21 protein-coding genes are annotated in these 41,355 nt (G+C 72.4%); 14 read left to right on the forward strand and 7 right to left on the reverse strand.

Annotated features, from left to right (window positions below; genetic code table 11):
• Positions 1-114: 114 nt before the first annotated feature.
• From OOZ19_RS14775 to OOZ19_RS14810, 8 genes are all read left to right on the forward strand, one after another.
• Positions 115-17,817, forward strand: a complete 17,703-nt coding sequence (locus OOZ19_RS14775; RefSeq protein WP_266090674.1) for a hypothetical protein — start codon at positions 115-117, stop codon at positions 17,815-17,817.
• A 223-nt stretch (positions 17,818-18,040) separates the two neighbouring features.
• Positions 18,041-18,424 (forward strand): hypothetical protein, encoded by a 384-nt coding sequence (locus OOZ19_RS14780; protein ID WP_266090675.1) that lies wholly within the window; start codon positions 18,041-18,043, stop codon positions 18,422-18,424.
• A 199-nt stretch (positions 18,425-18,623) separates the two neighbouring features.
• Complete coding sequence (locus OOZ19_RS14785; RefSeq protein WP_266090676.1) at positions 18,624-19,214, forward strand: type VII secretion system-associated protein; 591 nt, start codon at positions 18,624-18,626, stop codon at positions 19,212-19,214.
• Positions 19,215-19,243: 29 nt separating this feature from the next.
• On the forward strand, positions 19,244-19,939 hold the full coding sequence (locus OOZ19_RS14790) for a type VII secretion system-associated protein (protein WP_266090677.1): 696 nt from the start codon (positions 19,244-19,246) through the stop codon (positions 19,937-19,939).
• 93 nt (positions 19,940-20,032) lie between these two features.
• Positions 20,033-20,995, forward strand: coding sequence for a hypothetical protein (locus OOZ19_RS14795; protein ID WP_266090678.1), 963 nt, complete (start codon positions 20,033-20,035; stop codon positions 20,993-20,995).
• Between the two features lie 20 nt (positions 20,996-21,015).
• Positions 21,016-21,657, forward strand: coding sequence for a type VII secretion system-associated protein (locus OOZ19_RS14800; protein WP_266090679.1), 642 nt, complete (start codon positions 21,016-21,018; stop codon positions 21,655-21,657).
• Complete coding sequence (locus OOZ19_RS14805; RefSeq protein WP_266090680.1) at positions 21,654-22,253, forward strand: type VII secretion system-associated protein; 600 nt, start codon at positions 21,654-21,656, stop codon at positions 22,251-22,253. Before OOZ19_RS14800 ends, OOZ19_RS14805 begins: the two co-directional genes overlap by 4 nt.
• Positions 22,254-22,546: 293 nt before the next feature.
• The gene (locus OOZ19_RS14810) at positions 22,547-24,955 is read left to right on the forward strand and encodes a right-handed parallel beta-helix repeat-containing protein (RefSeq protein ID WP_266090681.1); all 2,409 of its coding nucleotides are present in this window, start codon (positions 22,547-22,549) and stop codon (positions 24,953-24,955) included.
• Positions 24,956-25,124: 169 nt separating this feature from the next.
• Here OOZ19_RS14810 and OOZ19_RS14815 read toward each other — a convergent pair whose 3' ends face one another.
• The 6 genes from OOZ19_RS14815 to OOZ19_RS14840 form a co-directional block, all read right to left on the reverse strand.
• The gene (locus OOZ19_RS14815) at positions 25,125-27,419 is read right to left on the reverse strand and encodes a hypothetical protein (RefSeq protein WP_266090682.1); all 2,295 of its coding nucleotides are present in this window, start codon (positions 27,417-27,419) and stop codon (positions 25,125-25,127) included.
• Between the two features lie 577 nt (positions 27,420-27,996).
• The gene (locus OOZ19_RS14820; protein ID WP_266090683.1) at positions 27,997-30,876 is read right to left on the reverse strand and encodes a hypothetical protein; all 2,880 of its coding nucleotides are present in this window, start codon (positions 30,874-30,876) and stop codon (positions 27,997-27,999) included.
• Positions 30,877-31,066: 190 nt separating this feature from the next.
• A complete protein-coding gene (locus OOZ19_RS14825; protein ID WP_266090684.1) occupies positions 31,067-31,813 on the reverse strand; it encodes an ABC transporter ATP-binding protein in 747 nt (248 codons plus the stop codon).
• A gap of 473 nt (positions 31,814-32,286) precedes the next feature.
• Positions 32,287-32,643, reverse strand: a complete 357-nt coding sequence (locus OOZ19_RS14830; protein WP_266090685.1) for a hypothetical protein — start codon at positions 32,641-32,643, stop codon at positions 32,287-32,289.
• Positions 32,644-32,703: 60 nt separating this feature from the next.
• A complete protein-coding gene (locus OOZ19_RS14835) occupies positions 32,704-32,940 on the reverse strand; it encodes a DUF397 domain-containing protein (RefSeq protein WP_184482649.1) in 237 nt (78 codons plus the stop codon).
• Positions 32,941-33,200: 260 nt separating this feature from the next.
• Positions 33,201-34,079 carry a Sco1979 family transcriptional regulator gene (locus tag OOZ19_RS14840; RefSeq protein ID WP_266090686.1) on the reverse strand — a complete coding sequence of 293 codons (879 nt, stop codon included), beginning with the start codon at positions 34,077-34,079 and terminating at the stop codon, positions 33,201-33,203.
• Positions 34,080-34,337: 258 nt separating this feature from the next.
• Here OOZ19_RS14840 and OOZ19_RS14845 point away from each other — a divergent pair, with 258 nt between their 5' ends.
• From OOZ19_RS14845 to OOZ19_RS14855, 3 genes are all read left to right on the forward strand, one after another.
• Positions 34,338-35,135, forward strand: a complete 798-nt coding sequence (locus OOZ19_RS14845) for an exodeoxyribonuclease III (protein WP_266090687.1) — start codon at positions 34,338-34,340, stop codon at positions 35,133-35,135.
• Between the two features lie 271 nt (positions 35,136-35,406).
• Positions 35,407-35,925 carry a DinB family protein gene (locus OOZ19_RS14850; protein ID WP_416309435.1) on the forward strand — a complete coding sequence of 173 codons (519 nt, stop codon included), beginning with the start codon at positions 35,407-35,409 and terminating at the stop codon, positions 35,923-35,925.
• 70 nt (positions 35,926-35,995) lie between these two features.
• A complete protein-coding gene (locus tag OOZ19_RS14855; protein WP_266090689.1) occupies positions 35,996-36,652 on the forward strand; it encodes an HD domain-containing protein in 657 nt (218 codons plus the stop codon).
• Positions 36,653-36,701: 49 nt separating this feature from the next.
• Here OOZ19_RS14855 and OOZ19_RS14860 read toward each other — a convergent pair whose 3' ends face one another.
• A complete protein-coding gene (locus OOZ19_RS14860) occupies positions 36,702-38,192 on the reverse strand; it encodes a S8 family peptidase (RefSeq protein ID WP_266090690.1) in 1,491 nt (496 codons plus the stop codon).
• A gap of 588 nt (positions 38,193-38,780) precedes the next feature.
• On the opposite strand from OOZ19_RS14860, the gene OOZ19_RS14865 reads away from it, so the two are divergent.
• The 3 genes from OOZ19_RS14865 (at position 38,781) to yhjD (ending at position 41,259) form a co-directional block, all read left to right on the forward strand.
• On the forward strand, positions 38,781-39,011 hold the full coding sequence (locus tag OOZ19_RS14865; RefSeq protein ID WP_266090691.1) for a hypothetical protein: 231 nt from the start codon (positions 38,781-38,783) through the stop codon (positions 39,009-39,011).
• Between the two features lie 154 nt (positions 39,012-39,165).
• Entirely contained in the window at positions 39,166-40,149 is a 984-nt protein-coding gene (gene trpS, locus OOZ19_RS14870; protein ID WP_266090699.1) for a tryptophan--tRNA ligase, read from the forward strand.
• Between the two features lie 66 nt (positions 40,150-40,215).
• On the forward strand, positions 40,216-41,259 hold the full coding sequence (gene yhjD, locus OOZ19_RS14875) for an inner membrane protein YhjD (RefSeq protein WP_266090692.1): 1,044 nt from the start codon (positions 40,216-40,218) through the stop codon (positions 41,257-41,259).
• Positions 41,260-41,355 lie beyond the last annotated feature (96 nt).

Below are 41,355 nucleotides of genomic sequence, written 5' to 3' on the forward strand. Positions count from 1 at the left end.
GGGAACCTGGATGCGACTGGGCTCGGTGATCTGGGGAACCTGGATGCGACTGGGCTCGGTGATCTGGGGAACCTGGACGCGACCGGGTTCGGCGATCTGGGGAACCTGGGGAACTTGGACGGCACCGCGCTCGGGAACCTGCCGCAGGGCGACCCGATGCCGGGGCTCGACTTCACCGCCGCGTCGAACGGCACCTTCGCCGCGGGCGACCCGTTCGCCGGGCTCGGCGACCTGCCGCCCGCGGATCCCGAACTGCTGCGGATGCTCGACGGCGGTGCCGAGCGGAGCGCTGTCGAGCAGGGCGACGTCGAGATGCCCGACTCCCCGGCCGACACCCGGCCGGAGAGCGGTGCTGAGCAGCAGTCGCCTCCGCCGCCGCGGCAGCAGCTCGACCCGCGCCTGCTGGAGTCCGGCACCGGGCGCTCCGGCATCTCACCCGACCTGCGCGCCCGGTTGGACGCGGCGCCGGTGCAGCAGCGCGGCCGGATCCGGGAACTGCCCGACACCGACGTCGTGGAGCGGTCGGCGTTCGAGGTCCGCCGGGCGGTGTCCTCAGATGGCGTGCTGATCAGTGAGGCCACGCTGCGCATCAGGCAGAGCGGCGCGGTCACCCGCGCGACCGCCGACGCGGACTGGGCTCGACTGGTGCACGATGTGGATCAGCGGTTCAACCGGCCGAACGTGGTGCTGCCGAACGGTGATGTGCTCCGGGTCCGGGTGCTGCGCGCCGGTGCGGGTGAGGAACCGCACCACTCGGTGACGTTGTCCGCCGCGGGGCGTTCGGACCAGACGAGCTGGGTGCTCGGCGACCCGAACCGGCTGCGCGCGATCGGCTCGATGCTGGGGTTGCCCGCCGAGCCCGACGTCGAGGGCAGCTTGATGGGCGTTCCCGGCGCCGATGGTCAGGCGAACTTGCGGGTCCGCCACGTCGAGGTGCTGGGGCAGCACATCGGTGAGGTTCCCGCGCACTCGCCGGAGTTCCAGGAACCGCGCTTGGCCGAGAGCCAGGGCCCGGCCGCGCGGTTGCGCACCGCCGCCGACCTGATGCGCAGGCACCTGAACACCACCGCGCACCGGTTCCCCGGCGCCGAGCTGGAGCAGTTCGCGCGGACCGTGCGCGCCGCCGGGTCGAACTCCTTCAGCGGCGTCCCGCTGCACGGGCTGCGCGGGGCCGCCGACCAGGCCGAGCAGCAGCTCCAGCAGATCCGGGAGGCCGCCGCCGACGAGCTGCGTGGTGGCCATGAGCGGGCGCGGTTGGACTCCGAGAAGGGCCTGAACCCGATCACCTTCCACCCGGACGGCGTGCCGGGCGGGGCCAGCTCGCGGCCGGACGTGCGGTTCGGCTTCGAGCTGGAGATGCAGTACGCGGACACGGTGCGCGGCCTGCAGGAAGCGGGCAGCGAGGCCGCCTACCTCGCGCAGTGGTCCAGCAAGCGCGCCAGCAACGCCGACCCGGAGTTCCAGGCCCAGTTGTCCGCCCTGGCCCAGGAGCTGCGTCAGACCGGCTACCTGTCGCAGGACCAGGCCGAACGCGTGCTGCTCGACCCGGAGGACGAGCGGGTCGTGCGGGCGCGGGACGAGGGCAAGTGGGCGCTGGTCGAGGAGACCGCGCACGTGCAGGGCTTCGAGCTGGTCTCGCCGATCCTGCGCCCCGGTGCCGAACCGGACTCCTGGCGCGATGTCGCCGAGCTGATGGACCTGCTGCACCGGCACGAGAGTTCCGCCGCGAACACCGGCGGGCACGTGAACGTCAGCTTCACCGAGCAGCTCACCCCCGCCGAGCACGTGCGACTGGCCCGCATCCAGAAGGGCTTCGAATCGGTGCTCTACCGCCTGGGCAACCACCCGGGCAGCGCCAAGCAGCGCCTGATGACCATGGTCGGCCCGGGTCCGCTGCCCGCGGACCCGTCCCGGGTGCCCACCGCCACCGAGGTCGGCGGCCTCAACCGGGACAAGGCCGAGGGCCTCAGCTTCCGGCACATCGCCGGTGAGGACTCCGATCGGCACGAGTTCCGCTTCTGGGCGGGCACGCTGGACGCGGGGGAGACGCAGGCGCACGCCGAGCTCAGCGCGGCCATGTTGCTGGCCGCGAAGGACTCGAGCATCGACCGGGCGCTGGACGCGCTGATGGCCGAGCCGAAGCTGCTGGGCCGCGCCCCGGCCGGACTGCCCGAGCTGGCGGACCTGTTCGCGCTGCTGCCGCTGAGCCCGGACGCGCGGGAGCAGGCGGTGCAGCTGTTCGCCGCCACCCGCGAGTGGGAGAACACCGGCAGCAACGACCGCGACCACCGGCTGCAGACCGTCGGGATCCCGCAGGGCGGCCTGCTCTACCCGGCGCCCGGCACCTCGGTGCGCTCCGCGGTCGCGCAGGCCCGGAACGTCTCGCCCGAGTACGACACGGTGGACCTGCTCGTCGCCACGGTGCGCCAGGACCAGCGGATCGCGCTCTGGGACGGCGGGGTGCTGGAGCCGGACGCGTTCATCGAATCGGCCACCAACCGCAACTACGGGCAGGACGTGCCCGGCGTGCTGGCCGTCTCCGGCGGCGGCAGGCTCGACTGGCTGCCGGACCTGGTGGAGGCAACCGACTTCGGCATCATCACCACCGACGCCCAGGTCTTCCACACCCCGGACGGCAGGATCGTGACCGGGCACCCGGTCGTCGGCGCCGACGGGGTTCTGCGCGTCCAGCCAGACCCGGCCGGGTGGACCAAGCACGACCACGAGGGCGCGCACCCCAGCGGGCAGGCCGACCTGGGCCGGGCGCTCGCCGAATTCGGGCACGACTCCGAGACCTCGGCTCGCCCCGACCAGGGCCGGATCACCGAGGCGCTGCCGGAGACCGAGCCGGAGCGCGGCTCGCGCAGGCGCCCGGCCGCGAGCCCGGACGAGATGGACGTCGACTCGTCGCCCTACGAGACCGCGCCGACTCCGGGCTGGACCGGCGGCGAGACCCCGGCGGCGGCCACCCCGGGCTGGGGCGGCGACACCGTGCCGTGGCACGGCGGACTGAGCACCCCGCCGCACCACGCGCCCACCCCGGGCTACGGCGACGCCCCCACTCCGGCCGCCGCGATGGACCTCGACGCGGACCAGCCGATGGCTTCCATCGAGTCCGCGCCGCCCGAGGAGATGGTGGAGTGGATCGGCGAGATCCACGACGCCGACCCGAGCCGGGTCCCGGACGAGGCCGCGGTGCAGCTGCGCGACGAGGCCGCGCAGTCGCTGGCCGCGGAGCTGCTGGAGGTCGCCCGCGGCGAGCGCAAGCCCTTCGAGATCCGGGTGCACGGCTGGTTCACCGACGCGCACGGCCCGGATGCCAGCGCGCAGCGCACGCAGCAGGTCCTCGACGGGTTGCGCACCTCGCTGGACGCGCACCTCGCCGCGTTGCAGCCGCAACGGCCCGTCGCCGCGCTGACCACCGCGCTGGAAGCGCTCCGGGTCGCGCGCGGGTCGACGCTGCCCCTCGCGGACCTCGGAAACGCGGTGACGCCCGCCCTCGCCGCGCTCCCGCAGGGGGAGTCGCGCGCCGCGCTGGACGCGCTGGACGTCGTGCTGCGCGACGGCGAGTCGCAGGAACGACTGGGCGCCGCGCTGGAGCGGGCGGAGACCGCGCTCGCAGCCGAGGTGCGCGCCGCCCAGCGGCACACCCTCAGCAGCCTCGGCGTGCGGATCGGCGCCAAGAGCGCACCGAGCGACGAGAACACGGTCCTCATCACCAGCCTGGAGACCGAGGGCCACGGCAAGCACTGGGCCGACGGCGTCGAGCCCCCGATCACCGACGAGGCGTGGCGCCACACCGAGGTGGAGCACGCCTCCTGGTTCGACCCGCTGTGGAACAAGCTGGAGCCCGCGGGCTGGGAGCGCCTGCGGCGGCCGATCCCGGACGCGACGGTCCAGGCCGCGGCCCTCGACCTCCAGATGAGCAGCACCGTCTCCAAACCGGACCCGAAGTCCGTCACCCCGGCCCTCCCGGACTCCGCCGTCCGAACCCTGAAGTTAAACGGGCAGTGGATGACCGGGGACATCCGCTACGACGTGCAGCGCATCGAGGTCGAGCCCGGCCGGTTCGTGCAGGAGCGCACCTTCAAGGCGCACCTGGACGCCGAATCCCTGCTGGGCACGCACCGGGAACTCGCCGAGCGGCACGCGCGCATCGCTACGCGAGCCGAGGAGCGGGCGCTCGAACTGGACAACGCCGCCTCGCTGCTGGAGCTCAACGGGAAACCGAACTCCTCCCGGGTCCGGTCCGCGCGGGCGCAGGCCGACGCCGCCGAGTCCCACGCGACCAAGCGCCGCGCGAAGGCGGACGCGTCCGCGGCGCGGCTCGCCGAGGAGCAGAAGCGGATCAAGGACTTCGAGGACCGGGCGCTGCGCCGGATCGACGAGGTGCACAACACCGGTTTCCGGCTCCCGAACGGCGACCAGTTCCACGGCAGGCTGGTGTTCGTCGACGACCCGGCGCAGGCGCACGACACCGTGGTCCTGTCCGAGAAGGCGCAGATGGACCAGACCGCCTGGAACGTCGACGACGACGGTTCCGGCATCGCGCACGAGATCGGCCACTTCTGGGGCCTGCCCGACGAGTACCGGGCGCCTCGGACGTTCGACGTGAGCACCCGGGAGTTCCGCGGCAAGCAGCTGCCGGTCTACACCGTCAAGGTCCACCTGGACACCGACCCGCTGCTCGACTCGCACCAGGACAAGGCCGACAGCTTCCAGCGCGAGGCGGAGGAAGCGGAGGACATCGCCCAGTTCGACCAGGACCAGGCCGTACAGCTCGAAGCCAGCCTGATGGACGACGACTCGGGCACCCCGCCGCCGGAGGTGGTCGACGCCCAAGCCGACGCGAAGCTGTCCCGCGAGATGGCGGACCTGCGGTACCGGGAGGCCGCCGAGGCGAAGGAGAAGCTGAACGAGGTACTCGCCGAGCTGAACGAGTTCCGGGAGCAGGCCGTCCGCGGTGCGCAGGCCGCCTTCCACCCGAGCCGGATGCACCGCGACGCGCGGTACTTCGTCGAGGTGGAGTTCGTCGACCACCCGTCCGAGGCGCACCTGCGCAAGGACCTGCACCCGGACGGCGCCAGCAAGTCCGACCCCGACCTGTGGGAGGTCTCCGACGGCCCGAACCTGGTCAACGCCCGGATCGGGGCGCACCTGGGCCTGCCCCCGAAGTACCTGACGGCGCTGCTGCACGGCAAGACCGGGAACCTGCGCTCGCACCCGAAGGACGATCGGCGGATCTTCAACCGCGACGACCTGAAGCTGCCGATCGACCCGAAGACCGGCGAGCCGCACCTGCCGCACAACTCCTACGTCAACGACGACGGCCTGATGACCGGGCGGGAGCGGCTGTTCCTGCCCCGCAACGCGTGGCGGGTGGAGCAGATCGGCTTCGACCTCGGGGTGCGCGCGGACGTGCTCCAGCCCGGCCCGGAGCGGCTGGCGCGGCGGGTGGAGCACCTGCTGTCCCGGAGCGAGGCGGAGCACCAGGCTCCCCGTCCGCGGCCGAAGGGCCTCACCACGACGCCCCCGCCGCGCTACCAGCCGACCCGCGAGATGTCGCTGATGAGCGACCTGCGGGAACTCACCGGAAATCCGGCCGGGCTCGACGCGGTGCGCACCGAATTCACCCGCCTCACCGGCCAGGACCTGGACCAGGTGGTGCTGCGGGAGCTCGGTCAGGGAAGTCTCGACCAGTTGCACCACCTGGTCGCAGAGCACGACGCCGCGGCCTCCGCGACGCACTCGGACCAGGGGTCGGACACCGAGTCCAACTCCAGCCGTGGCTCCGGGAACGACTCGGACTCCGACGTCGGCGGCTCCCACGGCAACCGCCCGTCCGGAGCCACCGGGAGCGGTCCGTCGCTCGGCGACCTCGCGATCACCATCCCGGACGACGTCCGCACCGGCGAGGGCCCGAGCTACCTGGGAACCGACCCCACGGCCGCGCCGGAGACGACGCCGCTGCTGGAGCGGACCCACCAGGTCCAGGAGCTGTTGCCGCGCAACGTCGTGCGCGCCGAGCAGATCGACGGCACCGCGATCCGCTCCGACGCCCGCGAGGCGATGTTGCAGGCCGGGGTCCCGCCGGAGCGCGTCGAGCAAGTGCTGCACGGCCTGTCCGACACCGAGCTCAAGAACGGCTTCACCTCGCTCAACGGCGAGGGGATCACCGTGTCCTCGGGAGTCGGCGACGACGCCGTCGAAGTCGTCGTGCGCGCCAGGCTCGACGACGACAGCACCGGGGGAGAGCCCGCGCCGCCGACCACGGCTCCTGCCAAGAAGGGCAAGGAGAACAAGGTCGACAACGCCTCCGGCGGCTTCGGCAAGGTCAAGAACTCCTCGGACTCGCCGTCCGCCCGGGACGACGGCTACGCCTACCGGGGCAGCATCCCGCTGCCGTTCCTGCCCGGCACCTCGATGCAGACCGCGCTGAGCCTCAAGGGCCTCGCCCCGCAGCGGAGCTGGAGCAGCACCGACAGCTCCGAGGTCCAGCACGGCTCCACCGTGGAGCCGGGCGGCAAGCGGACCCGCACCCTGCACGACCTGGCGCACACCGCGACCGTGCTGCGCAACGGCCAGGACCCGGTGCGGATCAGCGGCACCGGATCCGGGGCGGTCACGGTCAGCACCCCGAACTCGCTGCACGGCCTGCGGCCCGCCGAGGGCACCGCTGAGTTCGACGCCCCGCGCCCCGGCGACTCCACCCGACTGCGCGGGGAGCGGGCCCTGTTCGACCAGGCCCGCGAGCTGGTGCACCGGCACCCGGCCTGGGAGGGCAAGGCCGACGAGATCGGTTCCGCGCTGCGCGGCACCCTGCGCGGCCTGTTCGGCAGCGCCTCGCTGAGCCGCCGCGACGTGGACCTGCTTTCCGGCGGCACCCTCGTCGAGCAGCTCGCGACCATCGACGCCGACGGCCGCGACCGCACCGCCACCGTGGAGCTCAAGGCCCGCCGCGGCGAGGCCCGCGAGCACCTGGTCGCGGACGGCGTCGAAGGCAAGATCGCCACCAAGTCCGGGCGCAAGGACGGCCACTCCGTGGAGAGCACGGTCGAGCAGCCCGTGGACCTCGGCGGCCGGGTCCGGCTCAGCCAGACCATCTGGGGCGACGACGCGGGCAACCGGATCGACGTGCGCGGCGCGGTGCAGGGCAAGCTGACCTCGCACGAGGAGCACGGCGTCACCCGCAGCGACGACCTGCGCACCGAGCTGGCCTGGGAGCGCAAGGGGCCGATGCGCATCGGCACCGGCGACCTCACCTACGACCTGCGGATCCGCTTCGACGACGGCGTCGTCGAGGACGGCTCGGTGGACGTGCCCGCGGCGGTGACCGCCTGGCGCGGGGAGCGCCCGGACGGCACCGCGCCGGAGTTCACCGGCGGCGACCCGTTCCCGCCGCAGCACGTCCTCGGCGCCGCGGAGACCCGCTTCCCGAACGTCGACGGAGTCGCGGCTGCGCTGCGCGAGATGCTGCCGGAGGGCGTGCTGCCGCCCGAGGAGGGCAACGCTGAGTCGCACGCGACCGAGAACGCGGCCGTGCTCGCCGACGCCGTGTCCGAGAGCGGGTTCAGCAGCCGCTCCGCCGCGCTGAACGGCCCCGGTACGTCCTTCGTGCTCACCCGCGCCCAGCACGCCAACACCGCCACCCCGGACGACCTGGTGGGCGTGCTGGTGGAGACCGTGCCGCGCACCACCCCCGGCTACGGCACCTTCGTCCCGGCGACGCCGCGGAGCTCCCCGAAGACCGTGCCCGGCGCGGAGCTGGGCAGCGAGCTCACCGGCAGCACCAAGGTCGAGCACAGCTCCGCGTCCAAGACCGGCCGCACCCTGGGCACCGGGGGCGGACTGCGCGGGCGGGCACCGTCGCTCGGCCGGCTCGGCGGGCTCGACCTCAACCTGCAGCGCAACGACAAGGTCGGCACCGAGGAAGCCACGCTCACCACCGCCGGCGGCCTGGGGCGCGGGCAGGGCTGGAAGTCCGGCGACGTCGTCTCGCACCCGGAGCTGATCGACTACCGGGTCACCGTCTTCGGCGCGGAGGGCGTCCTCGCCGAGCGGATCGTCGAGGGCGGCGGGTCCACGACCTACGCGGGCGGCCTCCTCGCCCCGGCTCCGCGCACCGGCCTGGCCGACCCCTCCGGGAGCTACCAGCAGGTCAGCCACGCCGCGCCGCGGCGGCCGGAGGGCTGGGAGCCCGCCGAGCTGCCCGAGCACTTCGTGGTGCACGGGCTCGACCTGCCCGAGGTGAACGGCCACCGGATCACCGGGGAGATGTTCGGCGGGTTCGGGGACAACAAGGTCATCGCCGGGCACCAGGTGCACTCCTTCGTCTCGCCGGAAGAGGTCGCGGTCAACTTCGACGCCGTGGCCACCGGCGCCTACGAGGGGTCGGTGCACCGCTACGAGAAGGGCGTGCTGCAGCCCAGCGAGCAGCGCCTCGGCAACGTCAAGTTGCACGCCGCGCTGAGCAACGCCCGGCTCAACGGCCCGCCGCAGCAGGTCGAGCTGACCTTCACGCGCAAGGTCACCGGCAGCACCGGGCACGGCACCGAGACCTTCACCGGCGGCGGCTGGACGGCCCGCGCCCGCGTCGGCTCCCCCGGCTCCGGCGACTCGGGGACCGCGATGCCGGTGCTCAGCGGCGGCGACGCGGAGTCCGGTTCGCAGAGCCGTTCCGAAGCGCAGGAGTTCGAGCGCACCACCACGACCACCTACAAGGGCCCCGCCTACCTGGTCACCTACGACACCAGCACGCTGCTCAGCGGCAGCGAGGTGGACCTCCCCGGCGTGCACCTCGAGGCGCACAAGAAGGGCTCGGTGCAGCTGTGGGTGCCAGCCTCCGAGATCGGCCGGATCGGCCTCGGACCGAAGCCGGAACCCGCCGAGGGCGCGGTGCACGCCCCGCCCGGCATCGACTCCGACGGCCACACCACCGCCGTGGTCCGCCCCGAGGTGACCGAGCGGCTGCTGGCCGGAATCAAAGACGTGCTCGCCGCGGTGCCGCGGCAGGACGTGCCGCGCAGCGCGTTGCGGCAGTTCGGCGACTACCTCACCTCGCTGGCGCTCGGCGACGCCGAGCGCACCGCCGGTGCGGACCTCTACCGGCAGAGCGCCCGCGACGTGGCTCCGAGCGGGCTGCGGGCGCTGCTGTCGGACCTGCGCGGGCCCGGCAAGAACTGGACCGCCTCGGTGCCCGGCCCGCTCGGCACCATCGACGTCTCGCTGACGCTGAAGGGCGAGCAGGGCCCCGGGAAGTTCGACGGCATCGAGTCCGGGTGGAGCGAGAAGCACGAGACCAAGACCACCTCCTCGGTGACCGAGACGGGCAAGACCGGGCACCAGCGCAAGGCGCAGCCGATGGCGATGGTGCGCCCCGGCGGCGACGGCCCCCAAAGCCGTGGTGCGCTGCTCGGCCAGGTCGCGGTCAGCTCCAAGTCCAGCGACAAGCTCACCGAGACCAGCAGCACCGACAACACCCGGACCTACTCGTCCAAGAGCGACTTCGCGACGTTCGGCCACGACCTCGACCTGCGGCTGGAGGTGCGCAAGACCGCGCACGCCAACCGCACCCCGAGCACCCTCACCGGCGGCCTCGCGGACCTCGGCGCCCCGGCGAGCACCGGCAACACCCTCACCCTGCCGACGCTGCGCGACGCGGTGCGCACCCGCGTCCCGGTCGGCGAGCTCGGCGTCGGCGAGCACCAGCCGCAGCGGATCGACGAGCTCTCCGAGGTGAGCCACGTCGTCGCGAACTCCGACGACGTGCACCGGGTGATGGGGGACCTGCTCGACGGCACCCCGGGCGCCGACGGGCCGCCGCCGGTGCCGGAGCGCGCGACCTGGACGCGGCACGGCGTGCTCACCGGCACCACGACCAGCGCGCTGTCCGCGCACTTGCCGAAGGCGATGGGCGGGGGCGGTTACCGGATCGGCGGGCTCGACCACGACAGCCACGCCGCCGAGGGCACCCCGCACCCGCTGGAAGCCCTGGTGCTCACCGCTGAGCTGGACGACGCGCACGTGATCTCGACCGGCGACGAGGCCGGGATGACCACGAAGGACTCGCGGACCATCGCGATCAAGGAGCAGCACAAGGAGGGCCCGGGCCTCGGGTTCACCGGCCGGGTCGCGCTGGACGCGCTGGCCGACCCGCGGCAGGCCATGGACGCGACCGGTGCGAACTACCGGCAGTCTCCGCAGGCCACGCTGCCCGGCCCGAGCTACTCCTGGCAGCGGACCACCGCGGCGGACAACAAGTTCAAGGACGGCCAGTCCGAGCAGCGCTCCGCCGGCGAGACCTTCCTGGTCAGCGCGATGGCGAACTGGACGATCACGCCGGAGTACCGGGCCGGGGCGCCCGAGGGCTGGAGCGAGCCGCGCCAGGCCCGCGACCGCGTGTACCTGCACACCGACCGCGCCGGCCTGATCGCGATGGGGCTGCGGCCTCCGGCGCCGGTCGCGGTGAAGGTCGACGAGACGAGCGGCACCAGCACTCCGGACGCGGCGACCTCCGCGCCGGAGTCGCCGAAACGCGACACCCCGGATCCCGCGCCCACGCCGGAGCCCGGGGAGTCCGCGCGGCAGGACGCGCCGCAGGAGGCGGAGCGGCAGCAGACCCAGCAGGAGGCGGAGCCCGAGCCGCCGCGCACCACGCTGGACGACTTCCTGTTCCCGCGCGACCCCGAGCCGGAACCCGCCACCACGCCCGAGTCCGATGTGGACGGCGAGGCGCTGCGGGAGGACACCGACTCCGACGCCGAGTCGGACACCACCGACCTGTGGTCCGAGGCCGACAGCGACGCCCGCACCGAGGCCACCGACCTCGACGACACCCGCAGCGAGCTCTCCGACGACGCCCCGGACCCGCGCGCGAAGGTGCGCGAGCAGGCGCAGGAGGCGGAGAACGCGCTCGGCAAGATGAGCGCGAAGGCCTTCGAGGACCTGTTCATCCAGGCCCGCCGGATCGTCCAGCCGCTGCACCAGGTCCCGTTGGTGCTGGACAACCCGAAGCCCGCCGATGTCGAGCTGCGCGCGCTGATGGACGAGGTCACCACGATCGTCGCCCGGGAGCTGCACCAGAAGGGCCCCGACGCCGCGACCGCGCTGGCCAAGGAGCTCGGCAACGAGCTCGGCACCCGCCGCACCCGCGGTCTGCTCGGCGGCTCGCCGCTCGGCGACGGCCTGCTGGACAACCCGGCGATCCCGCGGCACCCCTCCGATCCGGGGCCGTCGAGCACCTCGCGGGACCGCTCGGCCGAGCCGCCAGCGGAGAGCCGCAGCGAGGCCCCGGAACAGTCCCCCGAGGACACCGGGGAGCGCGCCGCCGACGGGGACGGGGCCGAGCGCGACGGGAACTCCGGGCAGGACCGCTCCGCCCGCCTGGACTCGGAAGGCGCGCGCCCCGAGGACGGCGAGCAGGTCCAGGAGCAGGACGGGGCCCGGGAGCAGGACGGCGAGGACGGCGACGGCGGAGCCCGGGACGACGCGGTCGAGGGCATCGCCCGCGACACCGCGCCGCAGCGGCGCCAGGGGCTGGGACTGCCGCGCAACCTGGCCCGCAGCCGCGGACTCGGCGCGGGCGTGCAGCTCAGCCGCACCGAGGGCGCCGACCAGGTCATCGCCGAGACCACCGGCTCACCGGGCGGCCTCCCGCGCATCGACGTCTCGCCTTCGCGCGATGCCGAGCCCAACGGCGAGGACGGGACTCCGCGCGCCCCCGCGGAGGACCCCGCGCTCCGGTCGGGCGACGAGCCGACCCTGGACCCCGCGCTGCTGGCCGACCCGCCGTCCCGGGAGCGCACGCGCTCCACGGTGTCGCGCAGCATCAGCCATGACTGGTCCCGCCCCTTGCACCCGACGCCCGGGCTCACCCCCGAGGTCATCGAGCAGAAGTACGGGATCATCACGGAGAACCAGCGCCTGTTCCAGGAGTTCGTCGATCAGCACGGGCTGGTCGTCGACGTCCGTCCGACGAACCCGGACTCGGTGCGGCTGCTCAAGGAGGGCGCCTACCCGAAGCCACCGGAGATCAAGGCGAAGACGATCAACCGCCTGGACGTCCGCCTCGGCGCGCCCGAGCACGGTCTCGGCGCCGTCGGGTTCTTCTCCCCGAAGCTGCCGGAGAACCTGACCGACGCGGACCCGGACGCCGCCGGGCTGCGGGACCGCGCGCGGCAGCGCCTCACCGAGTACCGCGAGCTGTTCTCCACCATGAAGGACCTAGCGAAGAAGTACTGGGTCGAGGACGGCGTGGTGCGCACCAACTCGGGCTTCGGCGAGGACGGTTCGCCCGCCCGCGACGTGCCGGTGGCGGGCGACCACGACGTGTTCAACATCCGCTCCGCCGACGACGGCCGGATGCTGCCGGAGGGCCGCTACCACGAGATGGTGCGGGGGCTGATCGCGCGGAACATGGGCGTCCAGCACGGGGCGCACCGCTACTGGAACCCGCACCGCGCCACCTTCGAGGCGACCGTCTTCGACACGATCAACCGGAGCCACGACCCGGGCCGCGAGCCGCTGGTCCGGTTCGCCCCGGGCGAGCCGCCGATGGAGGTGCACGCCGACCTGCCGGACGTCCCGCAGGCGAGCACCGACTTCGCTGCCGACATGAACGCCGTCACCGAGCGCCTCCTGGGATCGGAGCCCGAGTCGACGTCGGGCCAGGTCTTCAACACCGACCCCGACCCGGCGTCGCGTTGGATGCCGCCGAATGAGCCCGGGCCGGACCGGTTCGACGGGCAGGTGAAGGCCGCCCTGGATGCCGCCGCCGAGAACCTGTTCAGCCGCGGCCGGGCCCTCGAACGGGGCGCCCTGGAGTCCCGCGAGGTCTCGCCGGGCACCCTCCTCGACGGCGATCCCGCGCGCACCGAGCCCGCCGAGACCGAGGCCGGTCCCTCTCGCACCGCCGAGGAGGAGATCCGCGCCGAGTACGAGCAGGTGGTGCCCGCCGAGCTCGCTCTGCCCGAGGCGCAGCTGCGGGAGCGGGTGGCCGAGCTGACCTCGATGGGCGACCCCGGCGCGGTGGAGCGCCACCGGCTCAACCCCGCCACCGCCGAGCTGCTGAGCAGGCTGGGGCAGCGGATCGCCGCGCTGCCCGACGAGGCCCGGCGCCAGGAGCTGCGCTCCTTGGTCGCGGACGCCCTGCTGGCGGCCACCACCGTCCCGGTGCGCACCAGCGAGTCGAGCGTTGGCCGGACCGATCGGGCGGCGCTGCGCCCGATCACCCCGGACCGGCTGGACCAGCTCCTCCGCGACACCGAGCAGGTCATGCGCTTCGGCCTCGACCCGCTGCTCACCGCCGGTCAGGACCTCGCCGAGGTCGGCTACCGCTCGGGCGAGCCAGCGCCCGCGCGGCTGGCGCGGCTGGGCCTGCTCCCGCTGAACTCGCCCGCGCGGCAGGCGACCCTGGCCGATCCGCTGTTCAACGCCCTGCTGGCGAACCCGGAAGCGCTGCTGAACTCCTGGTTCGGCGCCACCGGGAACGAGCGGCAGCTGTTCCTGAACAGCTGCGTGAGCGCATCGGTCAACTCGGAGATCCGCGCTTCGGTCCCCACCCTGGGCGCGTTGCTCCAGGTCGGCCGGGGCGTCGCGGACGTGACGCTGAACGGCCTCGGCAAGGTGGGCCCGGGCCAGCGCTCGCGCTGGGAGAACCTGACCGGGCGCAGCTACGAGGACATGGTGCGAAGCCGCGTCGACGGCACCAAGGCGGTCTTCGACGAACTCCGCGCCGAGGGCCTGAAGATGGTGCGCGAGGGCGGGAGCCGGGCCGAGTGGGCCGCGCTGACCGAGAAGTGGGCGCGGACCATGCAGAAGCTCTCCGGCGCGTCGCTGCGCGAAACGCCGCCGGTGCTCACCAAGCAGACCTGGCCCGGGAAGTGGGCGCTGAGCGCGGCCCTCGCCCTGCCGCGCGCTTTGGACCGCCCGTTCCGCCGCGCGTACGGGGTCGACGGGATGGCCTACATCGGGGCGGTGAGAACCCAGTTCGGCCTCGAGCCGGACGCCGCACCGTTCGGCGGGTACGACGCGCACATCATCAGCGCGGACAAGCTGGTGGAGCTGAGCGACGCGCTCGCAACCGCTGAGGGCAGGAGCGAATTCTGGCAGCGGGTCGCCGGCCGGTTCGGGGTCGTGATCGTCACCCCGGCGCACGCGCTGTTCCTGCGCGCCGCCGAGCAGAACGGCGAACCGGTGTTCGTGCTGCACGACCCGAAGTACGACACCGCGGCGAAGTTGAGCCCCGAGGCGCTCGCCGAGCTGGCCGGGCGCCGCTCGATGTCGGTCTCGCCGCACCTGCTGCCGGAGGAGGACGACGGATCGTCGTCCGCGGGCACCGAGGACGGGCCACGCCCCGACGACGATGACGGTGGCTCCGGCCCGGACCGGGGCCGGGACCCCTCCGACTCCGAGGACGACGGCGGGAGCCGCCCGGCGGACGAGCGGGACGGGGAGCGCCGGGACGACGGCGGCGACCAGCAGGAAAGCTCGGACCGCCGGGAGGACCCGGCCGCCGCCCGCGACGAGGAGTTCCACGACGCGGTGTCCGATTTCGGCGACGACGTCTTCCACGACGCGCCGGAGGCCGGTGGCCGCGAGGACGGCGGTTCGACCACCGGCGGTGAGCGGTCCGCCGCGCGTCCCGACGACGACCTCGCGCTGCAGTTCGCCGACCGCGACTACCCGCAGGGCTACGGCGCGGGCAGCTACTACCAGGGCTACCCGCAGGGCTACGGTCCCGGCAGCAACTACGCCCCGTCGTCCAGCGGCTACGACCGACCGGCGAACCCGGGCGGGACCGTGCCGGTCTCCTCCGACTTCGCCAACCCGCGCGCCAAGATCTACGGCGAGGTGCTCGTCGGCGAAGGTCGGCGCCAGAAGGTCCAGAAGCTGAGCATCCCGCTCAGCCAGATCGACTACCAGATCATGCCGTCGACCGGCGAGTGGTCGCACGGCATCTCGTTCCGCCGCCGGAACGACTACGTGCTGACCGACAAGTCCGACACCTTCGTGCAGACCTTGCCCGGTGAGAGCCCCGCGGCTGCCGCGGCGCACACCACCCGCCCGGACAACTCCCAGCTCGACGGGAACGCGTTCTTCGTCGACGTCCCGCGCGACGGCGACGGCTTCACGCTGCGGCTCCGGGACGGCAGGGAGGTGTTCGTCAGCCAGGAAACGCTCGGCGCGGTCATCGGCCGCCTGAACGCCTTCCGCTCGTTGATGGCGGAGGACGAGAAGCTCAGCGTCGTCGTGCTGTCGTCGCCGCGCAGCCGGGTGAGCGGTGTGCTGGACCAGCTCCGCGAGGACGGGTTCACCGGTGACATGCTGCGCAACCGCGGCGCAGTCACCCAGCTCGCGGACGGCAGGTTCGGCGTCGCGGACAACGAGGGTTGGAGCAGCTACGGCAGCAGCCGCGACGCGCGGTTCGTCTACTCCAAGGGCAACGTCCGCAACATCCGGTTCTTCGAGCGCTACCTGCCGTACGCGGAATACATCCCGGACTACGACCAGCCCATCAAGGTCACCGACGACAACTGGAAGGAATACTCGATCTACCCGCGGGAGGTGCACCCGAAGTCCTTCACCTCGCGCCGCGGCGGGATGTGGCGCATCAACGGGATGTCCTTCGTCGGGAAGTCGAGCGAGGCGAAGACCGACGGGCAGATCGCGGCCAGCCTCGACAGCTTCAGCCGGGTCGTCCGCACCCGGCCGGGGGAGCAGATCACCTCGAAGATCACTCGCGAACTCCGCAATTACACGCCGGAGAACGACCCGCTGCGGCGGTTGTCCCCGCTGCCTTGGGTGCGGGCGGAGCACCGGATCACGGACCTGAACACCGGCAAGCACAAGCGGGTTCGGGTCGGACCGGCGCTGCTGAGCTCGCACGGCAACGCCGAAGAGATGACCATGCACGTCAAGCGCGGTGATCGGTCGATCCAGATGTGGCTGCCCGGCAGCGCCTTCCTCCACATGCTGGTGCAGTTGAAGGACTTCCAGGAGATGTACGCAGCGAACCCCGCGCTCGACTTCGCCGTTACCATCTGCGAGGCGGGCGCCGAGGGCGCGAAGGTGCTGCCCAGGATGATGGACACGGCGAAGCGGTTCCGGATGCCGAACCGCTTCTACACCGGCGCCGACACCATCTCCATGATCACGATCTTGGACGGCGGGACCATCGGCGTCTCCAACAACAAGGGCTGGGTCTCCAGCTACGTCGACGCGTCCGGCGAGATCGTCCGCGAGAGCTACGGCTACACCCGCTACACCGACGACGAGCTCGCGACCCTGCCGTTCCCGCCGCTCGAGAGCGGTCACGCGCACAACCAGCGCGGCACCGTCCCCATCAGCTCCGAGTACCTGAACCCCGACTTCCGGGTGCCGGCGGAGGACGAGTCGGGCAACCCGATCTCGCTGCCCATCGCCCAGATCGGCTACCGGCAGATGGGCGAGGGTTCCGCGCAAGGCGTCTCGTTCAACCTGGAACCGGAGTTCCGGCTGACCGGCGGCCACGACAAGATCGTGGCGACGATGCCCGGCGAGACCGTCGAGCAGGCCGCCGGTCACGAGCTGCGTCCCGGTCACGAGAGCGCGCTGCCGAAGGGCGAGAAGTTCTACACCGAGGCCACCAACACCGACCGCGGCTACCGGGTGCCGTTGATCGGCGGCAGGCACGCCTTCCTGCGGGGGGACGCGCTGGGCGCGGTGCTCGGCCAGATCCCCGCCGCGAACGGATTCCTGGCCAAGGGTGCGAACCTCGCCCTGCTCGCCGACGACGTCGACGCGGACCAAGTGCTCGACGGCCTGTCCGCCCAGGGGGTCGACGCCGGGATCATCTCCACCACCGGCAAGGTCGGGCAGCTCGCGGACGGGCGCCTCGGTGCCTCCGACAACGCCGGTTTCACCACGACGCGGGCCGGCGGGACGACGACGCACGGCAAGTACTCGACCGGCAACGTCGAGAACATCAGCTTCTTCGAGACGTACCTGCCGGGGTCGACGCACATCCCGGACGCCGACGCGCCGATCCGCGGCGTCGACATGGACGGCAACCCGTTCGAGTTCTACGCGCACGAGGTCCACCGGGCCGGGTACACCACCGACGCCGAGAGCGGGTCCCGCCCCACCGCGATCGACCTGACCGGCACGGACCGCAAGACGCAACCCTGGAACAACCCGTTCAAGATCTTCGCCGAGCAGGTCGACTCGGTCCACCAGGTCGTGCGCACCCGGCCGGGGGAGGCGTTCGCCAAGGGCCCGTACCGGGAGCGGGCCACCCTCGACGTCGCCGATCCGAAGAAGCGGCTCGCGGCCTCCCCGTGGACCACGATCGAAGTCGAGATCACCGACCCCTCCACCGGGCGGCGGAAGGTCGTCAACGCCGGTCCGAACATGCTCGGCGGGCACGGCGGCGCACATCAAATCGGCATGTACGTGCACCGGGACGGCCAGGAGTTCAAGGTCAAGGTCAGCGGCGCCGACTACATCCGCACCCTCGCGCAGTTCCCCGAGTTCCGGGAGATGCGCAAGGCCAACCCGGACAGCCCCTACCTGCTCACCGTGTGCGGTGCGGGCGCGGAGGGCGGCACGACGCTGTCCTCGGCGGTGGACCAGCTGCGGTCGATGTCCATCACCAACGAGGTCATCGCGGCCCGGGACGTCCTGGAGATCTCGAAGGCGAGCACCGTCCTGGCGGTGTCGGTGAACAACAACCAGGGCTGGGTGAGCAGCCGGCTGCGCGGCGGTGCGGAATCGCAGGTGCTGCACGAGAACACCCGCTACACCGACGACGAGCTGCGGGCGTTGCGCGGCGGGCTATGAGCGGCGCCAGGCCCGCGGCGGCTCCGCGGACGGGGGCACCCGCACCCTAGGGCGCCCGGCTCGACGGTGCGCGGGCGGTCAGCGACCGGATCTTCTTCGGCCACGGCTCAGAGGACGCGCAGCTGGACGCGGCCTCGATGCGGAGCGCGCTCGGGCCGCTCACCTTCGACGGCTTCACCGACCGGCTGCGCGGGACCGGGAGCAGGCGTTCTTCCTGCCCGGCGTGTCGCTGATCGACGACCTGCGCCGAGGGGAGGTCGACCGGTCGGAGGCCGCCGCATCCCAGGCGCGGCGGTACGGGGTCGACGAGGCCGACGCCGCCCATCTGATCGACACCGCGGCGGTCCTCGCCGCGCCCCGCGATCAGATCACCCCGATGGCGCTGACCGAGAACTACGGCAGGTCGCGGGAACGGGCGGAGGAGCGGGTCGCGGACGCCGCCGTCAACTGCTCGCGCGGCCACGGCGACCGGCGGCACGCGGTACACGGCCCCGGAGCTGCGCCGGATCCGGGACGTTCCGCCCGGAATCCGGCGAGGTGCTGGAGCGGGAGCACGTCTACTACGCCGAGAACGTGCCCGTCGGCTGCGACTGCTCGCTGCGGTTGATCTCGCCCGGGGACGGCCGCGAGGGCGGGGGATAAGGTGGGAACCGCGCAGGGGAGGGGCGACGGCACACGGCCCGAGCGGGCCCGCCGAGCCCCGCCGGGAGGTCCGGAACACCGCCCCCGCGCAGGACCGCGGCGGACGGGCCGGGCGCGGCTCCGGGCGGCAGAGCCCCATCGATCGGAACGACGGGAATTCCCCAATGCGAGACGACACCCCGCCCGAACCCGCGGACGGCGAAGACCGCCAGTGGGTGCTGCTGCTCGACCCGGCCTGGCGGCCCGAGTCCGAGGACGAGACCGCTCCGGTCGAGGCCGTCATCGGTGCCTGGCTGCTGGAACCCGACGGCGGCGTCGGGCCGTTCCAGCCGAACCCGGCGTACCAGCCGTCCCGCGAGGACTCGCCGACCGACCCGGTGGATGCGACCGTGCAACTGGTGGCGCGCGGCGACCAACCGGAGAGCGCCGTCGTCTCGACGATGCGCGACGCGATGTTCGGCATCGCGCTCGACGAGCGGGGCGCGGCGATCGTGACCCCCTCCCCGGACGGAGTCCCCGCCGTGCTGGTGGCGACCGCGCCGCTGCACGCGCGACGGCTGGAAGGCCCCACCTGGCAGGAGATCAGCGCCGCCGACCTGGCCGCCTCGCTGCCGGAGGAGGGCGTGGACGTGCTGCTGAACCCGGGCGCACCGGCGTCGATGCGGGTCGTCGCCGCGGCGCTCAGAGCGGCGGTCGCCGAAACCCCGCGGCAGGCGCCACCGCCCGCCCCGTTCGCGCGGCCGGACCAGTCGTGAGCACGCCGGACCAGGGAGAGGATCGCGTCGTGGGGGACACGGCAGGCACCGCGCAGAGCACCGGCGCGGACGGCGCTCCGGAGCGCACCTCGGACGGCGCCGCCGAGACCGAAGTCTTGGAAGGCGACCACTGGGCGCTGCTCATCGACCCGAACTACGAACCGGAGCAGCCGGGCGACCCCGTGCCGGAGGAGGCCATCGTCGGCGCCTGGTACGTCGACGAGGGCGGGGTTCCGCAGCGCTTCACGCCCAACCACGCCTACCGGCCGTCGAGCCCGGACGTGCCGACCGACCCGTTGGACGCCCAGCTGCGGCTGGCCGCGCGCGGGGAGGCCTCCGCGGAGGACTTCGTCGCGACCCTGCCCGGCGCGACCTTCTGCATCGCGCTGGACGAGGACGACTCCGCGATCGTGACCCGCGCCCCGGACGGGTGCCCGTCGGTGCTGGTGGTCACCGCGCTCGCGCACGCGCACCGGCTGCACGTCCCCTCCTGGCAGGAGATCACCGCCGAGCGGCTCGCCGCGCTGCTGCCCGCGGAAGGCGTCGACCTGCTGTTCAACCCGGGCGCCGAGGCGTCGGTCCGGCTCGGCGCGGACGAATTCCGCCACGCCCTCGCCCAGGAACGGAGCCCGGCCGCCGAGGACCCGGGCGGTTCCGGGATCACCGGGGCCGGGGATCGCCGGAACGAGCAGGTCGCGGGCGGCCGGGCGCCGAGCGGTTCGTGAGGGTTTGGCCGACGCCCGGAGCCCCGGCACCGGGTCGTACCTGAGCCGCGAACGCGTCGTGGGATCCTCTTCCACAGGAGAGGGAGGTGTGCGGTGTCCACTGCCGATCGAATGCACGAGCTGCTGCTGCACGTGGCGGGACGGGTGCCGGACGACTTCCTCGCCTCGGCGAGGGAGAAGCTGGCCAACGGCGCGGTCGGAGAGGTCGCCGGTTCGATCTGCGAACGGCTCGCGCAGGACAAGGTCTCGGTGACCATCGCGCAAGCCGGACTGCTCAGCGAGCTCGTCGACGACGGTGCCTCCGCCGTGTTCACCGGCATCCCCATCGCCGACGAGGCACCGCCCTCGGTGTGGCTGTTCGACGGGGACGACATGCCGGAGCGGACCGCCGAGACGACCGCCGCGCTGATCGCGGTGCTGTCCCGGAACCCCGCCGCCCTCGGCCTCTGGATCGCGTGGCGCAAACCCTTCCGCGGCGAGGGGCAGCGGCTCCCCGTCCACGTGGTGACCGTCGACGACTCCGGCGACCAGCCCCGCCTCAGCGGTGAGCTGCACCGCGCGCTGGCCGGCCACCCCGACGTGCCGCGGATCGAGGTCGTCGGCCCGGAGGACGTGCCCGCCTACCAGCGGGCCGCGCGCGGGCGCGGCACCTTGGCGTGGGCGGCGACCGAACCCGGCGAGCTGCAGGTGGCCCGGGTCTTCGACCGGGTCGACCCGGAGCGCGGCCCCGAATTCGACCGGAACCACCCGATCCTGGAGCAGGCGGAGCTCAACCACGTCCTGGAGTACCTGCGTTCCGGCGAGGTCCTGCTGAGCACCGGCGCGGTGCTGGACGACGTCGTCGAGCCCGAGCGCGGCGGGGTCGTGCCCACCAGCTACCGCGGCGACGGGACCTGGCTGTGGCCGGACGCCATCGCCTACTACCTGGAGCAGCACGGGCTCGCTCCCGATGAGCGACTCCTGGAGCACATCCGCGACGTGGGCAACCCGCCCGCTCGGATGGACGCGGTGAGCACCCACCGTGCACTGCGCCACCTGCTCGAACCGCCCAACTGACATCCCGGCAGGTGAGGAGGATGACCATGCCGCCCGAGACCGGTGAAGGCGACTCGAACTGGTATCTGCTGATGGATCCGGGCTGGGCCCCGGCAGCGGAGGAGACCGAACCCCCGCTCGCGTCCATCATGGGCCTGTGGGCGGTGGGCGAGGACGGTGAACTGGGCCGGTTCCGCGCCAACCCCGAGTACGCGCCCAGCGACCCGAACGCCCCGGCCGACCCGCTCGACGGCTTGTTCCGGCTGCTGACCGCGCGCCGCGCGGAGCCGGACCAGGTGCGGCTGCTGCTGCGCGACAGCGAGGTCGAAGTGGCGTTGGGTCCGGGCGGCGGGCCGCTGGTGGTCCGGTCCCCCGACGACGTCGCCTGCCTGCTGGTCGCCACCTCACCGGCGTACCGCCTCGCCTCCGACAAGGTCGGCTCGTGGTGGCGCACCGGCGTCGAAGGCCTCGTCGACCTGCTGCCCGACGGCACCGACGTGCTGTTCAACCCGGGCAGTCCCGGCTCGTTGCGGCTGGTGGCGAACTTCGTGCGGTCCGCGCGGAAGCCGTCGGCGGAGCAGCTCGCCTCGGCGCGCACCAGCCTGCCCACCGCGGCGGGCGAGGACCTGCGGCTGCTGGCGTGGCGGATCGAGGCGGAGCCGAACGGGGAGGAAACCCGATGAGCGAGGAACCCCTTGCGGAACCGGCGCCGGAACCGGACCGGGAATCGGCGCCGACCGATTGGATGATGCTCACCGACCCGGCGTGGACGCCGGAGGACGAGCAGAGCGAGCCCCCTGGCGAGGTGCTGCTCGGCGGCTGGCCGATGTGGCCGGACGGTTCCTGGGGCCGCTTCCAAGCCAACCCCGGTTACCGGCCGATGAACCCGGATTCTCCGAGCGACCCGGTGGACGCGGTGCTGCGCCTGATGGTGCGCGACGACTACGGCGCCGACGCGCTGCTGTCGGTTCTGGAGGACACCGCGCTGGAGATCGCGCTCGACGAGAACGGCGTCGCGGTCGTCGACCGCGCCCCGGACGGCGTGCCTTCGGTCCTGGTGGTCACCGCGCCGATCCACCGCGACCGCGTCGGGGCCGACGACTGGCGCGGCACCCACGCCGCCGAGATCGCCGAAGCGCTGCCGGAGACCGGGGTCGACGTGCTGCTGAACCCGAACTCGCCCGCTTCGATGCGGCTGTCCGCGGACGCCTTGCGCGAGCACTTGGCGTCCGCGCCGGACGACGCCGCCCAAGGACCGGTCCGCACGGAGATCGGATAGCGTTGTGACGTGGGGGCGCCGTCGAGGCGGCCCATGAAGGATGTCCCCAGGATCAGCGGTCCGCCGGGGTCGCTGCTTCGCGGGGACGGTGAGAACGGCTATGACTGAGAGCATTGCCGCAGCGAACCGCGGAACCGCCCGTCGACAGGGTGGACGCGGGCATTCGCGGGGGCGCCCCGTCGCGCACCACGATTCCGACCGCATCGGGTGCTACCACGCCGCGCGGGGTGCCGGGAGCCGGTCGTCGGGGACGTGGCGGTCGTACGCACGGTGAGTACGGAGGAACCGGGAACGTGAGCCAGAACGTCATCATGGTCACCCAGGGCACTGGCCAGGGGCACCGGAGCATCGGCGACGCCGTCGACAGCGCGTCCGAGGGTGCGGTGATCGTGGTGGGGCCGGGCCGCTACACCGAGAACCTGGTGCTGACCAAAGCCATCACCATCACCGCGGAGGACGGGCCGGGCACCGTCCGGATCGTCGCGCACAAGGGCGTAGCGGTCGCGCTGGCCGCTGATTCCGCCGCGCTGTCCGGAGTGACGGTCGACGCCATCGACGGGGAGAACCCGGCGGTGCTCGCGACCGCGGGTCAGCTCACCCTCACCGAGTGCGAGGTGCGCGCCAGCGGCTGGGCGGCGATCTACGCCCGGGACGCCGGCAGCGTCCTGATGCGCGAGTGCAAGGTCCGCAACCAGGTCGGCGCCGGCGTCGTGGTCACCGCCGCGCAGGGCGGCGTGCTGGACTCCTGCGAGCTGCTCGAACTGGGCACCTCCGCGGTGGTCGTCGCCGATGGCGGGGGCCTGACCGTCCGGGCCTGCGTGGTGCGGGAAGCCGCGGGCAACGGCATCTGCTTGAACGGCCGTGGCCGCATCACCGTCGAGGACACCACCGTCGCGGGCACCTCGAAGCCCGCCATCGCGGTCGAGCAGCACGCCCAGCTCACCGCCACCCGCCTGAACGTCGTCGACAGCCGCGGCATCGGGTTCTACCTGGCCAGCTCCGAGTCGGTGCAGCTGGAGGAGTGCCGGGTCGAGCGGGCCGGGGCGGAAGGCATCTACGTCGCCGAGAACTGCGCGCCGATCATGCGCGGCTGCCGCGTGCAGGGTTCGCGCGGCCGCGGCTTGCACTTCGCCGGTCGGGCCGCCGGTGAGATCAGCCGCTGCGAAGTGTCCGATGTGGACGGAATCGGCATCGGCGTGACCGAGCGCAGCGTTCCCGAGTTCGACCAGACCACGGTGTCGGCCTGCACCAGCGGTGTCCGGGTGGACGACGGTTCCGACCCGTTCTTCAGGCGGCTGCGCGTGGTCGGCAGCGATGGTGCGGCCATCGCCGTCGACACCGGCGCGCGAGGTCGGCTGGAGAACGTCGAGATCGACCAGACCGGCGACGCCGGCCTGGAGGTCACCGGGGAAGCCCGGCCGGCCGTCAGCGGCTTGAGCGTTCGCCGCGCCGGTGCCGCCGGGGTCTCGGTGAACGGCGCCGCGCTGTCGCTCGGCAACTGCGACATCACCGAGTCCGCGGGGGACGGCGTGCTCGCCGGAGCCGGTGCCGACGTGTCGCTGCAGAAGTGCCGCGTGCACGGCAGCCGCGGTACGGGCTGCCGGTTCGCCGAAGGCGCCTCCGGCTCCGTCATCGACTCGGAGTTCACCGGCAACGCCTCCGACGGCGTGCACCTGGAGACCGAGGACTCGGTGCAGCTGTCCGGCTGCACGGTCCGCGACAACCGGGGCAGCGGTGTCCGCCAGCTCAAGCCGAGCGCGAAGATCACCGTCGAGAATCTGATCAGCGGTGGCAACGGCGCGCAGGACGCCTACGGCAGCTCCGCGTCCGCCCCGGCCGACCCGCCCGCGGACCAGCCCTCCCAGGAGACCCGCGACCGGGCGCCCAGCGGTTCCGACCCGCTCGGCGAGCTGAACCGGCTCGTCGGCCTGGACGGCGTGAAGCGGGAGGTGAACTCGCTGGTCAACCTGAACAAGATGGCCAAGCGGCGGGTCGACGCGGGCCTGTCGGCGCCGCCGATGGCCCGGCACCTCGTCTTCGCCGGAGCGCCCGGCACCGGCAAGACCACGGTCGCCCGGATCTACGGCCAGATCCTCGCTGAACTGGGCGTGCTGCGCTCCGGCCACCTCATCGAGGTGGCGCGGGCCGACCTGGTCGCGCAGATCATCGGTGGTACCGCGATCAAGACCACCGAGGCGTTCAACACCGCGCTCGGCGGCGTCCTGTTCATCGACGAGGCGTACACGCTCAGCTCCGGTCGCGGCGGCAGCGGGCCGGACTTCGGCCGGGAAGCGATCGACACCTTGGTGAAGCTGATGGAGGACCACCGCGACGACGTCGTGGTGATCGCCGCCGGCTACTCGAAGGAGATGCAGGACTTCCTCAGCGCCAACCCCGGCATGGAATCCCGGTTCAGCCGGACCATCGAGTTCGCGAACTACTCGCCGGAGGAACTGGTCACGATCGTCGAGACGCAGTGCCGCAAGCACGATTACAAGCTCGACGAGGACGCCGTCGGGGTGCTGCTGGAGTACTTCGAGGGCATCCCCAAGGACGGCACCTTCGGCAACGGCCGTACGGCTCGCCGCGTGTTCGAGGCGATGACCGACCGGCAGGCGTCCCGGCTCGCCGCGGACGTGTCCACCCTGCCGGACGACCTGACGATCCTCAAGGCCGAAGACCTCGACATCTCCCTGGTCTGATCCTCGGCCCCGCCGGATCCTTTTCGGCCTGGGCTGCGGAACCTCAGCCGTCTCCCCGCCGTCCTCGCGAGCAGACGGCTGAGAACCCGCTGCGGTGCCGGGTGCTCGGTTGTCCCGTCAGCGACTTCGCCGCTGACGGGACAACGATCAAGAAATCGCCCGGGATCTCCTAGGCCGTGCCGTCGGCCTGCGCGGTCGCTTCGCCGGACTCGACGACGGCCATCGAGACCGTTGCCGTCGTTGAGGATTCCTGCTTCGCGACCTTGGTGGCGGGCCCGCTCCCAGTCGTCGCCACCGGTGCCACCGCCGCCGAAGCGACGGTCTTCTCGACCGCTCGAACAGGTGCTTGCGCTCCCGCCACCGCGGTCTTCGCCCCGGAGTCCTCCGCGCGGTCGGCCGCATCGGTCGCATCGGTCGCGGCGTCGGCTTCCGAGGAGTCCTCGCCTCCGGCGGTGCGCTCCGATCCCGACGAGTCCACGGTTGCGGCGGTGCCCGCAGCTCCCGACGTGTCCGCGCGCCCGGACGCCTCTCCCGTTGCCGGTGCGGTGTCGGTGTCCGCGACTTCCGCCGTGCCGACGGCCGGTGCGGTGGTGGCCTCGCGGTCACCGTGCTCGGCTGCGCCGCCGCTACCCGGCACCGCATCGGCCGTCACCGCCGCGCGGTCGGTCGTCGTGAGGTCCGCTGGTGCGGCCCCGGTTTCCGGCGCGGTGCCGCCGGTGTCCGCTCCGCCCGCATCGGTTTTCCCGGCCACGGCCTCGGCCGCTTCGGAACCGGCGTCCCCGGAGACGGTGGCTCCGGCTTCAGCGATCACGGGGTTGTCGGCCGTGGCGATCCCGGGAACGGGGGCTCCGGCTTCGGCGGCGCCGGAGGTGTCGGCCGCGGTGGCGCTGGACCCGGTTGCCCCGGTCTTCGCGACGCCGGTGGCTTCGGCGGTCGCCGCTGCGGCGGTGCCGGGAGCGGTGACCGCCGTGCCGAGGGCGACCCTGATGGTGGCGCCGTCGACCCGCACGGTCTGGGTGGACTCGGTCGCAACCGGCCCGCTCGACGTCGTGAGGGGCGGCGCGGCATGTCCGCCCGCAGCGTGCGGAGCGCGGACGCGCAAGGTGGCGGGTTCCTCCTGCGCCACCGTCGCGGAGAGCGCCCTGGGGAACGCGACCCGACCGCGCAGTTCACCGGCCGCCGCCAGCAACCTCCCGCGCGCGGCCCGGTCGGCGATGCCCAGCACCAGGATCCGCACCCGCGCCAGTTGTTCGCGGTCCAATCCGACGAGGAGGCGGTTCAGCGCGAGCGGCGCCCCGTCGGGAAGCGGCGTGCAGGGCGTGCCGACGGTTACCGTCAGCCGATCCGGCTCGAACGCGAGCCGATCCGCCGAAGAGGCGGACGCGGCCTTGCTCGCGGGCACCAGTGCCAACCCGGCGGGCACCACCTTGGCGATGATCTCGTGCGGAGTCGGCTGCGCCTCCGGCGAACCGCTCCAGCGGAACCCGAGCGGTCCGGCAGGCAACCAGCCGCGCGGCGCCGGATTCGCCTGGACGGCGACGGCGCTGCCGTCCGGCGAGCAGCGGAGGGCGGCGACGAACGGGCGCCACACCGGGTTGCCCAGCTCATCGGTGAGGTGGGCCGCTTCCGCGCCGCCGCCGTGCTGGAGGGGGCCGATCGCGGCGACCACGTCGTGCCCGATCATTCGCGCGAGTTCGGTCAGCCACCGGCCGGACGCGATCCCCTGGTCCAGCGGCACGATCTGCATCCGCACCCGCATCGCTTCCGGGAATCGACGCAGCAGCGCCGCGGCCTGGGGCGGCACCATCGCCCGGCCACCGAGCACCAACCTCGGGTGGGCGAAGGAAACCGGGGTCCACCGGGCGACGTCGAGCAGCGGGACGGCCCCGTCCGGGACCGCCGCCAGCCCCGCGGGCACCGGGCGGACGTGCAGGTTGCCGTCGTAGCCGGAGGTCCGGGGAAGCCGTTCCTCCCACTCCGGCCGGGGGTAGCGGGTGCCGTGGGGTTCGCCGGGACCGTTGCCTGTGAACCGCATCCAGCGGTGGTCGTCGTCCCCGGTGTAGACGCAGCCCCCGCCCACCAGGCTGAACGAGCCGCTCGGAGCGTAGATATCGGCGGGGAACTCGCGGGCGAGCTTCTGGGCCGCCGAGCGGCCGCGCGCCCGTTCCCCGAGCGCGGGGACTGCCAGCCACAGCCTGGGGCGTTCGAGGGAGTTGCGGCGCGTCCGCTGCGCCGCGGCCAGCGCCGACCGGCATGCCTGGCGCAGCGCGGTGCGGAATCCGCTGGCCTGGGCGACGGCCGGGGAGGCCAGCACGAGGCCGTCACCGGGGGCGATCGGAACGGCGCCGAACAGCCCGGCGCTCTCCTCGTCCGCAGTGGATCTGCGCACGATCAGCACGGTCGAGCCGTGCGACCGCACGATCAGGTCGCGAACCCGCGTGGTCCCGGATTCGGGGTCTGGCATCGATTCGCTCTCGTTCTCCACGCTCGGAGGTCCGCTGCCGGTCCGTTCGCGCGGCGAGTCCGCCGCGCCGATCCGTCGACGAGTCCGGCCGGTCGGGGACCCGTGCGCCGGTTCGGCGCCGCCCGCGTTCCGGGGCGGGCCGACGAACGGCCAGATCGCTGGGCCATCGCCGACGTTGGCCTCGATGGGGGCTCGCGTTCGCCCGGATCAGCGCCGACCGCGGCTCCGCTGGGTGTGCACTGAGAAGAACAGTAGCACCGGACCGGTGACGCGAGCCGTGCTGCGCCGACTCGCAGTGATCATCGGATGCGCGCCGGTACGACCCGCGACCGGACGGCTCACGGCATCCGGAACGCTCGCGGAAGCGGCGGCGCGGGACGTCGTCCTCGCAGCTCAGGGGTGGTGTCGTGAGGTGCGGGACGTCCGGGCGTCGGGTTTCCCGGTGGCGCGGTGGGCAGGCTCGCGCCGGGCTCTCGGGGGATTTCCCTGCGAGGAGGGACCGCGCGCTCGTCGGCTCCCGGACGCGGTGGCGCCGGGCGGCCGGTTCGGCGGCAGGCGCCGGGGCTCACCGGGCCGCTCAGCTCCGCACCGGCTCCGGCAGGTCCCCGGGCACGAGGCCCACCGGCTCGGTGATCCGCGCGAGCGCGTCACCGGTGGCCGTGCGGGCGTTCACCCGGCGGATCCGCGCCAGCGCCCGGCGCAGCGGGGGGAGCAGCTCGGAACCGGTGTCGCCGGTGGAGCCGAGCACCTCCGCCGAGTCCAGTTCGCGCAGCAGCAGCGCAGGTCCGTCGGCTCCGCGGTCCACGTCGAGCACGACGAACCGCCCACCGGCGGGGAAGACCGCTTCCTCCGGAGCGTCGGGGCTCTGGAACGCCGACAGCCCGCGGGCTCCCCGCGACCAGATCAGCACCTGCGCGAACCCGTCGGCGGTGACCTGCTCGGTGCTCGCGCTGAGGAATCCCGCTTCGGACAGCACCATCCCCGGTTCGTAGGCGTCCACTTCGTCCAGGCTCAGCAGCCGGTGCACCGGGCCGCTGCGCGCCGGGAACCGGCGCAGCCCGGACATCAGGCAGGCGGCCTGCTCACCGGACTCGTCCCGTTCCGGGCGCCGCAGCACGCGGTTGACCGCCACCGCGCCGAACTCCCCGGGGCCGAGGTAGAGGTGCACGGCGACCAGGTCCGCTTCGGCTTCTTCCGGTTGCCGCGCGCGGAGTCCGGGGGAGGCGGTGAGCGCGGCGCGCACGGCTGTCAGCGAGGTCTCGAAATCGGACCCGGCCCGCCGGGCGAAGGTGGCGCGCTGCAGCTCGGTGCTGGGCCGTTCGGCGAGGAACGGCGGCAGCGCCGGGGCGGGCACCAGGGCGGCCCGCTGCTCGGGGATGGCCCGCCGGGACCGCTTGCGGAATGCTGCCGCGGACAGACGCAACGTGCGCTCCGCCGGGGCGATCCCAGGTTCGTCCGATGTGGACTGGGTGGGGGCGTCGGCGGAGGTGGCGGTCGCGGCGGCGAGTCGCGGGGCCTGGCCCTCGGCCTGCTTCGCCGCGGCCAGCTCGGCCCTTCGCTGCGCCGACCGCCGGGACAGCGCGGAGGCGCCCGGTTGCCGCTTGGGAAGTCCCGAGGCGGAGACCGGCCCGGCCCCGCCGGACTGCCGCTGGACGTGCTGTTCGGGTTCCGGTCGTGCCGTGACCGGAGCGGAGAGCTCCGTGGTGACGGGCGACAGGCCGACGATCGGAATCCTGGTGGTGGCGTCCGCGTGCATCGCCGCGGGCGGATCGCCGGGCTCGCTGGCGTTCCCGCTCGCCGAACCGTCCGATGTGAACCGCGAGACGGCGGATCCAGGGGTGTTCTCGTCCGGTTCCTGGCTTGCTTCGCCGGTCTGCTCGGGGGTGGACGCCGCCTCCGGCGCGGTTGCCGCCTGCGTCCCGGCTGCCTCCGGTGCGGAGAGGGCATCGGCCGCATCGGCCTCGGGATCCCGGACTTCGCCGGTGGTGGCGGCCTCCGGCGCTGGACCCTGGGTCGGCTCCGCCGCGGCCGGTGCGTTCTGCGCGCTCGGCTCGGTCTCGGCCGGGCCGGGACCGAACTCGGCCGCGGCGCTCGTCTCCGCTCCCGCACCGGCGGGCAGCACGGCGGGGAAGTGCACGCGGCCCGCCAACTGACCGGCCGCCGTGCGGAGCTGTTCGCGCACCGCCTCTGCGGCGATGCCCAGCACCAGCACCCGCACCCGCTCCAGTTGCTCCGCGTCCAACCCGGACAGCAGCCGGTGCAACGCGACCGGCATTCCTTCGGGCAGCGGAGTGCACGGCCAGCCCACCGTCACGGTCAGCCGGTCCGGTTCGTGCGCCAGCCGATCCGCCGAACCCGTGATCGCGGCCCTCGGGGCGGGCAGCAGCGCGAGCCCCGCGGGCACCGCCTTGGCGACGATCTCGTGCGGCGTCGGCTGCGGTTCGGTCATCGCCCCCCACCGGAAACGCGTCGGACCGGCCGGGAGCCAGCCCTGCGGCGCCGGTCCCGCCAGCACCGGTGTCACCTGTCCGTCCGGTGAGTACCGCAGCAGCGCGGGCAGCGGTCGCCACACCGGGTTCCCGCTCTCGTCGGGGACGAAGGTGAACTCGGAGTGCCCGCCGTGCCGGATCAACCCGGTCGCCGCGACGACGTCCTGCCCGACGAGCGAGGCGAGCCTGCCCAACCACTGCGGGGAAGCGGTCTCCGGGGAGGCGGGCACCAGCTGCATCCGCTCCCGCACGGACCCTGGGAACCGCCGCAGCAGCGCCGCCACCTGGTGCGCGGCGATCGGTGGCCCTCCGGGGGAGCCGAGCACCACCCGCGGGTGCTCGGCGGACACCGCCACCGCGTGCGAGATCTCCTCTGCGGCGGCCTCTTCGGACGCCGCCGCGGCCAGCCCGGCGGGTACCGGCTTGGTGTGCAAGCCACCGTCGTGCACGACGCCGCGCGGCAGCAGCGGCTCCCACGGCGGCTGGGGGTAGCGGGCGCTGTGCAGCTCGCCTGGCCCACCACTCGGAAACCGCACCCAGCCGTGGTGATCGGTTCCGGTGAAGATCGACCCGCCGACCACGAAGGTGACCGGCCCGTCCGGGGCGAACACGTCGGCGCTGAACTCCCGCGCGAGCTTTTGCGCCGTCGACCGGCCGCGACCGTCCGACCGGCCCGATCTGGAGACCGCCAGCCACAACCGGGGTGAGTCCGAATCGGACGGACGGGAACGGCCGGCGGCGGTGAGCGCCATCCGGCAGGCGTGCCGCAGCGCGGTGCGGAAACCGTTGCCGCGGACGGCGTCCGCAGAGGCCAGCACGAGTCCGTCACCGGGCGCGACCTGGACCGTGGCGAACACCCGCCGCTCGGTCTCGTCGTTGCCGGCGGAATGCAAGATCAACACCGTCGAGCCGAGCGGCCGGACGATCAGGTCGCGGACCCGGACGGGTTCGACTTCCGGTTCAGACATCGACACGCTCTCGTTCTGCGCGCTCGAAGAATCGCACCGTGCTCCGCTCGCCGGGGATCGGTGGATCGACCCGGGTGGCGGGGCTGTCGGGCCACCGGGCGCGGTGTTCGGTGGGCAGCGCGGGCGCCGCGCGGCGCTCCGCGTACGCACCATGATCGCATCCGCCGTTGCCGGTGTGGGGGGCAGCGGTTCAGGCGATGTGCTCGGCCCGAGCCTCCCGCGGCTCGCACCAGCAGTCCCCGGGACGCTCCTTGTCCTGCACTACTCGCCCGTCGTGCAGGGCGATGAGCCGATCGGCGTAGGCGGCGGCTGCCGGATCGGTGGACAGCAGCACGACCGGCAGGCCGAACTCGTTGCAACAGCGCCGCAGCAGCCGCAGCAAGTGCCGGCCGTTGACCGCGTCCAGCCCGGCGGTCGGCTCGTCGGCCAGCAGCAGGTCGGCCTGCTGCACCACCGCTCGCGCCAGGGCCACGCGCTGCTGCTCGGCACGGGTGAGCGACTGCGAACTCCGCCCCAGCAGCTCGCGCACGTCCAGCGCGTCCAGCGCGCGGTCCAGCAGTTCCGGATCCGCGCGCCGCCCGGCGGTGTCCAGCGGCAGCAGAAGGTTGTCCAGCACGGTCAGCACGGGCAGCAGATTTCCCTGCGGGTACACGATCCCGATCCGCTCCCGGCGGAATTCGGTGCGGGCCGCTTCGTCGAGCGTTCCCAGGTCGGTTCCGGCGATCCGGACCGTGCCGTGCGTGGGGCGCTCCAGCCCGGCCAGGCACCGCAGCAGCACCGATTTTCCGGAACCCGCCGGGCCGAGCACGCTTGTGCAGTGCCCGGGCGACGCCCGCAGGTCCACTCCTCGCAGCACGGGGCGGCCGGGCACCCCGAACTCCTTGCTGATCCCGTCGGCGATCAGCCCACCGCTCCTAGTCGGGCATCGTCCGGGCACCGGGTCCTCCTCGTCATCGTGGCGCGCGGCGCGGCCGCCGGCGTACCTCAATACCGTCGCCGACTCGGTGAGCCGGGCGGATCGGCTCTTCGGCCGGATATCAGGCAGTGCGGGGCCGTGTTCCGAGCGCACGCCTTTCTGCTCCGTCAGACGTGCCGGGAGCGGCGGGGTTGCTCGAGGTGGCGCGGCGGCCTCGGCCGATCCGCCGAGGCGGGGTTCCGGCACGGCCGGGAGCACGTGGTCCGGGGGCATCGCGCGGGAAGAGGGGGATGGCCCGCGCTGCAGGGCGCGGCCGGTAGGTGCCCGACCGGCCGCGCCACGCGGCGGGGGAGCGGGACCGGCGAGCGGTCCCGCGGAGAGCTACGCGCCGACCGCTGTTCCGCTCGAGTTCGGGCGGTTCGGGGGCACGGCCAGCGCGTTCGACCGCACCGGGACGGGGGTGGTGCGGGGTTCAAACGCCGGGCGAAGCCGGATCAGGCCGAAGCGGCCAGCCAGGCGGATCGCCCGGCGTGAGTGGGAACCCAGCAGCCTTTGGAGGGGGCGGCCCGCTCCGGTTCCGGGTTTTCCAGTGCCAGCGCTGCTTCGATGACGTCGCGGGAGGAGCCGGTGGTCCGCCACAGCACCGTCTTGGGGAACAGCACGTCGGGTTCATCGCCCGGGATGCGGGCTGCGTCGGCGTCGTCCTCGTCGTAGAGCTGAACGATGTCGATCACGCCGTGGTGCACCCGGATGCCGACTACGGCGATCAACGTGCCGTTCGAGTCACGGGGGTGCGCGAAGTGGAAGTCGCGGGCGATGAGTGCCTGCAAGCCGTCCGTTATGTCTTTCATGACGCCACCGAGGGTTATGCGCGAACGCTGGTCGAATGCTGGTGAGAGCGCGAAAGGGGGCTAGACGATCAGGTCATCGAACTCGCCGTCCTTGGCCCCCGACAGGAAGGCCGCGATCTCGTCTCGGGTGTAGATGAGCGCGGGACCGTCGGGGTAGCGCGAGTTGCGGACGGCGATCTCCCCGTCCAGCAGGGAGGCCAGCTCCACGCAGTTGCCGACCGAGCCGCTGTAGGCGCTCTTGCGCCAGGCGGCGTCGGGCAGGTGTCCTGCGGTCATTCCGTTTCGGATCTCCGGCATCGAAGGTCCCAGCCTTTCCCCGACTTGCTTGCAACGACCAACTGCACGTGCATTCGATCGTGCAAGGACCGTATCACTGAACGTTGGAATGATGAATGCACGTGCAGACGCACGGGAGCCAGGGTCGGTGACGTTCCGCGCATGAATGATCACGCGGAGCCGAAGTCCCGTCACCGCAATCGCAGATTAATCCTGCTTACGGCGGTGTGCGCGACGCGCCATCGGGATCCGGCGCGTAACACTCTTCGGAGAAATGTGACCTAAATCTCTTTGTGGAGCGCCTTGCGGGCGGCGTGCAGGGTCTTCCGGGTCGCTTCGGGGGTCTGCGCATCGACCGCGAGCCGGTGACTCACCTTGCTGTACAACTCCACGTCTTCCGGCTTGTCCAAGTACAGCGCGCCGGAGAGGTGTTCGAGGTAGACGATGTCCGGGATCTCCTGCTCGGCGAACCGCAGGATGGTGAACGCTCCCTCGGCCCCGGACCGGCCCAGGTCGAGCGGCAGCACTTGCAGCGAGACGGTGGGCAGCTTGATCACCTCGAGCAGGTGATCGATCTGCTCGCGCAGCACCTCCACCCCGCCGATCGGCCGGTGCAGCACCGACTCGTCGATGACCGCCCACAGCCGCGGGGCGTTCGGCTGGGTGAACAGCCGCTGCCGGTGCATCCGGAGCCGGACGCGGCGCTCCACCTCGTCCTCGACGGCCTCCGGCCTGCCCTGGCTGGAGATCGCCCGCGCGTAGGTCTCGGTCTGCAGCAGGCCGGGCACGAACTGGATCTCGTAGGTCTGGATCCGGGAAGCGGATTCCTCCAGTCCCACGTAGTCCTGGAACCACGACGGGACCAGGTCGCTGTAGCGGTGCCACCAGCCGGGCTGGTTGGACTGCCGGACGAGTTCGAGGAAGGACCCGCGCTCGGACTCGTCGGTGACGCCGTAGAGGGTCAGCAGGTCGGCGACGTCGCGTTCCTTGAACCCGACCCGGCCGAGCTCCAAGCGGCTGATCTTGGAGCCGGAGCCGCGGATCTCGTACCCGGCGTCCTCGCGGGAAATGCCGCTGGCTTCGCGCAACCGGCGCAACTGGCTCCCCAGGACCAGCCGACGAGCGGTGGGGCCGCCAGTCGCGGCACCATCCGTGGTCACGTCCAGACCTCCCGCATTTCACACGGTCGTTTCCATCGACACATCGCCATGGCTCCGGTACGCCCCGTTGCCCGACAGGGCAGTCTAGCCCATGTCATCGCACTACCTACGAAGGTTGTGGGTCGTTCCGGCAGGTCGAGCACGCCATGATCAACATCTCGATGATTCCCCAGTTCGCGTCAATCCGAGGCAGTGTCCCCGCAGAGCCGCGTCGAACGCAACGTCGGTTCGTCGGTACCGATCGTTACGCTCATCGTCGTGTTCACCGTCTCGACCGTCAACGTCAACGGATTGCGCGCCGCCGCGAAAAAGGGATTCGTCGAGTGGCTGGCCGGAACCCGGGCCGACGTCATCTGCATGCAGGAGACCCGCGCCGAACCGGACCAGCTCACGGCCGCCGTCCGCGAGCCCGAAGGCTGGTTCCCGCTGCTCGCGCCCAGTTCGGCGAAGGGGCGCAGCGGCGTCGCGCTGTACTCCCGCGCGGAACCCTCGGCTTCGCGGATCGGTTTCGGCAGCGCCGAATTCGACGACAGCGGGCGCTACGCCGAGATCGAGCTCCCCGGACTCGTCGTCGCCAGCCTCTACCTGCCCAGCGGGGAGGTGGGCACGGAACGCCAGGACGAGAAGGAACGGTTCATGGCGGAATTCCTGCCCCACCTCGAATCCCTGCGCACGCGCGCACGTGAGGCGGGAAAGGAGGTCCTCGTCTGCGGGGATTGGAACATCGCGCATCGCGAAGTGGACCTGAAGAACTGGAAGGCCAACCAGAAGTCCGCGGGTTTTTTGCCCGAGGAACGGGAATGGATGAGCCGCGTCTTCGACGAACTCGGCTACGTCGACGTCTTCCGCGCTCGCAATCCCGAAGGCCCGGGGCCGTACTCCTGGTGGTCCTACCGCGGCAAGGCCTTCGACAACGACTCCGGCTGGCGCATCGACTACCTGGTCGCGACCCCCGGCCTGGCCGAGCTGGCCACCGAGTCCTGGGTCGAGAAGGCCCCGTCCTACGACAAGCGCTGGAGCGACCACGCCCCGGTCACGGCGACCTTCGACCTCTGACGCTCCGCGCCCGATCGTGCGGGCGGTGTGCTGACTCGACAGGTCCCGATCAGGCACGTCCAGGGCGGGAGGCGCCGGGCGTGCACGAGCTGATCGGAGCGAGCCGCGGCGAGATCGACGCGTTGTGCGCACGCTCTGAGCACGTCGTCTTGATCCGTTCCTCCAGCGTCCAGTCCGGCCGAACCCGTCGTGCGCGGGGGAAATTCGGTTGCCCGCGGGGGTGGGCCGTGGTGAAGATCGCGGTATGACTACGTCGCAGCACCGCGCCGACATGTTCCTCGACCCGGCGGTCGATCCTCGGGACAGCGATGCGCCGCCGGGCGGCGAGCGGTCGACGCTCGTGGAGTACCTGCGCTACCAGCGGCTGACCTTGCAGCTCAAGTGCGAGGGGCTGGACGCCGAGCAGTTGGCCCGCCGCGCGGTCGAGCCGTCGACCATGTCGCTGCTCGGGCTGCTGCGGCACCTGGCCGACGTGGAACGCTGCTGGTTCCGCCGCCGGTTCGCCGGTCAGGACGTGCCCAACCGCTACCAGTCCGCCGCCGAACCCGACGGCGATTTCGACGGTGCCGTGGCGGACCGAGCCGTGGTGGACGAGGCGTGGGCGGCTTGGCGCGACGAGGTCGCGTTCGCCGAGCGGTTCGCGGCCGAGACCGACCTCGACTTCGTCGGGCACGACGGGGGTGTGCGGACGCTGCGCGAACTGCTCGTGCACATGATCGAGGAGTACGCCCGCCACAACGGCCACGCCGATCTCCTGCGCGAACGGATCGACGGCCGGATCGGCGAGTAGCGCGGCCGAATCCGGGACGAGGATCGTGCGAGCGGTTGATCGGGGTGCCGGTGGTGGTCAATCTGAGCAGGTGGAATCCGAAGAAGAACTGATCGCCCAGCGCAGCCCGTTGCCCGACTCCGTCGTCGGGAGGCTGCGGGAGCAGCTGGTGTTCGTGGCCGAGGTGGACAAGCTCAAGACCGTGCTCCGGCAGTCGCCGCTGGCCGCGGACGATCGGCGGGAGAACGACGCCGAGCACTCCTGGCACCTGGCCTTGATGGTGTCGGTGCTGGCCGAGCACTCCGACGAGCCGATCGACGTCGGCCGCACCATCGAGCTCGTCGTGGTGCACGACCTGATCGAGATCTACGCGGGGGACACCCCGCTCTACGACGACGAAGGCCGGGAAAGCCAGCAGGAGCGCGAAGAAGCCGCCGCGGACCGGTTGTTCGGGTTGCTGCCCGACGACCAGGAGCGGCGCTTCCGCGAGCTGTGGGACGAGTTCGAGGACCGGCGCACTCCGGAGGCGCGGTTCGCCAAGGCGATCGACCGGGTGCAGCCGCTGCTGCTGAACTGGCTCACCGGGGGCGGGACGTGGCGCACTCCCGGCGTCACCGCGGACGTCGTGCGCGAGCGGAAAGCCGTGATCGGTGAAGCATCGACTCCACTGTGGACGGCGGTGCGGGCGCTGATCGACGAGGGCGAACGGCGCGGCTGGGTGGCGCCGGGAGCGGTGCGCCCGGACTGAGGCCGCGCACCGGTGCGCCCTCCGCGAGGAAGGCGCACCGGCTTCCGGGTCAGCCGACCGCGTCGAGGGCGTCGATCAGCCCGGCGCCGTAGAAGCCGGCACCGGTGTCACCGCCCGCGCAGACCGCGTCCGGCTTGCCGTCGCCGTCCGGGTCGTAGGCCGTCGGGCACGGCAGCGCGTCCGCCTGGCCGGACAGCGCGCCCGTCGTCTGCGGCGCGTTCCACTCCGGGTGGGTGCTGCGCAGCAGCGCCACCACGCCCGCCGCGTGCGGAGACGCCATCGAGGTGCCCTGCATCCAGCCCCAGCCGCCACCGGGGACGGTGGAGAGGATCCGGCCGTTCGCCGACGGCGTCGGCGGGAGCTGCTTCGCGTCGCCGCCCGGTGCGGTCACCGTCGTCGAGCCCAGGCCGTAGTTGGAGAAGTACGACTTCACCGAGTCCACGCCCACCGAGGACGTGGTCACCACGCCGGGCAGCTCGCCCGGCAGCACGGTGCAGTCGTGCCCGGTCCGCCGGTCCTGCACCGGTCCGCCGTTGTTCGGGCTGTTCGTGTCGTGGATCGGCTGGGAGAGGTCCCACCCGCTGTTGCCCGCCGCGGCCACGTTCACCACGTCGTGGCCCGCCGCGTAGGCGACGGCGCGGCGCACCGCTTCGGCGCCCGCGCGCTGGTCGGGATCGTTCTCGCACCACAGGTACCAGGGGTCGACGAAGTACGAGTTGTTCGTGACGTCGAAACCGTGCTCGGCAGCCCAGATGAACCCGCACACCGCGTACTCGGGGTAGATGAACCCGTCGTCGTCGATCACCCGCACCGAGGCGAGGCCGACGTCCGGCGCGACCCCCGCGACCCCGACTCCGTTGCGGGCCGCGGCGATCGTGCCCGCCACGTGCGTTCCGTGCGCCTGGGTGTCGTCCTCCGGCGCCCACGCCTCCACAGCGGTGTTCGGGATGCCCTCTTCGGCGCAGCTCACCGACTTCGCCAGGTCCAGGTTCGGCTTCAGGTCGGGGTGTTCCGGGTCGATGCCGTAGTCGAGCACGCCGACCGTGACCTCCGGGCTGCCCTGGGAGATCGCGTGCGCCTGATCGGCCTTGATCAGCGGGAGGTCCCACTGGTCGGCTTCCAGCGGCTCCTGCCCGTCGACCGCGGCGGGGCGGGCGTCGGCGGTGCCCTCCAAGGTCTCCAGCCGGGTGCTCGGCGGGGCGGGCGGCAGTTGTTCGGCGAGGTTGCGGCTCGCGCCCGCCTGATCCACCGCGGGCTGCGCGCGCACGGCGGCGGCGAAGCCCGGATCGGTGGAGGTCGCCACGACCACCCCGATCTGCGGCCAGCTCTGCACCACGGTGCCGCCGACGGCCCGCACCGAGTCCTCGGTGGTGCGGAGTCCGTCGCCCGTCGGTCCCAGCACCACGAAGTGCGCGGGCGCCGCGGCTTCGGCGGCCGTCGCGCTGGGCGCGGGAACGGTGGACGGGACGGCGGCGACGGCCGGGACCAGCAGGCTCAGCGCCAACGCGGAACCCGCGATGCGCAGGTACTTCCCGGGCATTCGCGGTGTCGATCGATGTGGTGACACGTGTCCTCCCACGGCACACTCGTACCGAGCGATCAGTGAATGATCGTCGGATACTCCGCCCGTTCGGGGAACTTGGGTAGGGCGAAAAGGAGTAACCCGGCGCAATCGGGTGTGCTCCCGGTGACGTTCCCGAGCCTCGCGGTGATCGCCGGAGTCGCCGGGACGCCGAGAACCGATCGCGCCGGGCCGGGCCGGCGCCGAGCGTGCGGTCGGGTGCTCCGCCGATTCGGGGCCCGCTCCTGGGCCGGAAGAGCCAGTCCCTTGCCAGTCTTGCCGCTCTGCACGACATGGCACTGGTCACCAGCCGAATCGTGTTAATTCATCGCATCGTGCGAGCAAGTCCGGCTCACCAGCTGCGATCAGTGATGATCGCCGCTTCGGGTACCCGCTGCGGCCACGCTTCGGGGGGTAAATAGGATCTCTGCGTTGTGACCGGTTTACGCAACGCGATCGTGGTGTTCACTCGCGATCGGTACGGTCCGCAACCGGGTCGAGAGTCTGATGACCCGTACGGGTTAACCGTTAAGGGAGGCAACGCTCGTGCGTAGCCGATTTGCTCGCATGACCACGCGAGGATTGGTGCTGGGGCTGTTGATGGCCACCACGGTCCTGGGCACCGCGACGGCGCAAGCCGCGGGCAGCGGCCGGATCCTCGCGCAGGACAACTTCTTCGAAGTCGCGACGGCCCCGGTCGGGCTCGCCGCCATCGGCTTCGGCGTCGTGGGCATGCTCGCCGGTGTGCTCCGCCGCAAGAAGATCGAGATCCAGCCCGAGAACCAGCGCAAGAGCTGACCGCGCGGCGTTCTCGCCGCCGATGTGCGCGACCCGGTCCCCCCGACCCGGTGGGCCTTGCGAGAATCAACGGGTGAGCAGCGACGACTCGGCCACCCAGAGCCCGCGTACTTCCGCAGCAGGCGACTCGGCGACGGGACGCGGTCCCCGCGTCTTGTCGGGCATCCAGCCCACCGCCGACTCCTTCCACCTCGGCAACTACCTGGGCGCGCTGCGGTCCTGGGTGCGGATGCAGGCCGACCACGACGCCTTCTACTGCGTCGTCGACCTGCACGCGATCACCGTCGCGCAAGACCCGGAGCTGCTGCGCAAGCGCACCCGCGTGTCCGCGGCGCAACTGCTCGCGCTGGGGATCGACCCGGACGCGTCGACCTTGTTCGTGCAGAGCCACGTGCCCGAGCACGCACAGCTGAGCTGGGTGCTGGAGTGCCTCGCCGGATTCGGCGAGGCCGGGCGGATGACGCAGTTCAAGGACAAGTCGGCCCGCCAGGACGCCGACCACATCAGCGTCGGGCTGTTCACCTACCCGGTGCTGCAGGCCGCGGACATCCTGCTGTACCAGGCGAACCAGGTTCCCGTCGGCGAGGACCAGCGCCAGCACCTGGAGCTCACCCGCAACTTGGCGCAGCGGTTCAACTCCCGCTACGGCGACACCTTCACCGTGCCTTCCGCGCACATCCCGAAGGAGGCCGCGAAGATCCAGGACTTGCAGGACCCGTCGGCGAAGATGAGCAAGTCGCAGCCGAGCGGCGTCATCGATCTGCTGGAGGAGCCGAAGCGCTCCGCGAAGAAGATCCGTTCCGCGGTCACCGACAACGAGCGCGAGATCCGCTACGACCCGGAGAACAAGGCGGGCGTGAGCAACCTGCTGGCGATCCAGTCCTCGCTCACCGGCAGCTCCATCGCCGAGCTGGAGGCCGAGTTCGAGGGCAAGGGGTACGGCGATTTGAAGAAGGCCGTCGGCGAGACCTTCGTCGAGTTCGCGACGCCGTTCCAGGAGAAGGTCAACGGCTACTTGGCGGATCCGGCGGAGCTGGACAAGGTGCTGCGCCGCGGGGCCGAGCACGCGCGGGAGGTGGCCGCCGAGACGCTGCGGACCACCTACGAGCGCGTCGGCTTCTTGCCGCCTCTGCGCTGAGGAGATCATTCGGCGGTAGCCTCAGGCCCGTTCGGGGCAGTCCCGGATGGGCCTGGAGGTGAATCCGTGACGGATCGCAGTCAACCGGCGCGCAGCGCCACTCCCGGTGAGGGCGCTTCCGGCCTGCTGCAGCGGCTGCGCCGGGACCACCCGTGGCTGGATCGGCTGATCCGCGCGGCGGCGAGGTACCAGAACCAGTACGGCGATTACTACGCCGCGGCGATCACCTACTTCAGCGTGCTCGCGCTGGTCCCGCTGCTGATGATCTCCTTCGCCGTCGCCGGATTCGTGCTCGGGGGCAATCCCGATCTGCTGGACGAGCTGCGCCGCTCGATCACCGAGGCGGTCCCGGACCCGCAGATGAGCGGCATGCTCAACCAGGTCGTGGGGCAGGCGATCGAGCAGGCGGGCGCGGTCGGGATCATCGGCCTGCTCGTCGCCCTGTATTCGGGGCTGGGGTGGATGACGAACCTGCGCGAGGCGTTGACCGCGCAGTGGAGCCAGGACCAGCAGGCCCCGCCGATGCTCAAGCGGCTCGGTTCGGATCTGCTGTCGCTGCTCGGCTTGGGCTTGGCGATGGCGATCTCGTTCGGGCTCAGCGCGATGGGCGGTGGCGCGGGGCGCGCGTTGTTCGGGCTGCTGGGCATCGGCAACACCGTGGCAGCGCGGATCGTGCTCTCGGCGCTGACGATCCTGCTTTCGCTGCTGGCGGGCTGGCTGGTGTTCACCTGGGTGCTGGCGAGGCTGCCGCGCACCCCGGTGACGCTGCGCAGCGCGATGTGGGGCGGCCTGTTCGCCGCGGTCGGCTTCGAAGTCCTCAAGCAGGTCGGCGTGATCTACCTGGGCAGCGTCACCGGTTCTCCTGCGGCAGCCGCGTTCGGCCCGATCCTCGGCCTGCTGGTCTTCGCCTACTTGACGTCCCGCTTCATCCTCTTCGTCACGGCATGGACGGCTTCAGCAGCGGAGAACGAACGACGAGCCCTCCCGGCCCCACCCGCTCCAGCCCTCATCCGCCCAGAAGTGCGCGTGAGAAGACCGAACAACGCGACCTTCGTAGGCCTGTTCGGCCTAGGAGCCCTCCTAGGCTGGACCCTCCGCAAACGCCGCTGAACAACCAACTCGCCCCACCAGCGGCGAAGCCGCAGGGGCAAGCGAAGCGATGCCTGCTTGGCGGCCGAAGGCCGTGCAGTAAGCGGCGAAGCCGCA

The organism is Saccharopolyspora sp. NFXS83 (assembly GCF_026241095.1).
Taxonomy (GTDB): domain Bacteria; phylum Actinomycetota; class Actinomycetes; order Mycobacteriales; family Pseudonocardiaceae; genus Saccharopolyspora_C.

What these genes read in the sequence shown, in the direction of transcription:
- OOZ19_RS14805 (WP_266090680.1), top strand. Translation starts at nt 21,654, where the DNA reads ATGAGCGAGGAACCCCTTGCGGAACCGGCGCCGGAACCGGACCGGGAA.
- OOZ19_RS14815 (WP_266090682.1), bottom strand. Translation starts at nt 27,419, where the DNA reads ATGCCAGACCCCGAATCCGGGACCACGCGGGTTCGCGACCTGATCGTG.
- OOZ19_RS14835 (WP_184482649.1), bottom strand. Translation starts at nt 32,940, where the DNA reads ATGCCGGAGATCCGAAACGGAATGACCGCAGGACACCTGCCCGACGCC.
- OOZ19_RS14860 (WP_266090690.1), bottom strand. Translation starts at nt 38,192, where the DNA reads ATGCCCGGGAAGTACCTGCGCATCGCGGGTTCCGCGTTGGCGCTGAGC.
- OOZ19_RS14785 (WP_266090676.1), top strand. Translation starts at nt 18,624, where the DNA reads ATGCGAGACGACACCCCGCCCGAACCCGCGGACGGCGAAGACCGCCAG.
- OOZ19_RS14800 (WP_266090679.1), top strand. Translation starts at nt 21,016, where the DNA reads ATGACCATGCCGCCCGAGACCGGTGAAGGCGACTCGAACTGGTATCTG.
- OOZ19_RS14820 (WP_266090683.1), bottom strand. Translation starts at nt 30,876, where the DNA reads ATGTCTGAACCGGAAGTCGAACCCGTCCGGGTCCGCGACCTGATCGTC.
- OOZ19_RS14865 (WP_266090691.1), top strand. Translation starts at nt 38,781, where the DNA reads ATGACCACGCGAGGATTGGTGCTGGGGCTGTTGATGGCCACCACGGTC.
- OOZ19_RS14830 (WP_266090685.1), bottom strand. Translation starts at nt 32,643, where the DNA reads ATGAAAGACATAACGGACGGCTTGCAGGCACTCATCGCCCGCGACTTC.
- OOZ19_RS14850 (WP_416309435.1), top strand. Translation starts at nt 35,407, where the DNA reads ATGTTCCTCGACCCGGCGGTCGATCCTCGGGACAGCGATGCGCCGCCG.